This window comes from Cupriavidus sp. IDO (assembly GCF_000812465.1).
Taxonomy (GTDB): Bacteria; Pseudomonadota; Gammaproteobacteria; order Burkholderiales; family Burkholderiaceae; genus Cupriavidus.
The window spans coordinates 1-54,913 of sequence record NZ_JWMA01000118.1 but is presented as its reverse complement, the minus strand read 5'-3'; the positions used below and the strand labels follow the sequence as shown (position 1 = coordinate 54,913).

Annotated in this window: 44 protein-coding genes, 6 tRNA genes and 1 other RNA gene; 38 read left to right on the top strand and 13 right to left on the bottom strand. The window is 65.6% G+C overall.

Annotated elements, in window-relative coordinates; genetic code table 11:
- Positions 1–137: 137 nt before the first annotated feature.
- Positions 138–1,064 (bottom strand): patatin-like phospholipase family protein, encoded by a 927-nt coding sequence (locus RM96_RS27425; protein WP_039014889.1) that lies wholly within the window; start codon positions 1,062–1,064, stop codon positions 138–140.
- Positions 1,065–1,309: 245 nt separating this feature from the next.
- Between RM96_RS27425 and gltX the strand changes: the two genes are divergently transcribed.
- The 7 genes from gltX to RM96_RS27390 all read left to right on the top strand — a co-directional run bounded on the left by gltX (position 1,310) and on the right by RM96_RS27390 (position 3,932).
- Positions 1,310–2,716, top strand: a complete 1,407-nt coding sequence (gltX, locus tag RM96_RS27420) for a glutamate--tRNA ligase (RefSeq protein WP_039014888.1) — start codon at positions 1,310–1,312, stop codon at positions 2,714–2,716.
- Between the two features lie 274 nt (positions 2,717–2,990).
- Positions 2,991–3,066, top strand: a tRNA-Ala gene (locus RM96_RS27415).
- 64 nt (positions 3,067–3,130) lie between these two features.
- Positions 3,131–3,206 (top strand) — tRNA-Glu (locus tag RM96_RS27410).
- 67 nt (positions 3,207–3,273) lie between these two features.
- A tRNA-Asp gene (locus RM96_RS27405) sits at positions 3,274–3,350 on the top strand.
- A 185-nt stretch (positions 3,351–3,535) separates the two neighbouring features.
- A tRNA-Ala gene (locus RM96_RS27400) sits at positions 3,536–3,611 on the top strand.
- A gap of 101 nt (positions 3,612–3,712) precedes the next feature.
- Positions 3,713–3,788 (top strand) — tRNA-Glu (locus tag RM96_RS27395).
- Positions 3,789–3,855: 67 nt separating this feature from the next.
- A tRNA-Asp gene (locus RM96_RS27390) sits at positions 3,856–3,932 on the top strand.
- Positions 3,933–4,073: 141 nt separating this feature from the next.
- Here RM96_RS27390 and RM96_RS27385 read toward each other — a convergent pair.
- The 6 genes from RM96_RS27385 to trxA all read right to left on the bottom strand — a co-directional run bounded on the left by RM96_RS27385 (position 4,074) and on the right by trxA (position 10,674).
- On the bottom strand, positions 4,074–5,426 hold the full coding sequence (locus RM96_RS27385; protein WP_039014887.1) for an MATE family efflux transporter: 1,353 nt from the start codon (positions 5,424–5,426) through the stop codon (positions 4,074–4,076).
- Between the two features lie 75 nt (positions 5,427–5,501).
- Positions 5,502–7,289: an ArnT family glycosyltransferase gene (locus tag RM96_RS27380; protein ID WP_039014886.1), complete on the bottom strand. Its 1,788-nt coding sequence runs from the start codon at positions 7,287–7,289 to the stop codon at positions 5,502–5,504.
- 226 nt (positions 7,290–7,515) lie between these two features.
- On the bottom strand, positions 7,516–7,776 hold the full coding sequence (locus RM96_RS27375; RefSeq protein ID WP_010814268.1) for a type B 50S ribosomal protein L31: 261 nt from the start codon (positions 7,774–7,776) through the stop codon (positions 7,516–7,518).
- A gap of 183 nt (positions 7,777–7,959) precedes the next feature.
- The gene (locus tag RM96_RS27370; RefSeq protein WP_039014885.1) at positions 7,960–8,817 is read right to left on the bottom strand and encodes a M90 family metallopeptidase; all 858 of its coding nucleotides are present in this window, start codon (positions 8,815–8,817) and stop codon (positions 7,960–7,962) included.
- Between the two features lie 87 nt (positions 8,818–8,904).
- A complete protein-coding gene (gene rho / locus RM96_RS27365) occupies positions 8,905–10,167 on the bottom strand; it encodes a transcription termination factor Rho (protein ID WP_039014884.1) in 1,263 nt (420 codons plus the stop codon).
- A gap of 180 nt (positions 10,168–10,347) precedes the next feature.
- Positions 10,348–10,674: a thioredoxin TrxA gene (gene trxA / locus RM96_RS27360; RefSeq protein ID WP_010814265.1), complete on the bottom strand. Its 327-nt coding sequence runs from the start codon at positions 10,672–10,674 to the stop codon at positions 10,348–10,350.
- Between the two features lie 468 nt (positions 10,675–11,142).
- Between trxA and RM96_RS27355 the strand changes: the two genes are divergently transcribed.
- From RM96_RS27355 to RM96_RS27345, 3 genes are all read left to right on the top strand, one after another.
- Complete coding sequence (locus RM96_RS27355; protein ID WP_039014883.1) at positions 11,143–11,418, top strand: hypothetical protein; 276 nt, start codon at positions 11,143–11,145, stop codon at positions 11,416–11,418.
- A gap of 163 nt (positions 11,419–11,581) precedes the next feature.
- Entirely contained in the window at positions 11,582–14,467 is a 2,886-nt protein-coding gene (locus RM96_RS27350) for a PD-(D/E)XK nuclease family protein (protein WP_039014882.1), read from the top strand.
- Positions 14,464–18,024: a UvrD-helicase domain-containing protein gene (locus RM96_RS27345; RefSeq protein WP_039014881.1), complete on the top strand. Its 3,561-nt coding sequence runs from the start codon at positions 14,464–14,466 to the stop codon at positions 18,022–18,024. The genes RM96_RS27350 and RM96_RS27345 overlap by 4 nt, the downstream gene beginning before the upstream one ends.
- A 186-nt stretch (positions 18,025–18,210) precedes the next feature.
- On the opposite strand, the gene ffs is transcribed toward RM96_RS27345, so the two are convergent.
- Positions 18,211–18,309: signal recognition particle sRNA small type (gene ffs / locus RM96_RS36580), an RNA gene on the bottom strand.
- A 223-nt stretch (positions 18,310–18,532) separates the two neighbouring features.
- Between ffs and RM96_RS27340 the strand changes: the two genes are divergently transcribed.
- The 12 genes from RM96_RS27340 to RM96_RS27285 all read left to right on the top strand — a co-directional run bounded on the left by RM96_RS27340 (position 18,533) and on the right by RM96_RS27285 (position 33,255).
- Positions 18,533–21,010, top strand: a complete 2,478-nt coding sequence (locus RM96_RS27340) for an adenosylcobalamin-dependent ribonucleoside-diphosphate reductase (protein ID WP_039014880.1) — start codon at positions 18,533–18,535, stop codon at positions 21,008–21,010.
- A 165-nt stretch (positions 21,011–21,175) separates the two neighbouring features.
- Entirely contained in the window at positions 21,176–23,392 is a 2,217-nt protein-coding gene (locus RM96_RS27335; protein WP_039014879.1) for a DNA polymerase III subunit gamma/tau, read from the top strand.
- Positions 23,393–23,462: 70 nt separating this feature from the next.
- A complete protein-coding gene (locus tag RM96_RS27330; protein ID WP_039014878.1) occupies positions 23,463–23,795 on the top strand; it encodes a YbaB/EbfC family nucleoid-associated protein in 333 nt (110 codons plus the stop codon).
- Between the two features lie 64 nt (positions 23,796–23,859).
- A complete protein-coding gene (recR, locus tag RM96_RS27325; RefSeq protein WP_039014877.1) occupies positions 23,860–24,477 on the top strand; it encodes a recombination mediator RecR in 618 nt (205 codons plus the stop codon).
- A 75-nt stretch (positions 24,478–24,552) separates the two neighbouring features.
- The gene (locus RM96_RS27320; protein WP_039014876.1) at positions 24,553–25,458 is read left to right on the top strand and encodes a LysR family transcriptional regulator; all 906 of its coding nucleotides are present in this window, start codon (positions 24,553–24,555) and stop codon (positions 25,456–25,458) included.
- A gap of 173 nt (positions 25,459–25,631) precedes the next feature.
- Positions 25,632–26,828 (top strand): CaiB/BaiF CoA transferase family protein, encoded by a 1,197-nt coding sequence (locus RM96_RS27315; RefSeq protein WP_039014875.1) that lies wholly within the window; start codon positions 25,632–25,634, stop codon positions 26,826–26,828.
- A complete protein-coding gene (locus tag RM96_RS27310; protein WP_039014874.1) occupies positions 26,825–27,805 on the top strand; it encodes a hydroxymethylglutaryl-CoA lyase in 981 nt (326 codons plus the stop codon). Before RM96_RS27315 ends, RM96_RS27310 begins: the two co-directional genes overlap by 4 nt.
- Positions 27,806–27,889: 84 nt before the next feature.
- The gene (locus tag RM96_RS27305) at positions 27,890–28,906 is read left to right on the top strand and encodes a Bug family tripartite tricarboxylate transporter substrate binding protein (RefSeq protein ID WP_039014873.1); all 1,017 of its coding nucleotides are present in this window, start codon (positions 27,890–27,892) and stop codon (positions 28,904–28,906) included.
- 224 nt (positions 28,907–29,130) lie between these two features.
- Positions 29,131–30,174: an ABC transporter substrate-binding protein gene (locus RM96_RS27300; protein ID WP_039014872.1), complete on the top strand. Its 1,044-nt coding sequence runs from the start codon at positions 29,131–29,133 to the stop codon at positions 30,172–30,174.
- Positions 30,175–30,307: 133 nt separating this feature from the next.
- The gene (locus tag RM96_RS27295) at positions 30,308–31,120 is read left to right on the top strand and encodes an ABC transporter ATP-binding protein (protein ID WP_039014871.1); all 813 of its coding nucleotides are present in this window, start codon (positions 30,308–30,310) and stop codon (positions 31,118–31,120) included.
- Positions 31,121–31,156: 36 nt separating this feature from the next.
- On the top strand, positions 31,157–31,948 hold the full coding sequence (locus RM96_RS27290) for an ABC transporter permease (protein WP_039014870.1): 792 nt from the start codon (positions 31,157–31,159) through the stop codon (positions 31,946–31,948).
- A 203-nt stretch (positions 31,949–32,151) separates the two neighbouring features.
- Positions 32,152–33,255: an alkene reductase gene (locus RM96_RS27285; RefSeq protein ID WP_039014890.1), complete on the top strand. Its 1,104-nt coding sequence runs from the start codon at positions 32,152–32,154 to the stop codon at positions 33,253–33,255.
- A gap of 7 nt (positions 33,256–33,262) precedes the next feature.
- On the opposite strand, the gene RM96_RS27280 is transcribed toward RM96_RS27285, so the two are convergent.
- Positions 33,263–34,690 carry a sensor histidine kinase gene (locus RM96_RS27280; protein ID WP_039014869.1) on the bottom strand — a complete coding sequence of 476 codons (1,428 nt, stop codon included), beginning with the start codon at positions 34,688–34,690 and terminating at the stop codon, positions 33,263–33,265.
- On the bottom strand, positions 34,687–35,367 hold the full coding sequence (locus RM96_RS27275) for a response regulator (RefSeq protein WP_039014868.1): 681 nt from the start codon (positions 35,365–35,367) through the stop codon (positions 34,687–34,689). Before RM96_RS27275 ends, RM96_RS27280 begins: the two co-directional genes overlap by 4 nt.
- A 432-nt stretch (positions 35,368–35,799) precedes the next feature.
- Here RM96_RS27275 and RM96_RS27270 point away from each other — a divergent pair, with 432 nt between their 5' ends.
- The gene (locus RM96_RS27270; RefSeq protein ID WP_039014867.1) at positions 35,800–36,858 is read left to right on the top strand and encodes a porin; all 1,059 of its coding nucleotides are present in this window, start codon (positions 35,800–35,802) and stop codon (positions 36,856–36,858) included.
- 169 nt (positions 36,859–37,027) lie between these two features.
- Here the strand turns inward: RM96_RS27270 and RM96_RS27265 are convergent, their stop codons facing one another.
- Positions 37,028–38,002 (bottom strand): NADPH:quinone oxidoreductase family protein, encoded by a 975-nt coding sequence (locus RM96_RS27265; protein WP_039014866.1) that lies wholly within the window; start codon positions 38,000–38,002, stop codon positions 37,028–37,030.
- 208 nt (positions 38,003–38,210) lie between these two features.
- On the opposite strand from RM96_RS27265, the gene surE reads away from it, so the two are divergent.
- Genes surE through RM96_RS27240 form a run of 5 tightly spaced genes read left to right on the top strand, consistent with a single transcriptional unit; the run spans position 38,211 to position 42,793 of the window.
- Entirely contained in the window at positions 38,211–38,963 is a 753-nt protein-coding gene (gene surE / locus RM96_RS27260; protein WP_039014865.1) for a 5'/3'-nucleotidase SurE, read from the top strand.
- 28 nt (positions 38,964–38,991) lie between these two features.
- The gene (locus RM96_RS27255; protein WP_039014864.1) at positions 38,992–39,891 is read left to right on the top strand and encodes a protein-L-isoaspartate(D-aspartate) O-methyltransferase; all 900 of its coding nucleotides are present in this window, start codon (positions 38,992–38,994) and stop codon (positions 39,889–39,891) included.
- Positions 39,892–39,899: 8 nt separating this feature from the next.
- Positions 39,900–40,766, top strand: a complete 867-nt coding sequence (locus RM96_RS27250; RefSeq protein ID WP_039014863.1) for a peptidoglycan DD-metalloendopeptidase family protein — start codon at positions 39,900–39,902, stop codon at positions 40,764–40,766.
- Positions 40,767–40,772: 6 nt separating this feature from the next.
- Positions 40,773–41,954 (top strand): RNA polymerase sigma factor RpoS, encoded by a 1,182-nt coding sequence (gene rpoS / locus RM96_RS27245; protein WP_039014862.1) that lies wholly within the window; start codon positions 40,773–40,775, stop codon positions 41,952–41,954.
- Positions 41,951–42,793, top strand: coding sequence for a 3'-5' exonuclease (locus RM96_RS27240; protein WP_039014861.1), 843 nt, complete (start codon positions 41,951–41,953; stop codon positions 42,791–42,793). The genes rpoS and RM96_RS27240 overlap by 4 nt, the downstream gene beginning before the upstream one ends.
- Before the next feature lie 21 nt (positions 42,794–42,814).
- Here the strand turns inward: RM96_RS27240 and RM96_RS27235 are convergent, their stop codons facing one another.
- The gene (locus RM96_RS27235) at positions 42,815–43,669 is read right to left on the bottom strand and encodes an endonuclease/exonuclease/phosphatase family protein (RefSeq protein ID WP_039014860.1); all 855 of its coding nucleotides are present in this window, start codon (positions 43,667–43,669) and stop codon (positions 42,815–42,817) included.
- 110 nt (positions 43,670–43,779) lie between these two features.
- On the opposite strand from RM96_RS27235, the gene rlmD reads away from it, so the two are divergent.
- Positions 43,780–45,213: a 23S rRNA (uracil(1939)-C(5))-methyltransferase RlmD gene (gene rlmD / locus RM96_RS27230; RefSeq protein WP_082016728.1), complete on the top strand. Its 1,434-nt coding sequence runs from the start codon at positions 43,780–43,782 to the stop codon at positions 45,211–45,213.
- A 75-nt stretch (positions 45,214–45,288) separates the two neighbouring features.
- Here the strand turns inward: rlmD and RM96_RS27225 are convergent, their stop codons facing one another.
- Positions 45,289–45,993, bottom strand: a complete 705-nt coding sequence (locus tag RM96_RS27225; RefSeq protein ID WP_039014858.1) for a Bax inhibitor-1/YccA family protein — start codon at positions 45,991–45,993, stop codon at positions 45,289–45,291.
- Positions 45,994–46,331: 338 nt separating this feature from the next.
- Between RM96_RS27225 and ndk the strand changes: the two genes are divergently transcribed.
- From ndk to RM96_RS37705, 9 genes are all read left to right on the top strand, one after another.
- Positions 46,332–46,757 (top strand): nucleoside-diphosphate kinase, encoded by a 426-nt coding sequence (gene ndk, locus RM96_RS27220; protein WP_039014857.1) that lies wholly within the window; start codon positions 46,332–46,334, stop codon positions 46,755–46,757.
- 53 nt (positions 46,758–46,810) lie between these two features.
- The gene (gene rlmN / locus RM96_RS27215; protein ID WP_039014856.1) at positions 46,811–47,965 is read left to right on the top strand and encodes a 23S rRNA (adenine(2503)-C(2))-methyltransferase RlmN; all 1,155 of its coding nucleotides are present in this window, start codon (positions 46,811–46,813) and stop codon (positions 47,963–47,965) included.
- Positions 47,962–48,741, top strand: a complete 780-nt coding sequence (pilW, locus tag RM96_RS27210; RefSeq protein ID WP_039014855.1) for a type IV pilus biogenesis/stability protein PilW — start codon at positions 47,962–47,964, stop codon at positions 48,739–48,741. The genes rlmN and pilW overlap by 4 nt, the downstream gene beginning before the upstream one ends.
- On the top strand, positions 48,734–49,765 hold the full coding sequence (locus tag RM96_RS27205) for a RodZ domain-containing protein (protein WP_039014854.1): 1,032 nt from the start codon (positions 48,734–48,736) through the stop codon (positions 49,763–49,765). The genes pilW and RM96_RS27205 overlap by 8 nt, the downstream gene beginning before the upstream one ends.
- Positions 49,766–49,806: 41 nt before the next feature.
- Entirely contained in the window at positions 49,807–51,099 is a 1,293-nt protein-coding gene (gene ispG, locus RM96_RS27200; RefSeq protein WP_039014853.1) for a flavodoxin-dependent (E)-4-hydroxy-3-methylbut-2-enyl-diphosphate synthase, read from the top strand.
- A gap of 37 nt (positions 51,100–51,136) precedes the next feature.
- Positions 51,137–52,507, top strand: a complete 1,371-nt coding sequence (hisS, locus tag RM96_RS27195) for a histidine--tRNA ligase (protein ID WP_039014852.1) — start codon at positions 51,137–51,139, stop codon at positions 52,505–52,507.
- 87 nt (positions 52,508–52,594) lie between these two features.
- Complete coding sequence (locus tag RM96_RS27190; protein WP_039014851.1) at positions 52,595–53,227, top strand: YfgM family protein; 633 nt, start codon at positions 52,595–52,597, stop codon at positions 53,225–53,227.
- 70 nt (positions 53,228–53,297) lie between these two features.
- A complete protein-coding gene (gene bamB / locus RM96_RS27185; protein WP_443112280.1) occupies positions 53,298–54,464 on the top strand; it encodes an outer membrane protein assembly factor BamB in 1,167 nt (388 codons plus the stop codon).
- Positions 54,465–54,703: 239 nt separating this feature from the next.
- The coding region (locus RM96_RS37705) for a GTPase (RefSeq protein WP_193752529.1) at positions 54,704–54,913 on the top strand (210 nt) is incomplete at its 3' end.

The window sequence follows — 54,913 nt, the reverse complement described above, 5'->3', positions numbered from 1 at the left end:
AAAACGACCCGCACGCACATGCGCACGGGTCGTTAAGTCTCGACCTTCTCGTTACACCGTTCGGTTCCTGAGAAAGGACCTTAACTGAACGGCATTACTGCTTCGGCAGTCCTTTTTTGTTGCTCGCGGCCTGAATGCTACTGCGCCGCCATGGTGCCGGCCGGGCGCAGCCGGGCCTGTTCCAGCTTCTGGCGCAGGCTTGCCATCACGGCCGCGGTCGCCTGCTCGCCGGCAAGAACGGCCCGGTTGCGCGAATTGAAGTCGCTGCCACTCATGTCCGGCAGGTCAGGGCGGATCACGATATCCGCACGCGCCAGCGCCATCTTGTTGATCGACTGGCCCATGATGGCCGTGGTCTGCAGCAGCACGCCGCTCTGGCCGCTGTTTTTCTGGCTGCCGGGATCGGCCGAAATATTGACCGCGATGACGAAGTCAGCGCCCATGCCGCGCGCCGAGTCTACCGGCACCGGTTCGACCAGGCCTCCATCGACATAGTCATGCCCCTGGATGGAGACAGGCTGGAATACACCCGGCACGCTGCTCGAGGCGCGCACGGCCTGGCCTGTATTGCCGCGGCGGAAGAGAATGCGCTCGCCGGTCTTGAGGTCCGTCGCGACGATTCCCAGCGGCAGCTTCATGGCCTCGATGGGGCGGTTGGATACCAGCCGGTTGACGTAGTTCTGCAAGGCTTCGCCCTTGAGCCAGCCGCCAAAGCGCGTCCCGAAGGGCAGGGCCCAGTCCGCGATGGTGGCCTCGTCCATGGTCAGGGCCAGCCTGTTCAGCTCAAAGCCGTTCATGCCGGACGCATAGAGCGCCGCCACCACGGCCCCCGCGCTGGTGCCGGTGACCAGGTCGGCGTGAATGCCTTGCGCCTCCAGCGCCTTGATCACGCCAATGTGCGCGAACCCGCGCGCGGCGCCGCCGCCCAGTGCCAGGCCGATCTTGATGGGCCGGGGTGCTGGCTGCGTGGCGACCGGAGGGACGGTGTCGGACGGCCGCGGGCCGAAGGAACAGGCCGCCAGCAGCATTGCCGCGGAGGCGCCCAGGAAATTGCGTCGTTGCATGGATTGGGAAAATGTTAGCGAGGGCGGCACCGGCGGCGGAAGTGAGGCATGAGGCGCCGCGATCTTGTTCCGGCGAGTTTGCGCCGCGTACCGGCTGTTGCTCTGACCGGCCGTAGCATAAATGATTCCACTGCGGCAGGGCTGTCGGCGCCGGCAGGCGTTGCCGACCCGCTTGCTATAATGCAGCGTTCATACATTCCGGCCTGCGCGCATCCGCGCGCGGGCTTTTTTGTTTCCCCCAGACCATGACACAACGCGTTCGCACCCGCTTCGCGCCGAGCCCGACCGGCTTCATCCATCTCGGCAATATCCGCTCAGCGCTCTATCCGTGGGCCTTTGCCCGCCGCATGAAGGGCGACTTTATCCTGCGTATCGAGGATACCGACGTCGAGCGCTCGTCGCAGGAGGCTGTCGACGTGATTCTCGAAAGCATGGCCTGGCTCGAGATGGATGTCGACGAGGGTCCGTTCTACCAGATGCAGCGCATGGACCGCTATCGCGAGGTGCTGCAGCAGATCGTCGACGCCGGCCTGGCTTATCCCTGCTACATGAGCACGGAGGAACTCGACGCCCTGCGCGATGCCCAGCGCGAGCGCGGCGAAAAGCCGCGTTACAACGGCTTCTGGCGGCCGGAGCCAGGCAAGGTCCTGCCCGAGCCCCCGACTGGCGTGAAGCCGGTGATCCGGTTCAAGAACCCGATCGGCGGCAGCGTGGTGTGGGATGACGCCGTCAAGGGGCGCATCGAGATCTCCAACGACGAGCTCGACGACCTGGTGATCGCGCGCCCGGACGGCACGCCCACCTACAATTTCTGCGTTGTCGTGGATGATCTCGACATGAAGATCACGCATGTGATCCGCGGTGATGATCACGTCAACAACACGCCGCGCCAGATCAATATCATCCGCGCGCTGGGCGGGACGCCGCCGGTCTATGCGCACCTGCCCACCGTGCTCAACGAGCAGGGCGAGAAGATGAGCAAGCGGCATGGTGCCATGAGCGTGACCGGGTACCGCGACGAGGGCTATCTGCCCGAGGCGGTTCTCAATTACCTGGCGCGCCTAGGCTGGGCGCACGGCGACGCCGAGATCTTCTCGCGCGAGCAGTTCGTCGAGTGGTTTGACCTGGAGCACCTCGGCAAGTCGCCGGCCCAGTACAACCCGGAGAAGCTGGCGTGGCTGAACAACCACTACATCAAGGTGGGCGACAACCAGCGCCTGGCCGACCTGACCAGGCCTTTCATTGAGGCGCTCGGCGGCAAGGTGGAAGGGGCTGACCTGGTCCAGGTCATCGCACTGGTGAAGGACCGTGCGAATACGCTGAAGGAAGTCGCCCAGGCCGCGCTGCTGTTCTACCGCGGCGAACCGCAGGCGGATCCGGCGCTCAAGGCCGAGCATCTGACCGCCGAGATCAAGCCGGCGCTTGCCGCGCTGGCCACGCAACTGGCCGCGCTGCCGGAATGGAAGCGAGAGGCGATCAACGCGACGTTCAAGGCGGTGCTGGCCGAGTTCGGCCTGAAGATGCCCAAGCTGGCTATGCCCGTGCGCCTGCTGGTAGCAGGGCAGTTGCAGACGCCGAGCATCGATGCCGTACTGGAGCTGTTTGGGCGCGACACGGTACTGCGCCGGATCGGCGCCGGCGCGTCGGCATAAAAATTTCATGCAAAACGCTCGGCAGGGGCTTGCGCTCCGGCTGAGACTTGCGCATAATTTCGTTCTCCCTGCAGCGCGGTCCCAACCAAGCGGGCTGGCCGATCCGGTAACGGATCTTCGTGGACGTCAAGTCATCCGCAGAAATGTGGAAAACGAAAAAAAGTCAAAACGGGAGCTTGCAAAGATTCAAGGTTGTTATATAATTTTGGCTTCGCGTGAAACGCCGGTGGTAATGGCGCAGCGAAAAGCAAGTTGCAGTAAATGGCAGTATTATGGGGCTATAGCTCAGCTGGGAGAGCGCTTGCATGGCATGCAAGAGGTCAGCGGTTCGATCCCGCTTAGCTCCACCAGGATATCGGAACCATCGGTTGTATTTGATGGTTCCAGACGGAACACGTTGAAAGACAAGTTTCTGTCCCCTTCGTCTAGAGGCCTAGGACATCACCCTTTCACGGTGAGTACAGGGGTTCGAATCCCCTAGGGGACGCCAAACAATCGGACGTAATCAAACGTCCAGTTTGTCGTCAAGAGCGAAGCTCGAGATGGCAGCCGACTAAGGAGTGGTAGTTCAGTCGGTTAGAATACCGGCCTGTCACGCCGGGGGTCGCGGGTTCGAGTCCCGTCCACTCCGCCAAAACTGAGCCCACATGGTTAATCCCATGTGGGTTTTTCTTTTGGGTGAGGATTATCCGATAATCGCTGCGACAGTGAATAAAATGTTGCGAGTCGTATCGGGCTTATATATAATCCTGTTTTCGCTGCAAACGTGGTTGTCATTGCGTGGCGGCGAAAGGCAGTTTCCAGCAGTAACCGAATTTCGGGGCTATAGCTCAGCTGGGAGAGCGCTTGCATGGCATGCAAGAGGTCAGCGGTTCGATCCCGCTTAGCTCCACCAGGATTCAGGAAGCACGAAAAGGTGCTTCCGTAGCGCAAAAAAGTCTGTTATAGTAGCCGACTTCGCAGCGCAAGACGGAACGCGTTGAAAGACAAGTTTCTGTCCCCTTCGTCTAGAGGCCTAGGACATCACCCTTTCACGGTGAGTACAGGGGTTCGAATCCCCTAGGGGACGCCAAACAATCGGACGTAATCAAACGTCCAGTTTGTCGTCAAGAGCGAAGCTCGAGATGGCAGCCGACTAAGGAGTGGTAGTTCAGTCGGTTAGAATACCGGCCTGTCACGCCGGGGGTCGCGGGTTCGAGTCCCGTCCACTCCGCCAAAACTGAACCCGCATGGTTAATCCCATGCGGGTTTTTCTTTTTGCGCCTGCCATTTGATAATCCAGCCAGCAGCCAGGTTCATTCATTTGGCGGATTATGTGGATCGCGCGAAAAGATAATCGCCACCGCACTGATGGCGATCAGATGCGCTGATCCCTGCTGATGCGCACGAAATAACGGACCAGCAGCGTGCCGGCAATGGCCAGGCTTACGCTGTTGGCCAGCCAGAACCCGGCGGCTCCCCGCGTGAAGGCGGGAAGGGTATCAATCAGCCCGAATCCAAGCACATAGCCGCCGCCCAGCCCGATGCCCCAGAGTGAGCCTGCGTAGATGAGCGTCGGGATCAGTGCCACCTTGTAGGCGCGCAGGATAAAGGCCGTCATTACCTGAACGGCATCGAAGGCCTGGTAGAACGCGACGAACAGGATGAGCGGCAGTGCGGCGGCGACTACGCCAGGATCCTTCGCATAGGCATGCAGCAGTGGCTCACGCAGCAGCCAGAGCAGGCCGCCCACCATCACGGCCAAGGCGGCCGCTAGGCGGATGCCGCGCCAGGCCAGCCGGCTTGCTCCGGCCAGATCCCGGGCGCCTATCGACTGGGCCACGAGCGTCGATGTAGCAATGGCCAGTGACAGCGGCAGCATATACGCCACGGCACCGAGGTTGGCGATGATCTGGTGTCCAGCCAGCGTCACGGTCCCCATGCGGGTGATGAAGATCGACATCAGCGTGAACGACGTGATTTCGATCAGGTACGTCAGGCCCATGGGTACGCCCAGGCGCAGCAGCGCGCGCAGCCGTGCAGCGATGGGCCAACTCCACCTGGAGAAAATCTGCAACGGCCGGTAGGCCGAGCCATGACGCAGGATCAGCAAGCCCGCGATGCACCAGGACCAGCTGATCAGCGTCGAGGCCAGCGCGCAGCCCGGTCCGCCCATCGCCGGCAGGCCCAGCCCGCCGTGAATGAACCAGGCATTGAGCGGAATTTTCACGACCAGGCCAGCCAGTTGCAGAACCGTGACCATGATCGGCCGCGACAATGCATTGTTCAGCGCGGAATAGATGCGAAATCCCAGTGCGGCCGGAAGGCCGAACGCCACGATATGCAGGTATTGACTGGCCTTGTCGACGAGATCCGGCGGGGCCTTGGCGAACGCCAGCAGCGGCCCGGGGAACGCAAGCAGCAAGATGCCGGGGATAGACAGCGCCAGCCCAAGCCACGCTGCCTGCCGGACCTCGCTGCCGATTTCCTCGCTGCGGCCGGCGCCGTACAGTTGCCCGGCAATGGGGGCGAGCGCCTGCAGCACGCCCATCAGGCTGATGTAGACCGTCACATAGATCGAGCCGCCCAGGCCAACCGCAGCCAGGTCATTGGCCGAGGCGCGGCCGGCCATGATGGTGTCGATGACGCCAAATGCGATCACGGCGAGCTGGCCGACCAGGACCGGGGCGGCCAGATTCGCAATGCGGCGGAAATCCTGGAGGGCGCTCATGCAGGAATCACGAAAGCAGGCAGCGTCGCGATGGCGCAAGGCTGCCCGCGGTGCACCTGATCGCAGGCGCGGGGTTCAGGGCTGGCGCGGAAGCGGCCGCCGCGGCAGGTCGGGCCGCGCGTGCGTGGCACGGGCAGTATCGACAAGCCGGTACATGCGGAAGCGCTCGTCGCGGTCTGCCGGACGGCGGCCTTCCCAGATCAGGCGCCACTCAAAATGGGAAATACCGCCGGGCTCGCCGAAGTCCATCGAGTCATGACGCAGCAGGATATCGCAGCCGTCGCTGGGACCGCCGAAGCGGAAATGCCCGAAGTAGGCAAAGGAGGCCAGCTGCGCATCGCCCATTCGGATCGGCTGCACGCACTGGTATGTCGATGGCAACGCCATCGCAGCGGCCTCGACCACATCGCGATACGTCTTGCCGTAGTTGATCGAAGGCAGCCACAGCGTCATCGCCATCACCCACATCAGCGTCGTGCCGGCGGCGGAGATCACGACCGGGCGCCAGATCTGCTTGGGCGCGCGCGACAGGCGCCAGCGGACGATCAGCACCCAGGCCACGGTGACCAGTAAAGCGACGACGACCGCGGAGGTAGTGAACTGATGCTGGAAGCCCGGCAACTGGCGGAAGACGTTAGCTGCAACGCGCGGCGGCCAGCCGGTGGTCTTGGCGATCCACAGGAACCAGACGGTGCCGCCGAAGATGGTGAAGAAGAGCAGGGCGAACCAGTCGATGGCGTTGATCACGCCGCGCGTCAGCGTGGGCAGCGCAAATGCCGCCAGCACCGCCATCGGTGGCAGCAGCAGGATGAACTGCACATCGCCAGGACTGCGTTGCAGGAACAGCAGCAACAGCAGCGGCAGCAGCAGCGCCAGCGGCAGCGCGACGTGGGGGGCGCGGCGCATGCCGGTCCATGCGACCCATGCCCAGCAGGCGATGGGCCACACCGGCCAGGCATAGAGGAAGAGGTTGCGCGCGTTGAAGCCGAACGTCTGCATGTTCGGCGCGCCATAGCTGCGCCGGTCATAGCGGGCCCACTCGCGGATGAACGTCACGGCATCGGCACGGTCCGGAGTGCTGAAATAGGTCGCGGCAATCCATGCCAGCACGATGGCCAGTGCCAGCGGCAGGCTGATTTCGAGGAGGCGCCGCAGCGGCAGCGGCTGGCAGACCAGGCCGCCGATCACGGCAGCAGCAAACAGGGCGAGCGCTAGGATCGGGCCGCTTGCCAGCGTCAGGCCGCCCAGTCCGAGCCCGACCAGCAGGCTACCCTGGATCGGCTTGTCGAGACTGCGGACCAGGCCATAGAGGCTCAGCGCAATGAAGCTGACCTGGCCGACCTGTGCCGTGGTTTCGTGGCCGCGCACGGCAAGGCCGACACAGGCAAGGAAAACTAGCAGGGCGCCGTCGGCCAGTGTTCGGCCATAGTCGCGGGCATTGGGCTGGCCGCCGAAAGCATAGGCAAAAGGCTGAACTTCGTCGCGGCGGCCCAGCAGGTAGGTGGTGTACCAGATGGCAGCGCAGGTGGCGAAGAAGAACAGGGCCGTTGCGAGCCGCGATGCGTCTGGCGCGCCAAGCCAGCCGCCGAACAGGCGGATCATGGTGGCACCGATCCAGAACACCAGCGGGCCGTCTTCACTGTAGGGGCGCCCGGCTATGTTTGGCATCAGCCAGTCGTGCGCGCCGCCCGTCGCCAGTTGCCACATCACGCCGAAGCCCGCCGCATCCTCGTTCTTCCACGGATCGCGGCCAAACAGGCCCGTCAGGCCGTAGATGATGCAGATCGCCAGCAGCAGGGCGCGCGGCAGCGCGCCGGTTGCGGCAGCGGTCAGTTGGACGGGGGAGGTCTTGGCTTGACTCATCGGCGGGTCAGGTCAGGCAGCAGGCCAGAGGCGCGTTGCCACGGATGGAACAGTATCGCGCAGGCGCGAGCTTGCGGCTCGGCTGCCGGTGTGTGGCGTGAGCACGGGCGCAGGCAGAATCACCGGCGCAAATGCAAAGAGGCAGCCAATGCTGCCTCTTTGCTGTTCACGCGGCGCCGGAGCATGTGTCCATGCGCGCCGCGCAAATCCTTGGTCGCCGGAGCGATTACTTCGCAGCCTTGCCCAGCTTGTTGCCGAACTTCTGGCGGAACTTCTCGACGCGGCCGGCGGTGTCCATGATCTTCTGGGTGCCGGTGTAGAACGGGTGCGATTCCGACGAGACTTCGATCTTGGCCAGCGGGTATTCCTTGCCGTCCTTCACGATCTTGTCCTTGGTCTGGATCGTCGAGCGGGTGATGAAGCTGAAGTCGCTGGACATGTCCTGGAACACGACTTCGCGGTAATTGGGGTGAATGCCTTCTTTCATGGTGATTCCTTTCAGGTTGGGTAGCCAGTCCGTTGTCATCCGCAACATCCGCAGAACTCAGCGCGGCGACGAGCGAACCACTTGCCGATAACGGGCAAACTGGAATTATGGCAGAAAAACAAAGACTTGGGCAAGAAATGCCGCTCGTCTCGCGGTGCCCGCGAACAGCGGGCGCATGTGCAGTCAGCTGCCTCCCGGTGCCGGATCCTGCCGGTAGAACGTGGCCAGGGACTGGTAGAGGACCGGCCAATGCTGCCTCAGACTCGCGGGCTCCACAAAAAATGACTCAGACGCCACCGCAAAGAACTCGCTCGGTGCCTCGCAACCGTAGGGGTCGATCACGCGCAGGGCCGGGGGCAGGCGTTCCGGATGCTCCCAGGCGTCGTCCGGATACTTGTCCCAGACCTCGGCAAAGCGGTCGTATTCGGTCAGGAACGTTTCGGCCCATGCTTCGGCGTCGATGCCCGGATGCAGCACACGTGAGAAAGGCGGTACGCCATCGGGTTCGCCGTCGAGCATATCCAGCTTGTGGGCGAACTCATGAATGACCACGTTGTAGGAATCGGCCGGCAAGTTGTGGTCGGATTCGAGCCCGGCTCCCGGCGAGCTCACGTCGGGCCAAGACAGAATGACCGGACCGTGTTCCCAGGCCTCGCCGCTGGCTTCCTCGACCACGCCATGAACCAGCCCGATTTCATCCTGGACCGTGCGGCGGATAATGAATTCGCCTGGGTAGAGCACGATCCCGTGCCATCCGCGATACCACTCGATGCCCAGCCGCAGGATCGGCACGCACGCCTGCACCGCCACGCTGACCACCATGTCGTCGGTCAGCGGCAGGTCGTGCGCGGTGGAGTACTCCTTTTCGGCGATGAACAGCGTGGCCAGCTCGCGCAGCGCGGTGAGGTCGTCGCTGCCGTAGCGCTGCACGAACGGCAGTGTCGAGACCGTCTGCTCCCACAGGGCATCCGGAATCGCATAGTGCTCGAGCTTGCGGGCTTTCGAGCGGGTGCGCAGGAACTGGGTCAGTCGGCCAAGCATGAATAGGGGCGTATGTCCGCGAAGAATCGTCCGGGCAACAAAAAAGGCGTGCCGGGGCACGCCTTCCTGTTTTGTTGCAGCGAGGGCTCAGCCGCCTCTGCGCATCATATCGAAAAACTCGGCGTTGTTCTTCGTGGCCTTCATCTTGTCCATAATGAATTCCATCGCCTGCACTTCATCCATGTCGGAGATGAACTTGCGCAGGATCCAGATCTTCTGCAGGATTTCCGGCTTGATCAGCAGCTCTTCGCGGCGCGTGCCCGACTTGTTCAGGTTGATCGACGGGTAGACGCGCTTCTCGGCCAGGCGACGTTCCAGGTGCACTTCCATATTGCCGGTGCCCTTGAACTCTTCATAGATCACGTCGTCCATGCGGCTGCCGGTTTCGATCAGCGCGGTGGCGATGATGGTCAGCGAACCGCCTTCTTCCAGGTTGCGCGCGGCACCGAAGAAGCGCTTCGGGCGCTGCAGCGCGTTGGCGTCCACACCACCAGTCAGCACCTTGCCCGAGGCCGGCACCACGGTGTTGTAGGCACGCGCCAGGCGGGTGATGGAGTCCAGCAGGATCACCACGTCGCGCTTCAGTTCGACCAGGCGCTTGGCCTTCTCGATCACCATTTCGGCAACCTGGACGTGACGGATAGCCGGTTCGTCAAAGGTCGACGCAACCACTTCCCCGCGCACCGAGCGCATCATCTCGGTCACTTCTTCCGGGCGCTCGTCGATCAGCAGCACAAACAGGTCCGCCTCCGGATGGTTGTTGGCAATCGCGTGGGCGATGTGCTGCAGCATCACGGTCTTGCCGGACTTGGGCGATGCCACCAGCAGCGCACGCTGGCCGCGGCCGATCGGCGCGATCATGTCGATGATGCGGCCGGTGATGTTTTCTTCAGCCTTGATATCGCGTTCGAGCGTGAGCGGCCGGTTCGGGTGCAGCGGCGTCAGGTTCTCGAACATGATGCGGTTCTTGACCGCTTCGGGCGGCTGCCCGTTGACCTTGTCCACCTTGACCAGCGCAAAGTAGCGTTCGCCGTCCTTGGGCGTACGCACCTCACCCTCGATCGTGTCGCCGGTATGCAGGTTGAAGCGGCGGATCTGAGACGGGCTGATGTAGATGTCATCCGTGCTGGCCAGATACGAGGTCTCGGGCGAGCGCAGGAAGCCGAAGCCGTCGGGCAGCACCTCCAGCGTGCCGTCTCCAAAGATGGTTTCGCCCATCTTGGCGCGCTTCTTCAGGATCGCAAACATCAGTTCCTGTTTGCGCATCCGCTGTGCATTGTCGATCTCGAGCGTTGCCGCCATTTCGAGAAGCGCAGACACGTGAAGCGATTTGAGTTCTGTCAGGTGCATAGACGAGGGGTACAGAAGGGCCCGGACGGGCGAGACCTAAAAGGAAGGGGGAAGAAATGAGCGAACGCTCGGGGAAGTTGTTGGTGGCATCTTAGCACAATCCGACCGGCGCGCCAGGGCGTGGCGCACGCACGTCGGATCGTGACAAAACCGGAGCCGGTTCAGGCTCCGGCGCGCAGCTTACAGATTGCCGTCGAGGAAGGCAGTCAGTTGCGACTTGGACAGCGCGCCAACCTTCTGGGCGGCGACTGCACCGTTCTTGAACAGGATCAGCGTCGGGATGCCGCGGATGCCGAACTTGGCCGGCACTTGCTGGTTTTCATCGACATTGATCTTGGCGATCTGCAGCTTGTCGCCGTAGTCCTTGGCCACTTCGTCCAGGATCGGGGCGATCATCTTGCAGGGGCCGCACCATTCGGCCCAGAAATCGAGCAGGACGGGCTTGTCGGACTGGAGGACGTCGGCGTCGAAGGAGGCGTCGCTCACATACTTGATTTGTTCGCTCATGGCGGAAAACCTCTGGGTTCGCTCTGTTTATGTTGAGGGCTGGGTATTGCCGAACCGTTACCTTACACGAGAATGCTCGGACTCGTTTGGCACCATTCAAATGAGGGTATTTCCTGACGGAAAACCTGCCCAGTCGACTGCTGCCGCACCCACAATCCGGATATGTTACCAGTTTGCGGATTTTCAAGACCGGACCGGTCGTGCGGCTGCAAGCCCGGTGGCACCGGGCTATTCTGCCTTCAAACGGGTCGTCCGTTGAATGGTTATTTCAATAGGCGCAAGAGATTTTGGCAATCACCGGGAGTGCCATACAATGCACTTGCCGTGCCCGGCCGATCCCGCAGCGCGGCAGTCGCCTATGCGCCAAATACCACTCGCCGGCGCGTAGAATAAAAGCCGGCATGCGCGTCGTCTTGCACGCGGGCATGCCTTCAACGAGCGCAATGCGCCACTGACAAGGCCTTCGATATGACTCCCGATTCCCGCAAGCCCACTGAGCCCGACGCCGAACAGACCACGCCGGACGTGGAGCACCTGAGCGACGCGCTGGATCACATCAGCAGCGCGGTCGAGACCAACAGCATCGCCAGCGGCGCGGCCAAGGGCCTGGTCTACAGCATCATCGAAACGCTGGGCACGCTGGTGGGCGACCCCGACCTGCCCGAGCATGCCCGCTCCGGCTACGAAGGCCTGCTCGAAACGGCGCGCGAGATCCGCGCGAGGCTGGAAGGCGGCACGCACTGAGCGGCGCCCGCGACGGAGCGGATGCCCGGTCGGGGAACCGCTCCTTCCGACACATGGCCGTGGCGCAGATCATGCATACTGCGGCATTCCGGCTGTCCGGCCGGCTATCCCATTTTTCTTCCGTTGACCGGTGGACCTGGCAAGCCCAGGCGCCGGCTTGTCCATGACGCAGCTGCGCTTTCGTCCCGGCCCTGATTACCTTGACCAGGCTGCCACGGCTGCCTGGTTCTTCCTTGACCACTGTGGCGCGCCCGAAGCGGCGGCGCATGTCATTGTGCCCACGGCTGCCCAGATTCCAGGCGTGCGCGCAGCGCTCGACGCCACCGCTCGCGCCGGCGGCCGGCCGCGCTTGCTGCCGCGCGTAGTCACGCTCGGCCACTGGCTGCTCGACCTGCCGCCGGAAGACGCCCCGGTCCGCAGTCACGCCGCAAGGCTGCTGGCCGTGCAGCAGGCGATCCGCTCGCAGGACTGGCTGCGGCGCGCTTTCGGCGCGCAAACCGAGGCGGCGGCCTGGGGGCTGTCGCAAACCTTGCTCTCGATCTGCGATGAACTGAATGCGCGCTGGCTGGAAGATGCCGCCGTGCGCGATGACGACGAGATCGATGGCGACGACCGCGCCAGCCTGTTGCAGGGCGCGCTGGAACGCACCTATTCGCACCTGTCCGAGCGCTTTCTTGGTGAGGAGGCCCGCATCGTGCTGGCGTTCTGGCAAGCGCTGTCCGGCCCGGATGACCCCTTGCCGGCACGCCGGCGCGCGCTCCACGCGCTGTCGCAGCAGTTGACCGGCCCGGTCGTCTGGATTGCGCCGACGCCGCCCGAACCGATCGAGGCTGCCTTCCTGCGCCACGCGGCCGAGCTCGTGCCGGTGCTGGAAATCGGCTACGACTGGTCGGGGCAGGGCGCTGACGAGTCGCCGGCCGAGGCCGAGTCATCGTGGTACGACACCTTGCTGTCCTTGTGGCCGGAGGCGCGCGTGGCGGGCCCCGGTGAAGAGGCGATGCCCGCGCCGCTGATGTCGCCGGCGCTGCCGGAAGCACGCCCGTGCGTGCGCGTGATCGGCAGCGCCCGGTTCGAGGACGAGGCCATCGCCGCCGCCGACCAGCTGGTGCAATGGCTCAATGAAGGCCGCCGCAACGTTGCGCTGGTCGCGCACGACCGCATCGTGGCCCGCCGCGCGCGCGCCTTGCTGGCCCGCGCCGGTGCGCCGGTGCGCGACGAGACCGGCTGGAAGCTGTCCACCACGCGCGCCGCCGCGGCGCTGATGCGCTGGTTCGACCTGCTGGTGCGCGACGGCGACACCGCCGCCTTGCTGGACCTCCTGAAGAGCCCGTTCTGCCTGCCGGAACTCGCGCATCGTGGAGGCGCCATTGCCTTGCTCGAGCGCCAGGTCAGGCGAGACGGCATCACCGGCGGCTGGGCGCGCCTGCGTCACCTGTTCAGTTCGGACGCCCCTTCCCCGGCTTTCCCGGCCGAGGAGCAGCGCGATGCTGCCGAAGCTGCCCGAAAGGCCGCTCGTGACCTGATCCGGCTGCTCGCCGATGAAGCCACGCAGTGGCCGAGGGGCAATGCACAGAAACCGCTGTCGACGTGGCTGTCTTGCCTGGACGGCACGCTCGACCGGCTTGGCATGCGCAATGCCCTGGCGGCCGACGATGCCGGTACGCAGTTACTCGACGCGCTCGCACGCCTGCAAGACCTGCCGCAGGACGAGACCGGCGCGCACGCCACGCTCAGCCAGAGCGAATTCCGCGCGATGCTGGCGGCGCTGCTCGAATCGGTTGCCTACAAGGAGCCTTCCGCCAGCGGGCCGGCCCGCATTACGATCCTGCCGCTCAACGGCGCGCGCATGCGCCGCTTCGAGGGCGTGGTGATCGTCGGCTGCGACGACGCGCAACTGCCTTCGAGCGCGGCCGAGCTGATGTTCTTCTCCAACCAGATGCGCCGCGAACTGGACCTGGAAGACCGCGAGACGCGCTTTGCCCAGCAGGCGCGGGACCTGGCCGAAGTGCTGCTCAACAATGACGATGTGGTCATGACCTGGCAGCGCTTTGGCGGGCGCGGCGAGCCCAGGCATGTATCGGGCTGGATCGAGCGCCTTTCGGCCCGCTGCTCGCGCGCGGGGGCGCCGATCGAGGCCAGTGCCGCGCCGCTGCACCATGAGACCTTTGCCGAGGTGCGCAACATGCCGGCGCCGGCCGCGCCCGAGCTGGTGCCCACGCGCTGGAGCGCACAGGCGTACAACATGCTGCGCCGCTGCCCCTACCAGTTCTTTGCCGGCCGCATGCTCGGCCTGGCCGGGCTCGAGACGGTCAGCGACGACCTGGAAAAGCGCGATATCGGCGAACTGCTGCATCGCGTGCTGCTGCGCTATCACCGCGATCTGCAGGCCCGGCGCGAGGCCGGCGAGCACGTCACCGACGAGCAGCGACTGGCCCGCCTGAACGAGATTTCCGACGACGTCTTTGGCGCGCTGATGGCCGAAGACGGCAATGCCATCGCCTACTACCGGCGCTGGCGCGAGGTGCTGCCGTCCTATGTGGCGTGGCAGTCGGCGCGCGAGGCCCAGGGCTGGTTCTGGCGTGGCGGCGAGATCGACGCGGGTATCGACCTGCCAATGCCCGACGGACAGCCGATCCGCCTGAATGGCCGCATCGACCGCCTCGACCAGGGCCCGGGCGGCGCGCATGCGGTGCTCGACTACAAGACGCAAAGTGCCACGCGGCTGAAGCGCAAGGTCAGCGAAGTCGAGGAAGACTGCCAGTTGCCGTTCTACGGCCTGCTGCGTGCCGACGCCGTCGGCGGCAGCTGGATCGCGCTTGAGGGTGCCCGCGAAGGTGCCGCGGCGCCGCAGCGCGAAGTTGGCCTGCCGGATTTCGATGCCGCCGTCGCCTGGCTGGAGGAGCAGATGCGCAGCGATGTCATGCGCCTGCGTGGCGGCGCGCAGCTGCCTGCGTTCGGCGACGCATCCGCCTGTACTTACTGCAACGCCCGCGGCCTGTGCCGCAAGGGCTTCTGGGAATCCACCGCCGTGCCGGTGCTGACTTCATGACAGTTCATGCCTACCTGCGCGACGGCCAGCCCGTCAGCGAAGCCGATTTCACCCGCGCTGCCTGCGATCCCGCCAGTTCGGTAGTGGTGGAGGCCTGTGCCGGCAGCGGCAAGACCTGGCTGCTGGTGGCGCGCCTCGTACGCCTGCTGCTGGCTGGCGCCGCGCCGCACGAGATTCTTGCCATCACCTTCACCCGCAAGGCCGCGGAAGAAATGCGCGACCGCCTGCTGGAAGTGCTGGCGGAGATGGCGCGCGGTACCGACGACGAAGTGATCGCGGCACTTGCGCAACGCGGCCTGACTCCGGAAGCCGCGCGCGCAGCATTGCCGCGCGCACGCCTTCTGCATGCGCAGGTGCTGGCCGCGCCGGGCCGCATGGCGATCGATACCTTCCACGGCTGGTTCGGCACGCTGCTGCGCGGCGCGCCGCTGGCTTCGGGCATCGTGCCGGGCGCCGCGCTGCGCGAGGACGCGCTGCGCATGAAGCGCGAAGCCTGGGCGCCAGTGTGGCGCGCGCTGGCGACGCCGCAGTACGCGGACCTGCGCGAAGCCTACGAGGCGCTCGTCGACACCGTCGGTGAATTCCAGACGCGGTCGCTGCTGGATGCGATGTTCCACGCGCGCAGCGAATGGTGGGCAATGCAGGAAGGCAACGATCCGGTCGAAGCGCTCACCGCGTGCCTGGGCGAGGACGCGCAGTCCGACGTCCTGGTGCAGGCGCTCTGCGACGAAGGCTGGCTGGAAGCCTGCCAGGCGCTCGCGACGCACCTGGGCACGGGCGGCAAGACCGAACAGACGCATGCCGGCCGCATCACTGACGCCCTGATCGCGATCGGTGCGTGGCGCGAGGCGGGTGCCGAGGCGGGCAAGGCGGCCGAACACGCCTTCGATCTGCTGCGCGCCGCCTTCTTTACCACGGTCGGCGAGCCGCGTTCCATGCGCCGTACCAGCGCGCTCGTCAAGGCCGCCGGTGGCGAGGCCATGGTTGACGAGCTGATCGCGCGGCACGCCGAGCTGTGCGCGATGATCAACGACGTGAGTGCCCGCCGTTGCGAGGCAGCGGTGCTGGCCGTCAACCAGGCGCTCTATCGGCTGGGCGATGCCTTGCTCAGGCGTTACCAGCAGCATAAGGGCGAGCAGCGCGCGATGGATTTCGCCGACCTGGAATGGCTGGCGGCACGCCTGATGTCTGACGAGGAGACCGCGACCTACCTGCAGGTGCGGCTCGACGCCCGCTACCGGCATCTGCTGCTCGACGAGTTCCAGGACACCAATCCGCTGCAGTGGCGCATCCTGCAGGGATGGCTGGCCGGTTACGCGGGGCTCGGCGAGCGGCCGACGGTGTTCCTGGTGGGCGATCCCAAGCAGTCCATCTACCGTTTCCGGCGTGCCGACGCGCGCCTGTTCGGCGCGGCGAGCGAGATGCTGCAGGCGCAGTTCGGGGCAACCGTGCTGCGTACCAACCGCACGCGCCGCAACCGATGCGAGGTGCTCGAGTGGGTCAATGCGGTGTTCGACGGCGCGCGCGCCGATGGACGCTATCCGCTGTACGAGACGCAGACGACTGCGCTGGCCGAAGGCGGCGGCCCGGTCTGGCTGCTGCCGCTGGTCGAACCTGCTTCGCAACCCGAAGAAGAATCCGACGCCGTGCCTGATCATCGCGATACGCTCCTGCATTCGCGCCGGCAGGATGGCGATTCGCTGCGCCTGGAAGAGGGCCGGCGCGTGGCCGCGTGGCTGCGCCATATCCGCGACACCGTGCCGGTGCATGAAGGCGGCACCCAACGCGCCGCGCGCTGGAGCGACATGCACTTGCTGGTCCGGCGCAAGACGCACCTGCCCGACTACGAACGCGCGCTGCGCGAAGCCGGCATCCCATGCCTGAGTCCGCGCCGCGGCGGGCTGCTTGCCACGCTGGAAGCGCTCGACCTGTCGGCATTGCTGGCGTTCCTGATGACGCCGGAATCCGATCTCGATCTGGCCCACGTGCTGAAGAGCCCGTTGGTGGGCGCAACCGATGACGACCTTGTGCTGCTGTCCCGCATGGAAGGCGAGGGCGGCTGGTGGGCGCGCATCGAGGCCGGCGGCATCCCTGAGGCGTGTTCCGGCGCCGTGCGTGAAGGCGTGGCGCGCCTGCGGCACTGGTTGCGGATCGCGCCGCACCGGCCGGTCCACGACCTGATCGACCATATCTTCCACGGCGGCGAAGTCCGTCGCCGCTATGCCGAAGCCGCGCCGACTGATATCCGCGAACAGGTGCTGGCGAACCTCGATGCCTTCCTCAAGCTGTCGCTCGACCTGGACGGCGGCCGCTATCCGAGTCTGCCCAAGTTCATCGACGAATTGCAGGAGATCCGCCGCGGCGACGAGGGCGAAAGCCCGGATGAGGGCGGCATGGCCGACGGTGCGGAAGACGTTGAGCCGGCCGATGACGATCCCGCGCATGCAGGGCTTGATGCCGTGCACATCCTTACCGTGCATGCGGCCAAGGGGCTGGAGGCGCCGTTCGTCGTGCTGCTGGACGCCAACCACAGCGATCCGGCGCCCGATCGCGGTGGCATCCTGATCGACTGGCCACCGGCGTCGCCGGTGCCCCTGCATTTCTCGGCCTATGGCAAGCGCAGCGAGCGCGGGCTGGCGCGCGCGCCGCTGTTCGAGGCTGAAGCCGCGCTGGCCGAGCGTGAGAACTGGAACCTGCTGTATGTCGCCATGACGCGCGCGCAGCAAGGGTTGCTGGTGAGCGGGGTGAAAGGGCGCGCCAGCCGCAGCGCGGAAGGGGAGTCCAATAACGAAATTTCGGGCAGCTGGTACGTGCGGCTGCAGGCGTCCGGTGCAGGCGAGGCTGTGGCAGCGTATCCCGAAGCCGAAGCGCCGGCAGGCGAGGCGGCCGTGTCGCGGTTGAGCGAGCCGGTCCGCTATACGGATTTCCGTGTGCGCTATCGCGATGCGGTGGATGGCGTGGCCAGCACCGACGCCATGGACGATATGGTGCCAGAGATCGAGGGCGAACCCGATGGCATCGTCTTCAACGCCGCCGCCGCGCGCCACGGCGAACTCGTCCACGCGCTGCTCGAGCGTGTCACGCGCTATCCGGACGCCTTTGGAGTGGTTCCCGACGTGCCGACGGTGCTGCGCTGGTTCCCGCTGGCCGGCGCCGGCGCGCCACAGGCCAGGGAAGAATGGCAGAAGCAGGCCGAAGAGGCCGTGGCCGCGGTCCGCGCCATGTTGTCGGCGCCGCAGCTGGCGCCATTGCTGTTTGCCGCCGATGCGGTGTCGGCGCGCAACGAGGTCGAGCTGTTCGATTCCCGCGGCCGGCTGCTGCGTATCGACCGCCTGGTCGAGTTCGAGGACAAGGTCGTGGTCGTCGACTACAAGCTGAGGCTGCTGCCGCAGGAACGGGCGTCGTATCGCGCGCAGCTTGCGCGCTATGTGTCGGCGGTCGGGCCGATGTTTCCCGGCAAGCCTGTCGAGGCGGGCGTGGCAACGGCGGATGGCGAGTGGATCGCGATGGACGGCCTGGTGGCCCGCATGCCGCAGGAGCAGGGTTCGCTGTTCTGAGGTGCATGCCGGCGCTGCGGCGCCGGCCTCTGCCGTCGGGCCGAAAAAGGCGCAAAATGTCCTTGCATGTGACGTGTGCGTGCGTCGGCAGCTGTACTACAGTGTCTGGGAGCGGATCAGTGCAGGCTGGCCGTGGCTGCTGCGATTAGACGTGCGCGCCGTGACGGCGCGAGAGTGGAAAGCGAAGGGGACGAGCCTGACCCTCGGCACTGATGGAAAACGGCTATGGCTGCTTCGTTCCCGACCTGACCAGGTTGACCGCGCCACCATGCGAGGAGGCCCGTCCGACCGGCATTCTAACTCAAAGCGAACACACTGCGTCGAAATTGCATCAAATTGATCTTGCGCAGGCGCTCGGCAGCGTTGTCGCCTGAGCATGACTGCCTGCCGCGCTGTGCCGGCAGCAAGCGGCATCCGGGACGATGGCTACAACTTCGTTGCCCCGTATGTCCGTCCCTGACACCTGAATCACTGAACCGCCAGACGCCAACCAGTGGTGAGCCAACAGATGAACGCAAACGACCAGATCATTCGCGGCGCACTCGCGCCACAGGAAATCTCCACCGAAGTCCTGCTTGAAAAATATGCCAAGGGCGAGGAGCGTAGCGTCTCCGACGTCAGGCAACGCGTGGCGCGCGCGCTCGCGCAAGCCGAGCCGGAGAATCAACGCGAGGCCTGGGTCGCGCGCTTCCTGTGGGCGCAGGAGAACGGCTTCGTGCCGGCAGGCCGCATCAATTCGGCCGCAGGCACCGGAATCCAGGCCACGCTGATCAATTGCTTCGTGCAGCCGGTGGGCGATTCGGTGTCGGAGCCGCGCGACGGAAGGCCGAGCATCTATACCGCAGTCGCCCAGGCTGCCGAAACCATGCGTCGCGGCGGCGGCGTGGGCTATGACTTCTCGGCCATCCGCCCGGCCGGCGCGCTGGTGCGCGCCACGCATTCGCGCGCCTCGGGGCCGGTGTCGTTCATGAAGGTGTTCGATGCATCGTGCGCGACGGTTGAGTCCGCCGGGGCACGCCGCGGCGCCCAGATGGGCGTGCTCCGCTGCGACCATCCGGATATCGAGAGCTTTATCCATGCCAAGGACAGCGGCGAGCTGACCAACTTCAATATCTCGATCGGGGTCACCGACGCCTTCATGCGCGCGGTCGAGGCTGACGAGGAGGTCGAACTGATCCACGAGGCCGAGCCCGGCGCCGACATGATTGCTGCGGGCGCCTATCGGCGCGACGACGGCCAGTGGGTCTATCAGCGCCTTCCCGCGCGGCGGCTGTGGGACCAGGTCATGCACGCGACCTACGACCATGCGGAGCCGGGGATCCTGTTCCTGTCGCAGATCAACGCGGACAACAACCTCTATTACTGCGAACAGATCGAGGCCACCAACCCATGTGCCGAGCAGCCGCTGCCGTCGTACGGCTGCTGCTGCCTGGGGTCGATCAACCTTACGCGCTTCGTGCGCCAGCCGTTCACCCCGCAAAGCGAATTCGATTTCGCTGCGTTTGCCGAAGTGGTGAAGGTAGCAACACGCATGCTCGACAACGTGCTCGACGTGACCTTCTGGCCATTGCCGGAGCAGGAGGCCGAAGCGCGCGCCAAGCGCCGGATCGGGCTGGGCTTTCTTGGCCTGGGCAGCGCGCTGGTGATGCTGGGCCTGCGCTACGACAGCGAGCCCGCGCGCACGCTGGCCGCACGTATCGCGGAACGGATGCGCGACGAGGCCTACCTTGCCTCGACTGCGCTGGCCGTGGAGAAGGGCGGCTTCCCCTTGTTCGATGCCGAGGCCTACCTGCAAAGCGGCTTCGCGCGCCGCCTGCCGGAATCGTTGCAGACGGCCATTGCGCAGCACGGCCTGCGCAATTCGCACCTGCTGTCGATCGCGCCGACCGGCACCATCACACTGGCGTTTGCGGACAACGCTTCCAACGGCATCGAGCCGGCGTTCTCGTGGACCTACAACCGCAAGAAGCGCATGCCGGACAACGGCTACCGGACATTCGAGGTGGCCGATCACGCCTGGCGGCTCTATCGTCACATGGGCGCCGACATGGAGCAGTTGCCGGATGCCTTCGTGACAGCGCTCCAGATGTCGGCGCTGGACCATATGCGCATGCTGGAGGCGGTGCAGCCGTATATCGACACCAGCATCAGCAAGACCGTCAACGTGCCGGAGGACTATCCGTACGAGGCCTTCCGCAATCTATACCTGGAGGCCTGGAAGGCCGGCCTGAAGGGGCTGGCGACCTACCGGCCGAACAGCATCCTTGGCGCGGTGCTGTCGGTCGACACGCCGGCCCCGGCGCCGTCGTTTGCGGAGGATCCGCTGGTCCGGCCGTTCGGCAGCCGTCCGGTGGGCGACCTGGAAGGCGTGACGTCCAAGCTGGAGTACATGACCTATGAAGGCCACAAGACGGTCTACCTGACCGTGAACTTCATGCGCGTGCCGGGCGTAATCGACGGCAAGCCGGTCGTTATCGAGCGGCCGGTGGAATTCTTCATGCCGGCCGGCCAGCGCAGCGAGGGCCAGCAGTGGATCACCTCCACTATGCGGCTGCTGTCGATGGTGGCCCGCTCCGGCGGATCGGTGGCGAAGGCGCTGGCGGACATGCGCAATGTCGTCTGGGACAAGGGAACGGTCCGCTACGGCGTGCTGCTGCGGCAGGACGGCACCGAGGTGCCGCGCTTCCATGATTCCGAGGTGGCGGCTATCAGCTTTGCGCTCCAGCGCATCCTGATCAAGCGCGGATTCCTGGACGAGGAGGGCGCCCAGGTGCCGGTGGCGGTGTTGGCGGCGCGCCTGGTTCAGCGCGATTCGGGCAATGCGGCAGCGCAGCCGCAGGCCGGACATGCCGCAGGCGCCGCGGCAGCGCCCAATCCGGGCGTTGGCACCGGCAAGCCCTGTCCAGAGTGTGGCGCGCACGCCCTGCACAAGGTCGACGGCTGCGCCAAGTGCGCCAATTGCGGCTACGTGGGCGAATGCGGTTGAGTTCGCGCGGCCTGCCGGTTTCGCCCCAAAAAGAGGCGTCCCCGAGAGGCTTCCCGGCCTTGACAGGGCGCGCCCGGGCGGCCTCCGGCGCCTCCCGGGCGGCAGGCGCAAAGATTGGAGCGGCCGCCGCGATTGTGGCGGTCGCCATTTGCTACAATCGCCGCCATGAGTTATCAAGTTCTAGCGCGCAAATGGCGCCCCAGGGATTTCACCACGCTGGTCGGCCAGGAGCACGTGGTCCGCGCGCTCACGCACGCGCTGGAACAGCAGCGGCTGCATCACGCCTACCTGTTCACCGGCACGCGCGGGGTCGGCAAGACCACGCTGTCGCGGATCCTGGCCAAATCGCTCAATTGCACCGGTCCTGACGGCAACGGCGACATCACCGCCCAGCCATGCGGGCAGTGCAAGGCCTGTACCGAAATCGACAGCGGCCGCTTCGTCGACTACATCGAGATGGACGCGGCGTCCAACCGCGGCGTCGACGAAATGGCGCAGTTGCTGGACAAGGCGGTCTACGCCCCGACGGTCGGGCGCTTCAAGGTCTACATGATCGACGAAGTGCACATGCTGACCAACCACGCCTTCAACGCCATGCTGAAGACGCTGGAAGAGCCGCCCGGGCACGTCAAGTTCATCCTGGCGACGACCGATCCGCAAAAGATTCCCGTCACGGTGCTGTCGCGCTGCCTGCAGTTCAACCTGAAGCAGATGCCCCCGGGGCATATCGTCTCGCACCTGGACAACATCCTGGCGCAGGAAGGCATCAGCCACGACGGCAACGCCCTGCGCCTGCTGGCCCAGGCCGCCCACGGCTCCATGCGCGATGCGCTGTCGCTGACCGATCAGGCCATCGCCTACAGCGCGGGGCAGGTGTCGGAAGACGCGGTGCGCGGCATGCTGGGTGCCATCGACCAGAGCTACCTGGTGCAACTGCTCGACGCACTGGCCGCCGAGGACGGCGCCGCCATGCTCGGCATTGCCGATGCGATGGCCGACCGCAGCCTGTCCTTCGCCGGTGCGCTGCAGGACCTCGGATCGCTCTTGCACAAGGTCGCGCTGGCGCAGGCCGTGCCGGCTTCGGTCCAGGATGAATGGCCGGAAGCCGATGAGGTGCGTCGCCTGGCCGGCGTCTTCGATGCCCAGGAAATCCAGCTCTTCTACCAGATTGCCAACCTCGGCCGCAGCGAGCTCGCGCTTGCCCCGGACGAGTACGCGGGCTTCACCATGACGCTGCTGCGCATGCTGGCGTTCCGGCCGTCGTCGAGCCCGGAGCCCGCGCCGGTGTCGGCTTCCGGGCAGGGTGGCGGCAATGCCGTTCCGCGCCCGCGCGGCACGTCGGCTCTTGCCGTTTCCGAGCCTGCCGCGCCGCGTTATGCGGCGACGCCGGCTCCCGCTGCATCGCCGGCAACGCCCGCCCGGCCCGCCGCCGCGGCGCCCGCCATGCAGGAAACCGTTGCGCCACCGGCAAAGCCCGCTTCTGCCAATGAGGCACCGCTGTCGCCCGCGCGCGCGGCGCTGGCCGCTGCGCGCCAGGCTTCCGCCGCGCGAGGCGGTGGCGGCCGCATGCCGCCGCCCGCAGCGCCGGCCGCACCGCCTCCGGCACGTCCGGCCGCCCAGCCATTGCGTGCACCGGCCTCTGCCGGCGCCGCGGCGATGGCCCGGCCGGCTTCCGCGCCCGCCCAGCGACCTGCGCAGATGCCCGCGCCAGCCGCAAAGCCGGCAGCCGCGCGAGCGCCGGAACCTGAATCGGTGCCGCCCTGGGAAATGTCCGGGGGCAGCGACGTTCCGCCGTGGGAAGAATTGCCGCCAGACCTGCCGATGATCGGGCCGTATGACAACGATCCCGGCGTCGGCATGCCGCGCGCCGAGCAGGCCCGGGGCGCCAGGCAAGCCGCGCCCGCGGAGCCTGCCGAGGCAGAGCCAGTGCGCCAGCGGGCGCCTGTGTCGGCCGAGACGGTTGCACCACGTCCGCCCGTTGCGGCGGAAGACGGAACGCCGGCGGTGTTTACCGGCGACTGGCCCACGTTTGCCGCCACGCTGCCGCTCAAGGGGCTGGCCCAGCAGCTGGCGTACCAGAGCGAGCTGACGCAAGTGGTCGGGCGTACCTTCCACCTGCGTATTCCGGTGGCGGCGATCGGCGAAAACGGCGTGGCCGAGCGGCTGCAGCAAGTCCTGTCCGAGCATTTCGGCGAGGCGGTGCGGGTCCTGTGCGAAGTAGGCGCGGTTGCCGCCACGGCGGCTGCGGCAGATGCCAAGGCCCGAGCCGAACGCCAGCGCGAGGCCGAAGCCAATATCGAGGCCGATCCGTTTGTACAGGGCCTGTTGCGCGATTTCGGCGGGCAGATCGTGCCCGGTTCGATCCAGCCGCGCGCCGCCTGAATTTTCGGGCCGCGTCCACTGAGAGGCGGCCATCCACTCATTCCATTACCGATTTCAGGAGCATTCCATCATGATGAAAGGTCAACTGGCGGGGCTGATGAAGCAAGCCCAGCAAATGCAGGAAAACATGAAGAAGATGCAGGAGCAGCTGGCACAGATCGAGGTCGAGGGCCAGTCGGGCGCCGGTCTCGTGAAGGTGGTCATGACCTGCAAGAACGACGTCAAGCGCGTGTCGATCGATCCGAGCCTGCTGGCCGAGGGCGAAGACAAGGAACTGCTGGAAGACCTGGTGGCAGCCGCCTTCAACGACGCCGTGCGCAAGGCCGAAGCCACCACGCAGGAAAAGATGGGTTCGATGACCTCGGGCCTGCCGCTGCCTCCGGGCTTCAAGCTGCCGTTCTGATCGGGCAGGCAAACCAACGCATGACGCGCGCACCGGGCAATCCCCGCACTCCAGGCAACAGGCAATGGTAAGAGCCTCTCCGCCGACCTCGCTGCAGGCGCTGATCGAGGCGCTGCGGGTGCTGCCCGGCGTCGGGCCGAAATCCGCCCAGCGTATGGCCTATCACCTGCTGCAGCACGACCGCGAGGGCGCGCGCAAGCTGGGTGATGCGCTGCGCGGGGCCGCCGACGGCATCCGCCACTGCGCGCGCTGCAATACGTTCACCGAGCAGGAAATCTGCGAGACCTGCCGCGACGACCGCCGCGACGGCACGCTGTTGTGTGTGGTGGAAACGCCCGCCGACCAGGTCATGATCGAGCAGACCCTGACCTACCGCGGCAAGTACTTCGTGCTGATGGGCCGGCTTTCGCCGCTGGACGGCATCGGCCCGCGCGAGATCCACCTGGACCGCCTGCTGGCCCGCGCCACCGATCCGGAAATGGGTGGCCCGGTCCAGGAAGTCATCGTTGCCACCAATTTCACCAGCGAGGGCGAAGCCACCGCGCACTATATCGGCGAGATGCTGAAGGCGCGCGGGTTGAAGGTCTCGCGCCTGGCCCGTGGCGTGCCGGTCGGAGGCGAACTCGAATACGTCGACGCCGGCACCATCGCCCGAGCGGTGATGGACCGTCGCAATCTCTGAACTCCCGGGCATGCCGCGCCGCCCGGCGGGCAAGCCTGGCCAGCAGAACATCAACTACCGTAGCTGCAGCCGCCCATGAACCTGGCACGCTTCGATCTCGTCACGCTCGGCCTGTTCGTCGCCGTGGCCCGCCAGGGCAGCATTTCAGCCGGTGCGCGGCAATCGCACCTGGCGGTGGCCGCGGCCAGCAAGCGGATCTCCGACCTCGAAACCGCTGTGGGCGCGCCGCTGTTCTTCCGCCATGCGGCGGGGGTACAACTGACCGAGGCCGGACAGGCCTGTTTCCACCACGCGCTGACCATCCTCCAGGACGTGGAACGCATGGCCGGCGTGATGTCGGACTATGCCTCCGGTGTGCGCGGGCAGGTGCGCGTCTGCGCCAATACCTCGGCGATCACGCAGTTCCTGCCGGATGACCTGGCGTCCTTCATGCAGCTGCATCCGACCATCCGCATCGAGCTGGAGGAGCAGAACAGCCGCGATATCGTCGCGGCGCTGGTCGAGAACCGCGCCGATGTCGGCATCTTTGCCGACCGTACGCCCAGCGCGGGGCTGATGACGGTGGAATACCGGCAGGACGAACTCGTCATCATCACGCCGCGCGGCCATCCGCTGTCCGAGCGTGGTCCGGTGCGCTACGCCGATACGCTGGAATTCGACTTTGTCAGCCTGCCGCAAGAGACCTCGCTGGCGGCCCGGCTGCTGGAAGAAAGCAGCCGCCTGGATCGTCCGTTCCGGTTGCGCATCCAGGTGCGCAGCTTCGACGCCATGTGCCGCATGGTGATGGCCGGGCTGGGCGTGGGCGTGCTGCCGCGCATTGCCGCAGAGCCGCACGTGAAGTCGATGGGCCTGTCGCTGGTGTCGCTGCAGGACGCCTGGGCGCGCCGCTCGCTGCTGATCGGCCTGCGCGACCCGGCGGGCCTGACAGTGTCGGCCCGCCTGCTGATCACCCACCTGTGCGGCGACCGGGCGCCATTCTGACGCCACCCTGCTGAAGGGCGACAGCCTTTCGCATTCCGAGAAAGCCCGCTTCTCCGATTGCCGATTCCTGGCGGGCGGCCGCTGGGGCACACTCCGTCAAAACGCAATGCGGCCATGCCTTCACGGGCAGCACCGCAATGCCACCAGACCGCCGCACCGCACGGAGACACCCCATGGCGCAACAGATTCTCGAGGGCATCCGCGTCCTCGAACTCGGACAACTCATCGCCGGCCCTTTTGCCGCCAAGACCCTGGCCGACTTCGGTGCCCACGTGGTCAAGGTCGAGCCGCCCGGGCAGGGCGACCCGCTGCGCAAATGGCGCATGCTGCATGAAGGGACCTCGGTGTGGTGGGAGGCGCAATCCCGCAACAAGGAATCCATCTGCATCGACCTGCGCCAGCCGGAAGGGCAGGCGCTGGTGCGCAAGCTGGCGGCCGATGCGGATGTGCTGATCGAGAATTTCCGCCCAGGCACCATGGAGAAATGGGGTCTGGGCTGGGATGTGCTGCACGCGGACAATCCGCGCCTGATCATGCTGCGCGTCTCCGGCTACGGCCAGACCGGTCCGAAGAAGGACGAGCCCGGCTTTGCCGCCGTGGCCGAAGCCATGGCCGGGCTGCGCCACCTGACCGGCGAGCCGGGCCGCGCGCCGGTGCGCGCCGGCCTGTCGCTGGGCGACACCATCGCCGGGCTGCACGGCGCGATGGGCGTGCTGTTGGCGCTCTATCAGCGCGACGCCCGCGGCGGTGAAGGCCAGGTCATCGACGTGGCGCTGTACGAATCGCTGTTCAACCTGAGCGAAAGCCTGCTGCCCGAGTATTCGGCGTTTGGCGCCGTGCGCCAGCCCGCGGGCGGCGCGCTGCCGGGCATTGCGCCCTCCAACGCCTACCCGTGCGAGAGCGGCGAGTACGTGCTGGTCGCCGCCAACGGCGACGCCATTTTCAAGCGCCTGATGCTGGCGATCGGCCGGGCGGACCTCGCCGATGACCCGGCGCTGGCCCAGAACGACGGCCGCGTGAAACGCGTGGACGAGATCGACGCCGCCATCGCCGCCTGGACGCGCACGCAGACCGTGGACGCCGCGCTGGCAGTGCTGCGCCAGGCCGAGGTGCCTTCAGGCAGGATCTACACCGTCAAGGACATCGCCGAAGACCCGCACTATCGCGCCCGCGGCGTGATCGAGTCGGTGACCTCGGCCGGCGGGCTGACGGTGGAAGTGCCGGGCGTCGTGCCCAAGCTGTCCGGCAGCCCAGGCGCCATCCACGACCGTGCGCCGACGCTTGGCGAGCATACCGATGCCGTGCTGGCCCAGGCCGGATTCGATGCCGCTGCCATTGCCGACCTGCGCGCAAGGAAGGTGATCGCATGAGCGCCGCTACCTGTTCCACCGGCGCACTGCGCGGCCCCGCACGCGTCGAGATCAATGAAGTTGCGCCGCGCGACGGACTGCAGATCGAGCCCATAGTGGTGCCGACCGATGCCAAGGTCGCGTTCGTCGATGCGCTCTCCGCCTGCGGCTTCGCCCGCATCGAGGCCACGTCCTTCACTTCGGCCCGCGCCATTCCCGCACTGGCCGATGCCGAAGCGCTGATGCACCGCATGCAGCGCCATCCCGGCGTGCGCTACACCGCGCTGGTGCCCAACCTGCGCGGGCTGGAGCGGGCGCTGTCGTGCCGGCCTGACGAAGTCAACCTGGTGATGTCGGCCAGCGAGACCCACAACCGTGCCAACCTGCGCATGACCCGCCAGCAATCGCAGGCGCAGTTGCTGGCGATGATTGCCGAAGCCGGTGCGGCCGGCGTGCCGGTCAATGTATCGCTTTCGACGGTGTTCGGCTGCCCGTTCGAAGGCGAGGTGGATGTCGGGGCCGTGATGGACCTGGCCGCTCGTTTTGCCGACGCCGGCGCGGCTGGCATCACGCTTTGCGACACCACCGGCATGGCCTATCCGAACCAGGTTGCGGCGATGTGCGAGCGGTTCCAGTCGAAGCTGCCGCAGACCGGCCTGACCATCCACCTGCACAACACGCGCGGCATGGGCCTGGCTAACGCCGTGGCGGCATGGGAAACCGGCGTGACCCGCTTCGACGCGGCGGCCGGCGGGCTCGGCGGATGCCCGTACGCGCCGGGCGCGAGCGGCAACGTCAGCACGGAAGACCTCGTCCACATGTTCGACTGCATGGGCGTGCAGACCGGGGTCGACCTCAAGGCCTTGCTCGGCATCGTGGGCGGCATGTCCGGCCTGGTCGGGCGCGAAGTCCACAGTCAGTTGCTGAGCGCGGGGCCGCGCCTTCGTACGCACCAGGCGCCGGCATGGCTGGCGGAGCATTTCGCCGGACAGGGCTGAATCCGGTACCCATTGCGACGGCCGCCACCGATGCGGCCGCGCCAGAACAATAACGATCGATCATCCAGATAACGGAGACACCTCATGAAGCAAGATCTTCATCGCAACATTGCTGTGCCCGCGCGGCGCAAGACCATGGCCGCCGCGCTGCTGGCGCTGGGCGGAACGCTCCTGGCGCCGGTGGCTTTCGCACAGGACGGCAACTACCCCAATCGCCCGGTCACGCTGGTCGTGTCGGCGGCAGCGGGCGGCACGACCGACCTGGCCGCGCGCATGATTTCCGAGCCGCTGGCCAGGGCGCTCGGCCAGGCGGTGGTGGTGGACAACCGCCCGGGCGGCAGCGGCAGCATTGCCGCGCAGGTGGTGGCACGCGCCAAGCCGGACGGCTACACGCTGCTGGTGCAGTACTCCGGCTACCACGTCATCACTCCGTTGCTGGTGAAGAACCTCTCGTGGGACCCGGTCAGGGACTTTGCGCCGGTGGCCAATATCCTGTCGGCGCCGCAGGTGCTGGTGGTGCGCCAGAGCCTGCCGGTGAAGTCGCTGAAGGAACTGGTGGCGTATGCCAAGGCCAATCCGAACAAGCTGAACTATGCGTCCTCGGGCAATGGCTCGCTGCAGCACGTCTCGACCGAGCTGCTGAACCAGATGGCCGGCATCCAGATCACCCATGTGCCATACAAGGGTACCGGCCCGGCCATGACCGACCTGCTGGGTGGCTCGGTGGACCTGACCATGACCACGCCGCCTCCGCTGATGGGTCATATCGCTGCCGGCAAGCTGCGCCCGCTGGTGGTGACCAGCAAGAACCGCCTGCCGAGCCTGAAGGACGTGCCTTCGGCGCCCGAGGCGGGCTACCCCGACCTGGACGTGTCGTCCTGGTTTGCGATGTATGCGCCCGCCGGCACGCCCAAGCCGGTGATCGACAAGCTGGCCGGCGAGATCGAAAAGATCATGCGAACCGAAGCCTTCCGCAAGAAGGCCGAGGAACTTGGCGCCGAGGCGAAGTTCATGGGTCCGCAGCAACTGGCGCAATACCAGAAGGCTGAACTCGTGCGCTGGGGCAAGGTGATCAAGTCCGCGGACATCCACGCCGAATAAGGTCGGAGGCGAGGGCGGCAAGCTGTTCGAAAGGGAAGGCGCGTATGCTGCCCCGCCTGTCCGCCGGCATGAACGATTTACGGCGGGCAAGCGGTAGGTATTGATCCCGATGCGGACCTGTGACCGGTCCGGTAGCATCGCAACTTGCCGCTCGGCGGCACGCCGGGCGCGGCCTTCTGGCTGCAGCGGCTGCCGCCTCCAGTAAAAACGGGTAGGAGAATTACATGTACAACAAGAAATTCTGGAAGCAGTTGCTGATCGCGCTGGCGCTGTTCCTCGCCGGCTGGTTCACCTTCGGACCCGCGCAGGCGCAGGGCAAGCCTGAGAAGTCCAAGGTCACGATCGCCGTGGGCGGGAAGAACCTGTTCTATTACCTGCCGCTGACGATTGCCGAGCGGCTGGGCTATTTCAAGGAAGAAGGGCTGGACGTCGAGATCGTCGACTTCGCCGGCGGCGCCAAGGCGCTGCAGGCCGTGGTGGGCGGCAGCGCCGACGTGGTGTCGGGCGCCTACGAACACACCATCAGCCTGCAGGCCAAGGGCCAGCGCTACCAGGAATTCGTGCTGCAGGGCCGCGCCCCGCAGATCGTGCTGGTGGTGTCGAACAAGACCATGCCCAACTTCAAGTCGATCGCAGACCTGAAGGGCAAGAAGATCGGCGTGACCGCGCCGGGCTCTTCGACCAACATGATGGCCAACTTCGTGCTGGCCAAGGCCGGCCTGAAGCCGTCGGACGTGTCCTTCATCGGCGTGGGCGCCAGCGCCGGCGCGGTGGCCGCCATGCGCTCCGGCCAGATCGACGCGATGGCGAACCTGGACCCGGTGATCTCGATGCTGACGCAGAAGAACGAAGTGCGCGTCGCCTCCGACACGCGCACGCTGAAGGACACGCAGGCCGTGTTCGGCGGCAACATGCCGTCGGGCTGCCTGTACGCATCGACGGCATTCATCCAGCAGAATCCCAACACCACGCAGGCGCTGACCAATGCGATGGTGCGCGCGCTCAAGTGGATGCAGAAGGCGGGTCCTTCGGACATCGTCAAGACCGTGCCGGAAAGCTACCTGCTGGGCGACCGCGCGCTGTACCTGTCGGCGTGGGAGAAGGTCAAGGAAGCGATTTCGCCGGATGGCGTGATGCCGGCTGACGGCCCGCGCACGGCGCTGAACACGCTGCAGCAGTTCGATGCGGAGCTGAAGGGCAAGTCCATCAAGCTGGACGACACCTATACCAACGCCTTCGTGCAGAAGGCCAACGCGAAGTACAAGTAGTCCTGCGCCGTGCCCGTTGCCGGCCCGCTGTCCGCAGCGGGCCTTTGCATTGCGGCTTCACGGCCATTCCATCATCACCCGGCCCGCGCCTGCGCCCCAGCGACGGCGCGAGGCGGAACCGAGACGGTTCTCCATGAGCACTCCCGCACTCTCTCTCGACAAGGTCACCTGCACCTTTGTCTCGCGCGATGACCGCAGCCAGCGCTATACGGCGGTCAAGGACGTTACCCTGGCCATCCAGCCGGGCGAGTTCGTTTCCGTGGTCGGTCCGACCGGTTGCGGCAAGTCCACGCTGCTCAACGTTGGCGCCGGCCTGCTGGAGCCGTCCAGCGGCGAGGTGCGTGTATTCGGCGAGATCCTGAAGGGCATCAACCAGCGTGCCGGCTATATGTTCCAGGCCGAGGCGCTGATGCCGTGGCGCAGCGCGCTCGACAACGTGGTGGCGGGTCTGGAGTTCCGCGGCGTGCCGCGCGCGGAGGCCGCGAAGCAGGGCGAGGAATGGCTGCGCCGCGTGGGCCTGGGCGGCTTTGGCGACCGCTACCCGCACCAGTTGTCAGGCGGCATGCGCAAGCGCGTCAGCCTGGCGCAGACGCTGGTGCTGGACCCGGACATCATCCTGATGGACGAACCGTTCTCGGCGCTCGATATCCAGACCCGGCAGCTGATGGAAAACGAAGTGCTGGACCTGTGGGCCGCCAAGCGGAAGGCGGTGCTGTTCATCACGCACGACCTCGATGAGGCCATTGCCATGAGCGACCGCGTGGTGGTGCTGTCGGCCGGCCCCGGCACGCATCCGATCGGCGAGTTCGCCATCGACCTGCCGCGCCCGCGCGATGTGGCCGAGATCCGCGACCATCCGCGTTTTGTCGAACTGCATGCCGCCATCTGGGCAGTCCTGCGCGAGGAAGTCCTCAAAGGCTACGCACAGCAACGCAACGCTGCCTGAGCGCGTTCCATCCAAAACAGAACTCGAAGAACTCCTATGGCTTTCCGTCCTGACTCCAAAGGCATGCTGCGCGTCTGGCAGTTGCTCGTCCTCGTGGTGATCCTCGGCGCGTGGCACCTGGCCACGCGCTCGCAGCAGGTTGCCTTTTTCTTTGGCGAACCGCTGATGGTGGCGCAACGGATCTGGAACTGGTTCATCGTCGAGCGTGATATCTATCTGCACCTCGGCGTGACGCTGATCGAGACCGTGCTGGCCTTCGGCATCGGCACCGTGGCGGGCCTGGGCGTGGGGCTCTGGCTGGCGCTAAGCCCGCTGACGTCGGCCATCCTCGATCCCTACGTCAAGGCGATGAACTCGATGCCGCGCGTGATCCTGGCACCGATCTTCGCCGTGTGGTTCGGCCTCGGGATCTGGTCGAAGGTGGCGCTGGCGGTGACGCTGGTGTTCTTTATCGTCTTCTTCAACGTCTACCAGGGCGTGAAGGAAGTTAGCCCGGTGGTGCTGGCCAATGCCCGCATGCTTGGCGCCAGTCATCGGCAGCTGCTACGCCACGTGTACCTGCCGAGCGCGACCAGCTGGGTGTTCTCGTCGCTGCATACCTCGGTCGGCCTGGCCTTCGTGGGCGCGGTGGTGGGTGAGTACCTGGGTTCTGCGCGCGGTGTGGGCTATCTCATCCTGCAGGCGGAAGGCACCTTCGACATCAATACGGTGTTCGCCGGCATCGTGGTGCTGACGGCCTTTGCGCTGGTGCTCGACTGGATGGTCGGCACCGGCGAGAAGCGCCTGATGAAGTGGCAGCCCAAGACCGGCGAGACCGAAAAGCTCTGAGTCGAGGGGCGGAACAGGTGCGCTACCGACCACATTGTCGGGCGTACCTCAGTCGGATCTCTGCCGGCATTGCACCTGAGGATTGACCCTGTCTCGCTCAGGGTCAAGCGACTAGACGACTGGTCTAATATAATCGCTTGCACGATTGCTTTTTTCGCCCCGGATGCGTCCGGATGACCACATCGTCGCAACAAGGCCAGAACATGACCCAATCGCTTTTCTCTCCGATCCAGGCAGGCGCTGTCACGCTGCCCAACCGTATCGTCATGGCGCCGCTGACGCGCTCGCGGGCAGGCCAGCCCGGCGATGTGCCGACCGAGCTGAATGTCGAGTACTACGTCCAGCGCGCCAGTGCCGGCCTGATCGTGACCGAGGCCTCGCAGATTTCCCGCCAGGGCCAGGGCTATGCCTGGACGCCGGGCATCTACACCGATGAGCAGGAAGCCGGTTGGAAGAAGGTGGTGGACGCGGTGCACGCCCACGGTGGGCGCCTGTCGCTGCAGCTGTGGCATGTCGGGCGCATTTCGCATCACCTGCTGCAGGAAAACGGCCAGGCGCCGGTCGCCCCGTCGGCGCTGCGCGCGGAAGGCGCCAAGAGCTTCGTCGTTCTGCCTGACGGCACGCCCGACAACGTCCAGACCGATACGCCGCGTGCGCTCGCCACTGACGAGATTCCCGGCATCATCGACCAGTACCGCCAGGCCACCCGTCGCGCCCGCCGCGCCGGCTTTGACCTGGTCGAGATCCATTCGGCCAATGGCTACCTGCTGAACCAGTTCCTGGGCACCAACAGCAACCAGCGCACTGACCAGTACGGTGGCTCGCTCGAGAACCGTGCCCGCCTGGTGCTGGAAGTGGCGGATGCCGTCATTGCAGAGATGGGGGCTGACCGCGTCGGCATCCGGCTGTCGCCGCATTTTGCGGGCCACGACATGAAGGACGAGCAGACCGAGGAAATCACGCTGTACCTGGCACGCGAGCTGACCAGACGAGGAATCGCCTATATCCACATCGCGGAACCCGACTGGGCAGGCGGACCGGAGCTGACCGATACCTTCCGCGGCCAGCTGCGCGATGCGTTCAAGGGCCTGCTGATCTTCTGCGGCAAATACGACAGCGATAGTGCGCAGTCACTGGTGGCCGGCGGCGTCGGCGACGCGGTGGCATTCGGCCGTCCGTTCATCGCCAATCCGGACCTGGTCGAACGGCTGCGCGTGAAGGCGCCGCTCAACACCGCCGACCGCACCACCTTCTATGGCGGCGGCGCCCAGGGCTATACCGACTACCCGACGCTGAAGGCAGCCTGAGCCCGAGTCAGCCTGTCGCACCCGGTCCGGGCTGGCGTTCCTGCGCGGCAAAGCGCACGGAGACCGTCAGCCCGCCGCCGGGTGTCTCGCTCAACGTGACCGTGGCGCCGTGCAGGCGGGTGATTTCGCGGACGATCGACAGGCCCAGCCCTGAGCCTTCCGCGGCCTGCCCGGACTCGCCCCGGTAGAAGCGCCTAAACACGGCATTGCGCTCCGCGGGCGCAATGCCCGGACCGTTGTCGACCACCTCCAGCAGCGGTGATCCCGCTTCGTGAACCACGCGGACCGTTACGATCGTACCGAAGCCCGCGTAGCGGATGGCGTTGTCGATCAGGTTGCCGGCCAGTTCCTGCAGCAGTTCAGTCTGCCCGGTCAGCTCGACCTGGCCATCGCCTTCAAATCCCAGATCCACGCCTTGGCCGCGCGCCACCGGCGCCCATTCCAGCGCGACGTCCTGCGCCAGCGCGTCCAGCCGCAGGGTTCGCAGCGTCGGAGCGTAGCCGCTGTCCGGCTCCAGCCGTGACAGCGACAGCAACTGCTGCACGCCCTTGGACGCGTGGCGCACGGTGCCGTGCAGCAAGCGCAAGTGCTCGCGCATGCGGGCCGCGTCCGGCTCGCGCAGGGCGAGTTCGGACTGCGCCTGGACGATCGCCAGCGGCGTCTTGAGCTGGTGCGCCGCATCGGCAAAGAATCGCTTGCGTGACTGCAGCATCCGGTGCAGGCGCGCCACGTACTGGTTGAGGGCCACCACCAGTGGCTTCATTTCCGAGGGCAAGTCCTTCTGCTCGATGGGGGCGAGCAGATCGGCGTCGCGCGCGGCTACCGTGGCGGACAGGCGATGCAGCGGCCGCAACCCGCGGCGTACGCCCAGCCAGACGATCCCGAGCGCGAGGGTCACCAGCATCAGCTCCTGCAGCAGCGAGCCGAACAGGATTTCCCGGGCCACCGCCTGGCGCGGTTCGATCGTTTCGCCCACCATCACCCAGACCAGCCGCGTTCGCGCCGAGCGCACGTCGTGAACCGGCAGCGCCTGCGCGGCCATGCGCAGTGGCTGCTCGCGAAAGCGCGTGTCGTAGAAGACGGTGCGGTAGAGCCGCTTGTCGGGCTGCGGCGGCATCGGCAGGTCCTCGTACCCGGTCACCGTCTCGCCGTGCTCGTCGCGGATCAGATAGTAGATGTGCGGGCCGGCCTTGTCATCGAAGAGTTCCAGCGCCAGGTGCGGCACGTCGACCTCCAGCCGTCCGTCGCGCAGGCGGATGCCCTCGCGCATCGCCCGCAGCGAGGCTTCCAGCGTGCGGTCGAACGCCACGTGCGCGGCGGACATCGCACGTTCGTACGTGAGCCACGCATCCAGAGCCAGCAGTCCCATCAGCGGCAGCAGCAGCCAGAAGGATAGCTGCAGCCGCAGGCTCGGCGCCTTGCCGGAAATCTTCATGACGCCGCGGCAGGGCGCGATTCGAGCAGGTAACCCAGTCCGCGCAGGGTGACGATCGCCACGCCGCTGCCGTCGAGCTTCTTGCGCAGGCGGTGCACGTAGATCTCGATGGCGTCGGAATTGACCGATTCGTCGATGCCGAAGATCTTTTCCGACAGTGCCGCCTTGTTGACCGCGCGGCCGTCGCGCAGCAGAAGGACTTCGAGCACGGCGCGCTCGCGCCCGGTCAGGGGCAGCAGCTCGCCGCCGAGCGTGAAGGCGCGGCTCACGCTGTCGTAGTGCAGCGGGCCGCAGCTGATCTGCGTGTTGTCGTAGCCATGGCTGCGGCGGATCAGCGCGCGCGCACGGGCTTCCAGCTCGGACAGGTCGAAGGGCTTGGAGAGGTAGTCGTCGGCGCCCAGGTCCAGGCCCCTGACGCGATCCTCGACCGAACCGTGTGCGGTCAGGATCAGTACCGGCAGGGGATTGCGCCGCTGGCGCAGGCGGCGCAGGACTTCCAGTCCGTCGAGCCGGGGCAGGCCCAGGTCGAGGATGAGCAGGGCGTAGTCCTGTGTCGACAACAGTGTGTCCGCGCTGCTGCCATCGTGCATGCAATCGACAGCAAATCCCGCCTGTGTCAGGGCTTCGGCCAGGGAGTTGGCCAGCATTACGTTGTCTTCGACGAGCAGGATACGCATGGGTAAAACGGGTCAGGCATTCAGCAGGGTTTGGGACTTGCAGCGTGCGCAGGCATGTCCGCCGTGCGATCGCGTGGTGGCCCAGACTGATACAGGGAAGCGGGCCGCCTTAGAAGCTAGGGAAACTCCCAACTCCGCCGCTGCGGCCCGACGGCGATTTGAACGGTTTCCGAAAGCGAACTGAAAGTGCTCGTCCCATACCATCCGCCCCATTCAAAGCGCCATGCCGCATACCGGCGGGCGCCAAAACGACTAGGGGACTATCCGGGATGGATGCGACCGCCGGCCACGAGCCAGCCGGGCGCGCGCGGCCGATAACGGGCGGCTGCGATTCTATCCGGACACGCCGCCGGATGCCGGGACGGCGCGGCGGCAGATTCCTCCAGCACAAGCGCCAACTATCACCACAACAAGCAAATGCAAGGAGAGAGCATGAAACGTACGGCACTGGCACTGGCTGCGACAGGACTGGCTTTTGCCGGCTCGGCATCGGCCCAGTCGAGCGTCACGATGTATGGCCTGGTCGACGCCGGCATCGAATATGTCAGCCACGCAGGCCCGAACGGCTCGGTGGTCAAGCTGACCTCGGGCGGCAAGAATACCTCGCGCTGGGGTCTGCGCGGCACGGAAGACCTGGGCGGCGGGCTCAAGGCTGTCTTCGCCCTGGAAAGCGGCATTGCCATCGACACCGGCAAGCTGGACACCGACGGCACGCTGTTCGACCGCCGCGCAACGGTTGGCCTGGCGAGCCAGTATGGCCAGGTGGTGCTGGGCCGCACCTTCACCACGACCTACGATTTCATGCTGCCGTTCGACCCGATGGGCTACGCGCCGAGCTACTCGTGGGCAACGTCGTCGACGGCTACCGGCAACCGCAAGGACGGCCTGTTCTCGCGCGCTTCGAATGCGATCCGCTATGACGGTAATTTTGGCGGCCTGAAGCTGGGCGCGACCGTCGCCATGGGTGAAGTGGCCGGCGACTTCAAGAGCTCGTCGAAGTATGCCCTCGGCGTCGGTTATAGCGCCGGCAAGTTTGCCGCAGCGGTGACCTGGGACCGCCAGAACGGCGCGGGCGCGAGCACCTCGCCGGCCGATTCCACGGACTACATCCAGGGTATCCACGCCGGTGCCAGCTACGATTTCGGCAACGTGTCGCTGTTTGCCGGCTACCGCAACTACAAGAAGGCCTTCACGACTGCGGCGGCATCGGAACGCAGCGACATGTACTGGGGCGGTGCGAGCTACGACTTCACGCCGGCGTTCACGCTATATGGCGCAATCTACAAGCAGAACATCAAGGGCGGCACCGATGCCGACCCGATCTTGTTCTCGCTGCGGGCGCAGTATGCGCTGTCCAAGCGCACCGCAGCCTATCTGTCGGCTGGCTACGCCAAGGCACGCCATGGCCAGAACGTCAGTGTGTCGCGTGATTTCGTCGGCTTTGCCAACAACCAGACGGGCGTGATGGCGGGGCTGCAGCACCGCTTCTGAGCCGGCGGTGTCGGCATCGCCTGATCATTGATTGGGAACTGTCTTCCGTCTGGTGCAGGGTGTGCGCCGTGGTGGCGGAAGACAGCTTGGGGCGCATTGCCTCAGTCAGGGCACAGGGCGTTGCCGCACGTCCCGTGCCCTTCTTTTTTGTGCCGTGCCTGATTCTGTGTCAGGGCACGATCACGATCTTGCCGGTCACCTTGCGCGCTTCCATGTCCTTGAGCGCCTGCGGTGCCTGGTCGAGCGTGTAGCGCGCGGAGATGTGGGGGCGGATCTTGCCTTCCTTCATCCAGCCCAGCATCTGCGCCATGTTCGCCTGGTTGGCGCGCGGCTCGCGGCGCACGAAGTCGCCCCAGAATACGCCGACCAGCGAAGCGCCCTTGAGCAGCGCCAGATTCAGCGGAATCCTGGGGATTTCGCCGTTGGCGAAACCCACCACGAGGTAGCGCCCGCGCCAGCCGATCGAGCGGAAAGCCGGTTCGGCATAGACGCCGCCGACCGGATCGTAGATGACGTCCGGACCCTTGCCGTCGGTCAGGGCCTTGACGCGCTCGCGGAGGTCTTCGGTGCTGTAGTTGATCAGGGCATCGGCGCCATGCTCCTTGCACACGGCCAGCTTTTCGTCGGTGGAAGCGGCCGCGATCACGCGCGCACCGATGGCCTTGCCGATTTCAATGGCAGCCAGCCCGACGCCGCCCGCGGCGCCAAGCACCAGCATGGTCTGGCCGGCTTTCAGTTCGCCACGATCGACCACGGCGTGGTGCGACGTGCCATAGGTGAGGGTGAATGCCGCGGCAGTGTCGAAGTCGATACCCGGCGGCATCGGCACCACGGCAGCGGCGGGGGCCTTGGCCTGCGAGGCGAAGGCGCCGTTGCCCAGGTAGGCAATGACCTTGTCGCCTGGCTTGACGTGTGTTACGCCTTCACCGACAGCATTGACCACGCCTGCCAGTTCTGAGCCGGGGGTGAACGGCAGTTCAGGCTTGGCCTGGTATTTGTTCTGGATGATGAGGACGTCGGGGAAGTTCACCCCGGCAGCCTTCACGTCGATCACGACTTCGCCCTTGCCAGGCACGAGATCAGGCAACGTCTCGATAATCAGGGAATCGGGCGGGCCCCAGGCTTTGCACAGTACGGCTTTCATCATGTCTCCGGTGATATATGTGGCGATGCGCGGCGAACCGGTGTTTGCCTGCGCAGGCAGGGCAAGTGTAGCGCAAAATAGCACGGTCGTTCTGTTCCGTGCGGTCCCGCGTCTGTGACGTGTCGACGGTGGTGTCAGGTCGCCCCGACGGCGGTTTTTGGCGCGCCGGCAGGGCGCTTGTGGCGGCTACGTCAGGTACAATCGCGGCATGCATATCCTTCTCGCCAATGATGACGGTTATCTCGCGCCGGGACTCGCCGTTTTGCATGCAGCGCTTGCCCCGCTAGCGCGTATTACGGTCATCGCACCGGAGCAGAATCACAGCGGAGCCTCGAACTCGTTGACGCTGCAACGGCCGCTTTCCATTTACGAAGCGCGGGAAGGCGTGCAGAAGGGTTTCCGCTTCGTCAACGGCACGCCGACAGACTGTGTCCATATCGCGCTCACCGGCCTGCTTGACGAAAAACCCGACCTGGTGGTGTCGGGGATCAATCAGGGACAGAACATGGGCGAAGACGTGCTGTATTCCGGCACCGTCGCCGCCGCCATCGAGGGCTACCTGCTGGGCATACCCTCCATCGCGTTCTCGCAGGTGGACAAGGGCTGGGAACACCTGGACGCCGCCGCGCGCGTGGCGCGCACCATTGTCGAGCGTGTCATCGCCACGCCAATGACCGAGCCGTTCCTGCTCAACGTCAATATTCCCAACCTGCCGTTCGAACATATCAAGGGCCATCGCGCCACGCGGCTTGGCAAGCGCCATCCGTCGCAGCCGGTGATCACGCAGGTCAATCCGCGCGGCGACACCAACTACTGGATCGGCCCCGCCGGCGATGCGCGCGATGCCAGCGAAGGCACGGATTTCCATGCGACTGCCGCGGGCTACGTCTCGCTGACGCCGTTGCAGCTCGACCTGACCCATCGCGGCCAGCTCGAGGCGCTTGACCAGTGGCTGAAGTAGACAGCCTTCCCGCCGTGCATCGCCCCCGATGAGTTCCACGCCCCGTCGAAACAAATTTCCGCTGCCGCTGGACGCGGTAGTTGAACGCAAGCCCGCGCCGGCGCGTACCGCCGGCATGCCTGCGGTCGGTGCGCCCCGTGTGGCCACGCCGGCGGCCAAGGCGCGCGCGTCGAAAGCTCCCGCGCCTGCGCCGGCACCGGCCGCCAGTGCGGTCGAGGCACGGGCATCCGCGGCGACAGCGGGCGGCGGCGGCATGGCGTCCGAGCGGGCGCGCGGTGCCCTGGCTGCGCGACTGCGCGCCGCCGGCATCCGCGACGAGCGCGTGCTGGGCGCCATCGCCACCGTGCCGCGGCACCTGTTCGTCGAGCCCGGGCTGGCATCGCAGGCCTACGAGGACGCCGCGTTGCCGATCGGGCATCAGCAGACCATTTCCAAGCCTTCCGTGGTGGCGCGCATGATCGAACTGCTGCGCGAGGGGCTGGCGGCCGACGAGCCGCTGGAGCGCGTGCTGGAGATCGGCACCGGCTGCGGCTACCAGGCCGCGGTGCTGAGCCTGGTGGCGCGCGAGGTTTTTTCCATCGAGCGTATCCGGCCGCTGCACGAGCAGGCCAAGGCGAACCTCAGGCCGCTGCGTGTGCCCAACCTGCGCCTGCACTATGGGGACGGCATGCTCGGCCTGCCACAGGCTGCGCCGTTCTCGGCCATCATCCTGGCCGCTGCCGGGATGGAAGTGCCGCAGGCCTTGCTGGAGCAGCTCGCCGTCGGTGGCCGGCTGATTGCACCGGTGGCCGTGGTGCCGCCTGCCGGCGTGCCGGGGCAGACTGTTACACAGCAGCTTCTGCTGATCGAGCGACGCAATCGCCATCGCTTTCACCGAACCGCGCTTGAAGCCGTTTTCTTTGTGCCCTTAAAATCGGGCACCATCTGAGTCGAACTATGCACAACATCGTGAAATCGCAATATTTCGCACGCGCCGGACAGCTCGTGGCGGCTTCCGCGCTGGCGGCACTGCTGGCGGCCTGCGCCAATTCGCCCATGCCGGCCCCCGTGGTTGACCGTACCTCCACCTCCGGTGCCGCAGCGGCCCCGCTCGAGCCGGCTCCTGCGGGATACTATCGGGTCAAGCGAGGCGATACCCTTTACCGTATCGCCCTCGAGAACGGCCAGTCCTACCGCGATGTCGCGGCATGGAACAATCTCAGCAACGTGAACCAGATTGAAGTGGGCCAGTTGCTGCGAATCGTTCCGCCTGGCGCCGACGTCAATGCTGCGCCTGGCGTGGCAACCGTTCCGGTTGCGCCCGCTACGGTGCAGGGCCAGCCGATCGACCAGGCTCGTCCGGTCGGCTCGCCCGCGCCTTCCACGCCGTCCACGCCGTCGGCGGCCACCTCCACACCGGCTGCGCCGGCTGCAGCCGCATCGGCCCCGATGGGTGACGGTTCGGTGAAACTGGCGTGGCCTGCAAGTGGCCAATTGGTCGGAAAATTCGATGACAAAGGCAATAAAGGCATCGATATTGCGGGCAAGAAGGGGGATTCCGTGCTCGCCGCGGATGACGGTCGGGTGATTCACGTTGGCCCCTTGCGCGGCTACGGGAATCTTGTCATCATCAAACACAATGAGACATTTCTTACTGCCTACGGCCACAATGACAAGGTGCTGGTGGCAGAGCAATCCACGGTTCGCAAGGGCCAGAAGATTGCGGAGATGGGCAACAGTGATACCGACCGTGTAAAGCTCCACTTCGAAGTTCGCAAGAACGGAAAACCGGTTGATCCGATGCGGTATCTGCCGCCACAGTGAGGGTTCATGCCACGCCAGAAAACTGTCTCCTCCGGAACCGTCAGCAGGGCTCGCCGTCCCAAGCAGCCGGAAGTGAAGGCTGGTGTGGCACAGCCCCTCGATCATGCCGATGCGGATGAGTTCGGCAAGGATCTTGCTGCCGACCTGATTCCCGTGACCGACGAGCCGATCGCGACCTCGACGTCGGTCGGCTTGCGTGAGGCCGACCTGCTCGCCGACGACAACGAGCGTCACGCGCGCGACGACGAAGACGACGAGCAGGAAGATGAGGAAGAGAGCGAAGGCGGTGAGAACGGGACGGAAACTGCGGCCGCCGAGCACGACGATTTCCGTACCGTATTGCATACCGAGCTTGCTGCGGACACGGTTCAGCATTATCTGAACCGCATCAGCATCAAGCCGCTGTTGTCGGCGCCCGAGGAACTCCATTTTTCGACGCTGGCCAAGGACGGTGATTTCTCCGCCCGGCAGGTCATGATCGAACGCAACCTGCGGCTGGTGGTCAGCATCGCCAAGGGCTACCTGAATCGCGGCGTGCCGCTGCTCGACCTGATCGAAGAAGGCAACCTGGGCCTGATGCATGCGATCGAGAAGTTCGATCCCTCGCGCGGGTTCCGCTTCTCGACTTACGCCACATGGTGGATTCGCCAGAGCATCGAGCGCGCCATCATGAACCAGGCGCGTACCGTTCGCCTGCCGGTGCATGTGATCCGCGAACTCAACCAGGTGCTGCGCGCCAAGCGGCATCTGGAAAAGGGCGGCACCGACGGCCGCGACGCCAGTCTCGAAGACATCGCCCATTTGCTGGGCAAGACGCCAGACGAAGTGCAGGACGTGCTGGCGCTCAACGAACATACCACCTCGCTCGATACGCCGTTCGATCTCGATCCGGGCTCGAGCCTGCTCGATTTCCTCTCGGACGAGCACAACGCCGCGCCGGACCAGGAAGTGGCCCACCGCGAGCTGGAAGGCCTGATGAAACTCTGGCTGGCCCGCTTGTCGGAAAAACATCGCTATGTGGTGGAGCGCCGCTTCGGCCTCAACCATATCGAGCCCGCCACGCTGGAAGAACTTGCCGAGGAGATGGGCCTCACGCGTGAACGCGTGCGCCAGATCCAGCAGGAGGCGCTGGTCAAGCTCAAGCGGCATTTCGCTTCGCAAGGTGTAAGGAAGGACGCTGTTCTATGACCCCTGTGCTGGTATTCGACATCGAGACGATTCCCGATGTCGCCGGCCTGCGCCGTTTGCATGACCATCCCGCATCGATGAGCGACGCCGAAGTCGCCGAGCGTGCGTTCTCAGCCCGCCGGGAAAAGACCGGCAGCGATTTCCTCCCTCACTACCTGCAGCGCGTGGCCGCGATTTCCTGCGTGCTGCGCCGTACCCAGCGCGACGGCTCGGCGGTTTTCCACGTCGGTTCGCTGGGCACTGTCGAGGACGGTGAAGCCACGCTGATCCAGAAGTTCTACGAACTGATTGCGCGCTACAGCCCGCAACTGGTGTCGTGGAATGGCGGTGGTTTCGACCTGCCCGTGCTGCACTACCGCGGCCTGGTCAACGGCGTAACTGCGCCGCGCTACTGGGAAATGGGCGAGGGCCGCGACGACGACAGTCGCGACTTCAAGTGGAACAACTACATCAGCCGCTACCACATGCGGCACCTGGACCTGATGGACCTGCTGGCAATGTACCAGCCGCGGGCCAGCGCACCGCTCGATGACCTTGCCAAGCTCTGTGGCTTCCCGGGCAAGATGGGCATGGATGGCAGCAAGGTCTGGCAGGCCTTCCAGGACGGGCAACTCAACGCCATTCGCGCGTATTGCGAAACGGATGTCGTCAACACCTACCTGATGTACTGCCGCTTCCAGCTGATGCGCGGCGGCCTCAGCCCGCGCGAGTTCGACCTCGAGATGGAACTCGTGCAGGAATCGTTGGCCGAGCTGCCGGGCTCGCAGTGGATGGAATACCTGCGCGCGTTCCAGCTCAAGCCGGTCGGTCCCGTCGACGACGGCGAAGACATCGACTGACATTCCATCGCAAGGCCGCGCTCAGAGATCCAGCGAGAGCAGGATGGGCTGGTGATCGGAATCGGTGGTGTCCGCGTTCACCTCGCAGCGCCTGATCCGGTCGAGCAGGTTCTGCGTGACAAACATGAAATCGCAGGCGAAGGGCGGCTCCGGCCACTGCTCCTTGTCGTAGATCGCGCAGGTCGGTGCATGCGCCTGTCCGGGGTGCATGTGCAGCCAGGCGTCGCGCCATTCCTGCGTGCCGTCATCGAACGGCTCGGTCATGCGCCGGTAGGCAATATCGTCGGGTTTGCTGTTGAAGTCGCCGCACAAGACCGCTTCCGACGGGCGCGCCTCGGGCGTGAACGGACCGGGCCGGGATTCGCTGCGCCCAGGCCTGAGCGCGTGATCGCACGCCTGCGCGTGCCAGTCGCGCAGTGCGTCGGCCTGTGCGGCGCGCTGGCGGGCAGAGTAGTACTCCAGGTGGGTGCAGATCACGCGTAAGCGTTGTGCGCCGGCCTGCAGCGTGGCTTCGAGCGCGACGCGCGGCATCGATGCCACATCCGGGTCCGCTGGCCAGGGCAGGGCGTGCCGGAAGACCTCATGGACTGGCAAGCGTGTTGCGATCAGGTTTCCGAATTGTCGCGGTGTGCCGGTGCCCGTAAACCGGTCGACGCCGGGTGCATACAGCAGCCGGTAGCCGGGCAGGAGTGCGGCCAGTTCAGCCACCTGGTCGTCTCCCGGACTGCCCCGCAGGTCGCCAAAACCACGCGTGACTTCCTGCAGGCAAAGCACGTCCGCGTGCGCCATGCCGCGCATCGTGGCGATGCTGCGGCCCAGGTCGACCCGGCCATCGGCGCCGCGGCCCCACTGGATGTTCCATGAAATCAGTTCCATCTGGACGTCTCCCTCGCATTCCCGCGATTTCCTGGCCTGCAGGTACGCCGGGCGTGTGCTGGTCTGGACTACAATCCCGCTTTCGAAAACAATACGTCAGGTTTCGTCTGGTGTCCCAAGTCGTGTCCTCCCCAAAAGAAACGCCGGCGGCTCAAGGTGCCGCATCCGTCGCTCCCGACAGCCGGGGCAAGCCCGCGACATCCGCCGCAGATCCGGTTGTGTCCATCGAAAGCCTGGATGTGGAGGCGCGAGGCGTCGGCCGGCTCGTCAATGAGGATGGCACGCCTGGCAAGGTGATTTTTGTGGAGGGCGCGCTGCCCGGCGAGACAGTCAGCTACCGCAGCTTCCGCCGCAAGCCCAGCTATGAGCAGGCGCATCTGGTAGACGTGCTCAAGCCGTCCGTGATGCGCGTGCAGCCTGGCTGCCAGCATTTCGGTGTGTGCGGCGGTTGCTCGATGCAGCACCTGGATTCGCGGGCACAACTGGCTATCAAGCAGCGCGTGCTGGAAGACAACCTGTGGCACTTGTCCAAGGTGCGTCCCGATGTGGTGTTCCGGCCCATCGCCGGTCCTGACTGGGGATACCGCTATCGCGCACGTCTGACCGTCCGGTACGTGGCGAAGAAGGGCGGGGTACTGGTTGGTTTCCATGAGCGCAAGAGCAGCTACGTCGCGGACATGACCCGCTGCGAAATCCTGCCGCCGCACGTGTCGGCGATGCTGGTTCCGCTGCGCGAACTGGTGGGTGGGCTGTCGATCCGCGAGCGCATGCCGCAGATCGAAGTGGCCGTTGGGCACGAGGTGACGGCACTGGTGCTGCGCATCCTGGAGCCGCTGACTGACGCCGACAAGGACCTGCTGCGCGCCTTTGCCGACCAGCATCAGGTTCAGTTCTGGCTGCAGCCGAAGGGTCCGGATACAGTCGCGCCGTTCTATCCGCTGGATCGTGAACTGGCCTACACGTTGCCAGAGTTTGGCATCCGCATGCCGTTCAAGCCGACCGACTTCACCCAGGTGAACCACCAGATCAACCGCGTCCTGATCGGGCGCGCATTGCGGCTGCTGGAAGCGCAGCCCGGCGACCGCCTGCTCGACCTGTTCTGCGGCATCGGCAATTTCACGCTTCCGCTGGCCACGCAAGGGAAATCGGTAATGGGCATCGAAGGCAGCGAAGCCCTGACCACCCGCGCGCTGGCCAATGCCGAGTACAACGGCCTGGCCGACAGGACGGAATTTGCCTGCCGCAACCTGTTCGAGGTGACCGCGGACGACATTGCTGCGCTGGGCCGTTTCGACCGCTGGCTGGTCGACCCGCCGCGCGAGGGCGCGCTGGCCGTCTGCAAGGCACTGGGCGAACTGGCGCAGCAGGGCAGCGACGTGCTGCCGCGCCGGATCGTCTACGTGTCCTGCAGCCCGGCCACGCTGGCGCGCGACGCCGGACTGCTGGTGCACGAGGCGGGCTATCGGCTGGCCGGGGCAGGCGTGGTCAACATGTTCCCGCACACGTCCCATGTGGAGTCGATCGCGGTATTCGAGCGCGGCTGATGCCGCTGCCGGATCGGCGCCCAAAGGAAAAGCCGGCCAATTGGCCGGCTTTTTCATGCGAGGGAAGCAGGTGCGTCAGTCGCGGCTGCCGCCGAAGATGCCGAGCAACGCCAGCAGGTTGGCGAAGACGTTGTAGACATCGAGGTAGATCGCCAGGGTGGCGGTGATGTAGTTGGTTTCGCCACCATTCACCACGCGCTGTACGTCGAACAGGATGTAGGCAGAGAAGATGCCGATCGCGATGACCGATACCGTGATCATCAGCGACGGCAGCTGCAGCCAGATATTGGCGACGCTGGCGAGGATCAGCAGGATAACGCCGACGAACAGGAATTTGCTCAGCCCGGAGAAGTCGCGCTTGCTGACGGTAGCGATCGTGGCCATTGCGCCGAACACTGCTGCCGTGCCGCCGAAGGCGTACATGATCAGTGCCGGGCCGTTCGAGAACTGCAATACCGCGCCGATCAGCCGCGACAGCATCAGTCCCATGAAAAACGTGAAGGCGAGCAGGAGGACAACCCCCATGCTGCTGTTCTTGGTCTTCTCGATGCCATAGAAGAACGCAAAGGCGATGCCGAGGAACAGGATCAGCGACAGGCCGGGCCTGCCCGCCATGAAGCTGAAGCCGGTTGCCACGCCGATCCACGCGCCGAGCACGGTCGGGATCATCGAAATGGCGAGCAGCCAGTAGGTATTGCGCAAGACCCGGTTGCGGATGACGACGTCAGTGACGCCGGACGCACTGTTGCCGAAACCGTAGGTGTTCAGCTTGTTATCCATGGTGACTCCTGTCTCAAAACGGTGAGGCGCCGGGGCTACCCGGGCGGGCACATCGTCAATGTGGCATCGCCTTGGCGGAATTGCAAGGGCGGAGCCTCGCAAAAGGCACATCTACGCACGTTGCATCGCGCCATCGGTACTTTTGACGTCGCGGCGGCTGATCCGTTCCATGCTGCGCTATCGCTGAAATGTGCGCAAAAAGCCTCTTGATCGCCGCGGGTGCCGGTTTCTGCCTCCACCATGTCCGCCAAAGCCCGGCAGGCTCGAAAGCGCAATGTACTCGTGCTAGAATCGCACGTTTAATCCATTTGTAACCCCTTCATTTTTCGGAGTTTTTCATGGCGATCGAACGCACCCTGTCGATTATCAAGCCGGATGCCGTGGCCAAGAACGTTATCGGCCAGATCTACGCCCGTTTCGAGGCCGCTGGCCTGAAGATTGTTGCCGCCAAGATGGCGCACCTGTCGCGCGGCGAAGCCGAACAGTTCTACGCCGTGCACAAGGAGCGCCCGTTCTTCAAGGACCTGGTGGACTTCATGGTTTCCGGCCCGGTCATGATCCAGGCCCTGGAAGGCGAAAACGCCATCGCCAAGAACCGCGACCTGATGGGCGCCACCGATCCGAAGAAGGCCGAGAAGGGCACCATCCGCGCCGACTTCGCCGACAGCATCGATGCCAACGCCGTGCACGGTTCGGACGCTGCTGAAACGGCTGCCGTGGAAATTGCGTTCTTCTTCCCGGCCATGAACGTTTACAGCCGTTGATTGTCTGGTCTATCTCCCAAGACTAGACTGACCTTGAAGCTGAGTTTGCCGTCATGAACGATCTCGTCAACCTGCTCGACCTGGATGCGGACGCGCTCACTGCCTATTGCGGTGAGCTCGGCGAGAAGCCGTTTCGTGCGCGGCAACTGCAGCGCTGGATCCACCAGTTCGGTGCCAGCCGCTTCGATGCCATGTCGGATCTTGCCAAGTCGCTGCGCGAAAAGCTCGCGACGCGCGCGGAGATCCGCTCGCCTGCCGTCATCACCGACCACCTGTCGGCTGACGGCACGCGCAAATGGCTGCTCGACGTCGGCCAGGGCAACGCGGTGGAGACGGTGTACATCCCCGAGGAGACGCGCGGCACGCTGTGCGTGTCTTCGCAGGCGGGGTGCGCCGTCAACTGCCGGTTCTGTTCCACCGGAAAGCAGGGCTTTTCGCGCAACCTGACCACTGGCGAGATCATCGGCCAGTTGTGGATGGCCGAATTCGCCATGCGCGAGCAACTGGGCCGCGGCCCCAAGGATGACCGCGTCATCTCCAACGTGGTGATGATGGGCATGGGCGAGCCCCTGCTCAACTATGACCAGGTCGTGCCGGCCATGCGCCTGATGCTGGACGACAACGCCTACGGCCTGTCGCGCCGTCGCGTGACGCTGTCGACGTCCGGCGTGGTCCCGATGATGGACCGCTTGTCGCAGGACCTGCCGGTGGCCCTCGCGGTGTCGCTGCATGCGTCCAACGATGCCCTGCGCGATGTGCTGGTGCCGCTGAACAAGAAGTACCCGCTGGCGGACCTGATGGCGGCATGCCGTCGCTATCTGGAATTTGCGCCGCGCGATTTCATTACTTTCGAATATTGCATGCTGGATGGCGTCAACGACGGCGTCGAGCATGCGCGGGAATTGCTGAAGCTTGTGGCCGACGTGCCGTGCAAGTTCAACCTGATCCCGTTCAATCCCTTCCCGGAATCGGGCCTGAAGCGGTCGAACAACGAGCAGATCCGCCGCTTCGCGCAAGTGTTGATGGATGCGGGCATCGTCACCACCATCCGCAAGACGCGTGGCGACGATATCGATGCCGCCTGCGGCCAGCTCGCCGGGGAGGTTAAGGACCGCACGCGTCTCGCCGAGCGCGGCAAGTTCGGCAAGATCACGCCGCTGGTGCCGGTCGTCGCGACCGGCCAGTCTCGGGAGGCTCGCCCTGCATGATCCGTCTGATCGCTGCAGCCCTGTTCGGGCTGCTGTTGTTGTCCGCCTGCCAGCTGCCGCACACGCCAGCGCAGGATCTCCAGACCTCTTCCGACCAGACCGATGCAAGGCGCCGTGCCAGCATCCGGCTGCAGCTCGCCACCAACTACCTTGAGGCCGGCCAGAACAGCGTTGCGCTGGACGAGGTGAAGCAGGCGATCGCGATCGATCCGACGGTGGCCGATGCGTATCACGTGCGAGCGCTGATCTACATGAACATGAACGAGCGGGCGCTGGCCGATGACAGCTTCCGCACAGCGGTTTCCATGCGCGGCAACGATGGCGACCTGCTGAACAACTATGGCTGGTTCCTGTGCCAGGAAGGGCGCTACGCCGAGGCGGTGCCGATGCTGCAGCGCGCGGTTTCGGCGCCATCGGCCGGCGGTCCGGCCAAGCCGCTGATCAGCCTGGGCGCATGCCAGCTGCGCAACGGCGCCAGCGAAGAGGCAGAGAAGAGTCTCAAGTCGGCGCTCGGCTATGACCGGAACAATCCGGTGGCAAATACCAATCTCGCGCTGGTCTACTACCGGCGCGGTGACCTGACGCAGGCCCGGCAGTACGCCGAGCGTGTCAACAACAGCAGATTCGTCAGCGCGCAATCCCTCTGGCTGGGTGCGCGCATTGCCCGGCGTCAGGGCGACACCGCGACGCAGAACGCCCTCGTGGCGCAGCTGCGGAGCCGTTTCCCTGACTCGCGTGAGTTGACCGCCTACGAACAAGGAGCATGGGATGAGTGAGCAAGAGCGCGCCGCAGGCCAGGCCGCATCGACGGGACACGTCGGCGGAGGCGCGACAGAAGCAGAACGGGAAGCCGTCGCGCGCGAGATCGGAGCCATGCTGGCGCAGGCCCGCGAATCGCAGCGGATGTCGGTCGAAGATGTCAGCGCCCGGCTGAAAGTGGCTGCGCCCAAACTGGCCGCGGTCGAAGCCGGGCACCTGGAAGCCTTGCCGGACGTGACCTTTGCCAAGGGCGTCATGCGCGCCTATGCACGCATGCTGCACGTGGATATCGACGTTCTCCTGGCGCGCTTCCATCCGCGGCCGGTGCAGGTGGTCGAGATGGCTCGGCAGCACGAAGGCGGGCTCAACGCGACGTTTGACGATCGCAACCGCTTCGGCTCGAGCCGCTCCGGTGGCCGCTGGATATGGCTGGCGCTGGTGGTGGTCGGCCTTGGTGCAGGCGGCTGGTTTGGCCTCGATCACTTCAAGCACTGGCTGGAAACGCGCAATACAGCGGTCGAAGCCGCGGCTGTAGAGGAACATGCTCCTTCGAGCCAGGGCGCGGATTCCGGCACGGTCACGGCGGCGCTGCCGCCGGTCATGGCGGGTGCCGATGCTCCGGCGCCGTCCGAGGCCGAGCCGGCCAGTGCAGCTGCGGCCAGCGCAGTCGCCCCGGTGGCAGCGGTCGCTGCAGCCCCCACGCCGGCAAAGCCCGCAACGGCTGCAACGACTGCAACGACTGCAACGACTGCAACGACTGCAACGACTGCAACGACTGCAACGCCCGCCGCAGTGGCCGGCGATGGAGAGCTGAAGATCCGGTTCGCGGCGGATACCTGGTACGAAATCCGGGACCGCAGCGGCAAGGTCGTGATGGGTGGTACTGCCAAGGCCGGCCAGGAAGTGGCCGGCGGTGGTACGGCGCCCTACAAGGTGGTGATCGGCAATGTTAAGGGTGTGGAATCGATGAGCCGCAATGGCGCGACCGTCGATCTGCGGGCGGCCAACCGCAACAACGTGGCGCGCCTCACGCTGCCCTGAAGCCGACGCGGAACAATTCGCCTTTGCGAGGTGGTAACGCTATGAACCAACAGCTTTGTCTTCCGGTCCTGCCGGGCCCGCTGCCGCGGCGCCAGACGCGCCAGGCGCGCGTGACGTGGGGCGACAATGTCGTGACCATTGGCGGCGGTGCACCGGTGCGTGTGCAGTCGATGACCAATACGGACACCGTCGATGCGATCGGCACGGCGATCCAGATCAAGGAACTGGCCCGTGCCGGCTCGGAGATCGTGCGCATCACGGTCAATACGCCGGAAGCCGCGGCGGCAGTGCCCGGCATCCGCGAGCAGCTGGACCGGATGGGCGTGGATGTGCCGCTGGTGGGCGACTTCCACTACAACGGCCACAAGCTGCTGCAGGACTATCCGGGCTGTGCCGAGGCATTGTCCAAGTACCGCATCAACCCCGGCAACGTGGGGCAGGGCGCCAAGCGCGATACGCAGTTCGCGCAGATGATCGAGATGGCGTGCCGCTACGACAAGCCGGTGCGCATCGGCGTCAACTGGGGCAGCCTGGACCAGGACCTGCTCGCGCGGATCATGGACGAGAACGCGGGCCGCGCCGAGCCGTGGCCGGCGCAGAGCGTGATGATCGAGGCGCTGATCACCTCGGCAATCGACTCGGCGAAGAAGGCAGAGGAAATCGGCCTGCCGGGCAACCAGATCATCCTGTCGTGCAAGGTGTCGCAGGTGCAGGAACTGATCGCGGTCTACCGCGAACTGGCGCGCCGTTGTGACTATGCGCTGCACCTGGGGCTGACCGAGGCCGGCATGGGCAGCAAGGGCATCGTCGCCTCGACCGCGGCGCTGTCGGTACTGCTGCAAGAGGGCATCGGCGACACCATCCGCATCTCGCTGACGCCGGAACCCGGTGCGCCGCGCGAGAAGGAAGTCTACGTGGGGCAGGAAATCCTGCAGACCATGGGCCTGCGCAATTTCACGCCGATGGTGATTGCGTGCCCGGGCTGCGGCCGAACCACCAGCACGGTGTTCCAGGAGCTGGCGGCCAGCATCCAGACGTACCTGCGCGAGCAGATGCCGCACTGGAAGACCGCCTATCCCGGTGTGGAAGAAATGGATGTGGCCGTGATGGGCTGCATCGTCAACGGTCCGGGCGAAAGCAAGCACGCGAACATCGGCATTTCCTTGCCGGGTTCGGGCGAGTCGCCGGCGGCACCCGTTTTCGTGGACGGGGTCAAGGTAAAGACCCTGCGCGGCGACCGCATCGCCGAAGAGTTCCAGGCGATCGTCGACGATTACGTCCGTACGCATTACGGCCCCGATGCAACGAGGGCCACGAAGGAAGCAGCGGCCTGAGCCAGTCCGGCAGGGCGCAAAAGCCATACAAGAAGAGATGACGCAATCCGATAGCAACGCCGCAGCAAGCGGCGTCAAGACCGAAGAGAAGCTTCGCCCTGCCAAGGCATTGCAGGGCGTGAAGGGCATGAACGACATGCTGCCCGCCGACGCGCCGTTGTGGGAGCATTTCGAGAACGCCGCGCGCGCGATGCTGCGCGCCTATGGCTACCAGCAGATCCGCACGCCGATCGTCGAGCATACGCAGCTGTTCGTGCGTGGCATCGGCGAGGTGACTGATATCGTCGAGAAGGAGATGTACTCCTTCACCGATTCGCTCAACGGCGAGCAACTGACGCTGCGTCCGGAAGGTACCGCCGCGGCGGTCCGTTCCACCATCGAGCACAACCTGCTGTACGACGGCCCGAAGCGCCTCTGGTACACCGGCCCGATGTTCCGCCACGAGCGTCCGCAGCGCGGCCGCTATCGCCAGTTCCATCAGCTCGGCGCCGAGGCGCTCGGCTTTGCGGGACCGGACGTGGATGCCGAGATCATCCTGATGTGCCAGCGCCTGTGGGACGACCTCGGCCTGACCGGCGTGCGCCTGGAGATCAACTCGCTCGGCCAGGCCAGTGAGCGTGCCGCGCACCGCGAGCAGCTGATCCAGTACCTGGAAGGCTTCCAGGACATCCTGGACGACGACAGCAAGCGGCGCCTCTACACCAATCCGCTGCGCGTGCTGGATACGAAGAATCCGGCCCTGCAGGAGATGGCGGCGAACGCGCCCAAGCTGATCGACTTCCTCGGCGAGGAATCGCTGGCGCACTTCGAAGGCGTGCAGCGCCTGCTGAAGTCGAACAACATCCCGTTCAAGATCAATCCGCGCCTGGTTCGTGGCCTGGACTACTACAACCTGACGGTGTTCGAGTGGATCACCGACAAGCTCGGCGCCCAGGGCACCATCGCCGGCGGCGGCCGCTACGACCCGCTGATCGCGCAGATGGGCGGCAAGCCGGCACCGGCTTGCGGCTGGGCGATGGGCATCGAGCGGATCATCGAGCTGATTCGCGAGGAAGGCGTGGTACCGGATGCGGTCGGTTGCGATGTCTACATCGTGCATCAGGGCGAAGCGGCAGGGCAGCAGGCCATGATCGCGGCCGAACGCCTGCGTGATGCGGGCCTGGACGTCGTGCTGCACGCGACCACCGATGGCAAGAGCGGCAGCTTCAAGTCGCAGATGAAGCGCGCGGATACAAGCGGCGCAGCCTATGCCGTTATCATTGGCGACGATGAAGTGGCGGCAGGTGTGGTCCAGGTCAAGGAACTTCGCCAGGGCGCGCAGGCCGAAGGCGGTGGCAAGCAGGCATCGGTGCCAGCCGAAGGTCTGGTCGACTATGTGATTGACGCCATGGTCGGTGCCAGCGAGTAAGCGCCGCCGGACCACAACGCAGCAAGACAGCGAAGGCCGCCACTGGCGGCCTTCAACCCTAACCCAAACGCAGGTGAACGCCTCGACATGGCTTACGATCTAGAAGAACAGGAACAGCTTGAGAATCTGAAGGCCTGGTGGCGCCAGTATGGCAATGCCCTGACCTGGGTCCTGATTGCCGGTTTGCTGGCCTTTGCAGCGTGGAGTGGCTGGAAGTACTGGGAGCGCAAGCAGGCTTCCGAGGCGGCGGTGCTGTACGAGCAGGTGCTCAAGGCGGCCGAGGGCCGCGATGCCGACCGCGTCAAGCGCGCCGCTACCGACCTCGAAGAGAAGTTCGGCAAGACCGCCTATGGCCCGATGAGCGCGCTGACGGCCGCCAAGGTGCTGTATGACGCAGGCGACCTCGCTTCGGCCAAGGCGCAGCTGCAATGGGCCGTGGAGCACGGCGATGGGGAGTATTCGCACATCGCCCGCGTGCGCCTCGCCGGCGTGCTGCTGGACGAAAAGGCCTATGACCAGGGCCTGGCATTGCTGAAGGATGAGCCGCCTGCGCCATTCGTGGCGCTGTATGCAGATCGCCGCGGTGATCTGCTGGCCGCGCAGGACAAGCGCGACGACGCACGTGCCGCATATCGCAAGGCGCTCGACAAGCTGAGCGCCGGCGATATGTCGATGCGCCAGATCATCCAGTTCAAGCTTGACGCGCTGGGCACGGCCTGACGACGGCGGACATCCTCCGTCGACCGGCACATGCTACAAAACAATTCAGGATCGTAACCTTATGACGTCTATGCTTTCCGGAGCCGTACAAGGCCAGCCTTGCCGCAAGTTTGCCCGCGCGTTGGTCGCCGGCGCGTGTATTGCTGCCCTTGGCGGTTGCTCGCTGTTCAGCAAGGAAAACAAGCATCCGCCGGCGGAACTGAAGCCGCTGTCGGCAACGCTGTCGGTACGCCAGGCCTGGAAGGCTGACGTCGGCAAGAGCGGTCCCTATACGATGCAGCCCGTGGCGGCCGGCAACAACGTCTACGTCTCGTCCAACGGCGGCAACGTGATGGCATTGGATGGCGCCAGCGGCCGCACGCTGTGGAAGGCCAAGACGGACCTGGATCTGACGTCCGGCCCGGGCAGCGATGGTTCCGTGACCGCGGTGGCTGGTGAAAAGGGCGCGGTTTATGCGTTCGATGCCAGCGGCAAGCAGATCTGGAAGAAACAGGTCAATGGCGAAGTCCTGTCCGCGCCGCTGGTCGGCAACGGGCTGGTCGTGGTTCGTACCACCGATACGCGCGTGCTCGGGCTGGATGCCGAAACCGGCGAGCGCCGCTGGATCTATCAGCGCTCGCAGACGCCGCTGAACCTGCGTGCGGCAATGGGGATGGTGTTTGCCGGCGATGGCATCGTGATGGGCTTCCCTGGCGGCAAGCTGGGCGTGCTGACGCCGGGCAACGGCGTGCTGCGTTGGGAAAGCACGATTTCGTATCCGAAGGGCGTGTCGGAGATCGAGCGCCTGAACGATGTGACCGGCCAGCCGATGGTCAACGGCCGGCAGGTGTGCGCCACGACGTTCCAGGGGCGGGTGGCATGCCTTGAGCTGGCCAACGGCCAGCCGCAGTGGGGCAAGGATTTTTCGTCGCCGACCGGACTGGCGCAGGACGACACTGCGCTTTACGCCAGCGACGAGCAGTCAGTCGTGCACGCGTTCGACCGCCAGAACGGCAACGAGCGCTGGAAGAACGACCAGCTTCGCAACCGCCGCTTGGGCGCGCCGCTGGTGCTCGGGCGCTCGGTCGTGATGGGGGACTTTGAAGGCTATGTCCACTTCCTGTCGCGGGAAGACGGCCAGGTGGTCGCGCGCATGAAGACCGACGGCAGTGCAGTCAACGCAGCGCCGGTGGTGTCGGGCCAGACCCTGGTGGTCCAGACCCGTGACGGCGACGTCTACGGCTACGTGCCGAACTGACACGGCTTCAACAGCGCCGCTCCGTACACCTGTCGGTATGGGCGGCGCCAATTCCGGTAGCATGATCCCTGGTCCAGTGGACCAGTCGTGCAGCTAGATGTGGAACGGGCCCCGGCGCCGCCGTTCCGCCCGACAGGAGATGTGGCCAGCCGCGCGTGAGCGCGTGAGTGGCTGTCGGATCAACTGACTCCGGAGTTCCTGGGGGACGGCAGGTGCCGCCCCCCGTTTCCGTTTATTGCATGAAACCAGTTATTGCATTAGTCGGCCGCCCCAATGTGGGCAAGTCGACGCTATTCAACCGCATGACCCGCTCGCGCGACGCCCTCGTCGCCGACCTGCCGGGCCTGACGCGCGACCGCCACTACGGGGAAGGGCGCATCGGCGATCGCCCCTTCATTGCCATTGATACCGGCGGTTTCGAGCCGGGGGGCAAGGAAGGCATCGTTGCC

Excerpts from the sequence above, each read along its gene's own strand:
- RM96_RS27225 (WP_039014858.1), bottom strand. The coding sequence starts at position 45,993 with ATGGATAACAAGCTGAACACCTACGGTTTCGGCAACAGTGCGTCCGGC.
- ndk (WP_039014857.1), top strand. The coding sequence starts at position 46,332 with ATGGCGATCGAACGCACCCTGTCGATTATCAAGCCGGATGCCGTGGCC.
- RM96_RS27375 (WP_010814268.1), bottom strand. The coding sequence starts at position 7,776 with ATGAAAGAAGGCATTCACCCCAATTACCGCGAAGTCGTGTTCCAGGAC.
- rlmN (WP_039014856.1), top strand. The coding sequence starts at position 46,811 with ATGAACGATCTCGTCAACCTGCTCGACCTGGATGCGGACGCGCTCACT.
- pilW (WP_039014855.1), top strand. The coding sequence starts at position 47,962 with ATGATCCGTCTGATCGCTGCAGCCCTGTTCGGGCTGCTGTTGTTGTCC.
- bamB (WP_443112280.1), top strand. The coding sequence starts at position 53,298 with ATGCTTTCCGGAGCCGTACAAGGCCAGCCTTGCCGCAAGTTTGCCCGC.
- recR (WP_039014877.1), top strand. The coding sequence starts at position 23,860 with ATGGTAAGAGCCTCTCCGCCGACCTCGCTGCAGGCGCTGATCGAGGCG.
- RM96_RS27285 (WP_039014890.1), top strand. The coding sequence starts at position 32,152 with ATGACCCAATCGCTTTTCTCTCCGATCCAGGCAGGCGCTGTCACGCTG.
- rpoS (WP_039014862.1), top strand. The coding sequence starts at position 40,773 with ATGCCACGCCAGAAAACTGTCTCCTCCGGAACCGTCAGCAGGGCTCGC.
- RM96_RS27300 (WP_039014872.1), top strand. The coding sequence starts at position 29,131 with ATGTACAACAAGAAATTCTGGAAGCAGTTGCTGATCGCGCTGGCGCTG.
- RM96_RS27350 (WP_039014882.1), top strand. The coding sequence starts at position 11,582 with ATGACGCAGCTGCGCTTTCGTCCCGGCCCTGATTACCTTGACCAGGCT.
- RM96_RS27330 (WP_039014878.1), top strand. The coding sequence starts at position 23,463 with ATGATGAAAGGTCAACTGGCGGGGCTGATGAAGCAAGCCCAGCAAATG.
- RM96_RS27280 (WP_039014869.1), bottom strand. The coding sequence starts at position 34,690 with ATGAAGATTTCCGGCAAGGCGCCGAGCCTGCGGCTGCAGCTATCCTTC.
- RM96_RS27190 (WP_039014851.1), top strand. The coding sequence starts at position 52,595 with ATGGCTTACGATCTAGAAGAACAGGAACAGCTTGAGAATCTGAAGGCC.
- RM96_RS27240 (WP_039014861.1), top strand. The coding sequence starts at position 41,951 with ATGACCCCTGTGCTGGTATTCGACATCGAGACGATTCCCGATGTCGCC.
- RM96_RS27355 (WP_039014883.1), top strand. The coding sequence starts at position 11,143 with ATGACTCCCGATTCCCGCAAGCCCACTGAGCCCGACGCCGAACAGACC.
- RM96_RS27275 (WP_039014868.1), bottom strand. The coding sequence starts at position 35,367 with ATGCGTATCCTGCTCGTCGAAGACAACGTAATGCTGGCCAACTCCCTG.
- rho (WP_039014884.1), bottom strand. The coding sequence starts at position 10,167 with ATGCACCTGACAGAACTCAAATCGCTTCACGTGTCTGCGCTTCTCGAA.
- RM96_RS27265 (WP_039014866.1), bottom strand. The coding sequence starts at position 38,002 with ATGAAAGCCGTACTGTGCAAAGCCTGGGGCCCGCCCGATTCCCTGATT.
- ispG (WP_039014853.1), top strand. The coding sequence starts at position 49,807 with ATGAACCAACAGCTTTGTCTTCCGGTCCTGCCGGGCCCGCTGCCGCGG.
- RM96_RS27255 (WP_039014864.1), top strand. The coding sequence starts at position 38,992 with ATGAGTTCCACGCCCCGTCGAAACAAATTTCCGCTGCCGCTGGACGCG.
- RM96_RS27290 (WP_039014870.1), top strand. The coding sequence starts at position 31,157 with ATGGCTTTCCGTCCTGACTCCAAAGGCATGCTGCGCGTCTGGCAGTTG.
- RM96_RS27340 (WP_039014880.1), top strand. The coding sequence starts at position 18,533 with ATGAACGCAAACGACCAGATCATTCGCGGCGCACTCGCGCCACAGGAA.
- RM96_RS27310 (WP_039014874.1), top strand. The coding sequence starts at position 26,825 with ATGAGCGCCGCTACCTGTTCCACCGGCGCACTGCGCGGCCCCGCACGC.
- RM96_RS27335 (WP_039014879.1), top strand. The coding sequence starts at position 21,176 with ATGAGTTATCAAGTTCTAGCGCGCAAATGGCGCCCCAGGGATTTCACC.
- RM96_RS27250 (WP_039014863.1), top strand. The coding sequence starts at position 39,900 with ATGCACAACATCGTGAAATCGCAATATTTCGCACGCGCCGGACAGCTC.
- trxA (WP_010814265.1), bottom strand. The coding sequence starts at position 10,674 with ATGAGCGAACAAATCAAGTATGTGAGCGACGCCTCCTTCGACGCCGAC.
- RM96_RS27205 (WP_039014854.1), top strand. The coding sequence starts at position 48,734 with ATGAGTGAGCAAGAGCGCGCCGCAGGCCAGGCCGCATCGACGGGACAC.
- RM96_RS27425 (WP_039014889.1), bottom strand. The coding sequence starts at position 1,064 with ATGCAACGACGCAATTTCCTGGGCGCCTCCGCGGCAATGCTGCTGGCG.
- RM96_RS27270 (WP_039014867.1), top strand. The coding sequence starts at position 35,800 with ATGAAACGTACGGCACTGGCACTGGCTGCGACAGGACTGGCTTTTGCC.
- RM96_RS27305 (WP_039014873.1), top strand. The coding sequence starts at position 27,890 with ATGAAGCAAGATCTTCATCGCAACATTGCTGTGCCCGCGCGGCGCAAG.
- RM96_RS27380 (WP_039014886.1), bottom strand. The coding sequence starts at position 7,289 with ATGAGTCAAGCCAAGACCTCCCCCGTCCAACTGACCGCTGCCGCAACC.
- RM96_RS27370 (WP_039014885.1), bottom strand. The coding sequence starts at position 8,817 with ATGCTTGGCCGACTGACCCAGTTCCTGCGCACCCGCTCGAAAGCCCGC.
- surE (WP_039014865.1), top strand. The coding sequence starts at position 38,211 with ATGCATATCCTTCTCGCCAATGATGACGGTTATCTCGCGCCGGGACTC.
- RM96_RS27385 (WP_039014887.1), bottom strand. The coding sequence starts at position 5,426 with ATGAGCGCCCTCCAGGATTTCCGCCGCATTGCGAATCTGGCCGCCCCG.
- RM96_RS27295 (WP_039014871.1), top strand. The coding sequence starts at position 30,308 with ATGAGCACTCCCGCACTCTCTCTCGACAAGGTCACCTGCACCTTTGTC.
- hisS (WP_039014852.1), top strand. The coding sequence starts at position 51,137 with ATGACGCAATCCGATAGCAACGCCGCAGCAAGCGGCGTCAAGACCGAA.
- gltX (WP_039014888.1), top strand. The coding sequence starts at position 1,310 with ATGACACAACGCGTTCGCACCCGCTTCGCGCCGAGCCCGACCGGCTTC.
- RM96_RS27345 (WP_039014881.1), top strand. The coding sequence starts at position 14,464 with ATGACAGTTCATGCCTACCTGCGCGACGGCCAGCCCGTCAGCGAAGCC.
- RM96_RS27320 (WP_039014876.1), top strand. The coding sequence starts at position 24,553 with ATGAACCTGGCACGCTTCGATCTCGTCACGCTCGGCCTGTTCGTCGCC.
- RM96_RS27315 (WP_039014875.1), top strand. The coding sequence starts at position 25,632 with ATGGCGCAACAGATTCTCGAGGGCATCCGCGTCCTCGAACTCGGACAA.
- RM96_RS27235 (WP_039014860.1), bottom strand. The coding sequence starts at position 43,669 with ATGGAACTGATTTCATGGAACATCCAGTGGGGCCGCGGCGCCGATGGC.